The organism is Haloquadratum walsbyi C23 (assembly GCF_000237865.1).
GTDB classification, from domain to species: Archaea; Halobacteriota; Halobacteria; order Halobacteriales; family Haloferacaceae; genus Haloquadratum; species Haloquadratum walsbyi.
In genome coordinates this window covers 57672-100258 of record NC_017457.1, presented here as the reverse complement: position 1 = coordinate 100258, position 42587 = coordinate 57672, and the positions used below count along the sequence as shown (strand labels likewise).

General features: G+C 46.7%; 32 protein-coding genes and 1 pseudogene. 13 read left to right on the top strand and 20 right to left on the bottom strand.

Going from position 1 to position 42587, the window contains the following annotated elements:
- Nucleotides 1-49 precede the first annotated feature (49 nt).
- The 3 genes from HQRW_RS14610 to HQRW_RS14595 all read right to left on the bottom strand — a co-directional run bounded on the left by HQRW_RS14610 (nucleotide 50) and on the right by HQRW_RS14595 (nucleotide 13014).
- Nucleotides 50-5356 (bottom strand): DEAD/DEAH box helicase, encoded by a 5307-nt coding sequence (locus HQRW_RS14610; RefSeq protein WP_014554944.1) that lies wholly within the window; start codon nucleotides 5354-5356, stop codon nucleotides 50-52.
- A 729-nt stretch (nucleotides 5357-6085) separates the two neighbouring features.
- Nucleotides 6086-10138 (bottom strand): Eco57I restriction-modification methylase domain-containing protein, encoded by a 4053-nt coding sequence (locus HQRW_RS14600; RefSeq protein ID WP_014554943.1) that lies wholly within the window; start codon nucleotides 10136-10138, stop codon nucleotides 6086-6088.
- Nucleotides 10139-10140: 2 nt separating this feature from the next.
- The gene (locus HQRW_RS14595) at nucleotides 10141-13014 is read right to left on the bottom strand and encodes a helicase-related protein (protein ID WP_014554942.1); all 2874 of its coding nucleotides are present in this window, start codon (nucleotides 13012-13014) and stop codon (nucleotides 10141-10143) included.
- A 378-nt stretch (nucleotides 13015-13392) separates the two neighbouring features.
- Between HQRW_RS14595 and HQRW_RS14590 the strand changes: the two genes are divergently transcribed.
- Nucleotides 13393-13596: a hypothetical protein gene (locus HQRW_RS14590; protein ID WP_231852494.1), complete on the top strand. Its 204-nt coding sequence runs from the start codon at nucleotides 13393-13395 to the stop codon at nucleotides 13594-13596.
- A gap of 565 nt (nucleotides 13597-14161) precedes the next feature.
- Nucleotides 14162-15367 carry a Cdc6/Cdc18 family protein gene (locus tag HQRW_RS14585; protein WP_014554940.1) on the top strand — a complete coding sequence of 402 codons (1206 nt, stop codon included), beginning with the start codon at nucleotides 14162-14164 and terminating at the stop codon, nucleotides 15365-15367.
- 518 nt (nucleotides 15368-15885) lie between these two features.
- Here HQRW_RS14585 and HQRW_RS17120 read toward each other — a convergent pair.
- Both HQRW_RS17120 and HQRW_RS14580 read right to left on the bottom strand, forming a co-directional pair.
- Nucleotides 15886-15978, bottom strand: coding sequence for a pentapeptide repeat-containing protein (locus tag HQRW_RS17120; protein ID WP_394324581.1), 93 nt, complete (start codon nucleotides 15976-15978; stop codon nucleotides 15886-15888).
- Nucleotides 15979-15989: 11 nt separating this feature from the next.
- Complete coding sequence (locus HQRW_RS14580; protein WP_014554939.1) at nucleotides 15990-16418, bottom strand: pentapeptide repeat-containing protein; 429 nt, start codon at nucleotides 16416-16418, stop codon at nucleotides 15990-15992.
- 1067 nt (nucleotides 16419-17485) lie between these two features.
- On the opposite strand from HQRW_RS14580, the gene HQRW_RS14570 reads away from it, so the two are divergent.
- Complete coding sequence (locus HQRW_RS14570; RefSeq protein WP_049892417.1) at nucleotides 17486-17674, top strand: hypothetical protein; 189 nt, start codon at nucleotides 17486-17488, stop codon at nucleotides 17672-17674.
- Nucleotides 17675-17778: 104 nt separating this feature from the next.
- Entirely contained in the window at nucleotides 17779-18315 is a 537-nt protein-coding gene (locus HQRW_RS14565; protein ID WP_149031592.1) for a hypothetical protein, read from the top strand.
- Between the two features lie 423 nt (nucleotides 18316-18738).
- Here the strand turns inward: HQRW_RS14565 and HQRW_RS14560 are convergent, their stop codons facing one another.
- Together HQRW_RS14560 and HQRW_RS16200 are read right to left on the bottom strand one after the other, a co-directional pair.
- The gene (locus HQRW_RS14560) at nucleotides 18739-19638 is read right to left on the bottom strand and encodes a hypothetical protein (protein WP_014554937.1); all 900 of its coding nucleotides are present in this window, start codon (nucleotides 19636-19638) and stop codon (nucleotides 18739-18741) included.
- A gap of 382 nt (nucleotides 19639-20020) precedes the next feature.
- Nucleotides 20021-20695: a hypothetical protein gene (locus HQRW_RS16200; protein WP_193766684.1), complete on the bottom strand. Its 675-nt coding sequence runs from the start codon at nucleotides 20693-20695 to the stop codon at nucleotides 20021-20023.
- A 484-nt stretch (nucleotides 20696-21179) separates the two neighbouring features.
- Between HQRW_RS16200 and HQRW_RS14545 the strand changes: the two genes are divergently transcribed.
- A complete protein-coding gene (locus HQRW_RS14545) occupies nucleotides 21180-21692 on the top strand; it encodes a hypothetical protein (RefSeq protein WP_049892413.1) in 513 nt (170 codons plus the stop codon).
- Nucleotides 21693-21800: 108 nt separating this feature from the next.
- Entirely contained in the window at nucleotides 21801-22274 is a 474-nt protein-coding gene (locus tag HQRW_RS14540; RefSeq protein ID WP_149031591.1) for a hypothetical protein, read from the top strand.
- A gap of 109 nt (nucleotides 22275-22383) precedes the next feature.
- Here the strand turns inward: HQRW_RS14540 and HQRW_RS14535 are convergent, their stop codons facing one another.
- Together HQRW_RS14535 and HQRW_RS14530 are read right to left on the bottom strand one after the other, a co-directional pair.
- A complete protein-coding gene (locus HQRW_RS14535) occupies nucleotides 22384-22614 on the bottom strand; it encodes a hypothetical protein (RefSeq protein WP_014554934.1) in 231 nt (76 codons plus the stop codon).
- Between the two features lie 416 nt (nucleotides 22615-23030).
- Nucleotides 23031-23219 (bottom strand): hypothetical protein, encoded by a 189-nt coding sequence (locus HQRW_RS14530; protein ID WP_149031590.1) that lies wholly within the window; start codon nucleotides 23217-23219, stop codon nucleotides 23031-23033.
- A gap of 840 nt (nucleotides 23220-24059) precedes the next feature.
- Here HQRW_RS14530 and HQRW_RS14520 point away from each other — a divergent pair.
- Both HQRW_RS14520 and HQRW_RS14515 read left to right on the top strand, forming a co-directional pair.
- The gene (locus tag HQRW_RS14520) at nucleotides 24060-25136 is read left to right on the top strand and encodes a type I restriction endonuclease (RefSeq protein WP_049892405.1); all 1077 of its coding nucleotides are present in this window, start codon (nucleotides 24060-24062) and stop codon (nucleotides 25134-25136) included.
- Between the two features lie 183 nt (nucleotides 25137-25319).
- Nucleotides 25320-25874: a TATA-box-binding protein gene (locus tag HQRW_RS14515; protein ID WP_014554933.1), complete on the top strand. Its 555-nt coding sequence runs from the start codon at nucleotides 25320-25322 to the stop codon at nucleotides 25872-25874.
- On the opposite strand, the gene HQRW_RS14510 is transcribed toward HQRW_RS14515, so the two are convergent.
- The 6 genes and pseudogenes from HQRW_RS14510 to HQRW_RS14485 form a co-directional block, all read right to left on the bottom strand.
- On the bottom strand, nucleotides 25869-26591 hold the full coding sequence (locus HQRW_RS14510; RefSeq protein WP_014554932.1) for a M48 family metallopeptidase: 723 nt from the start codon (nucleotides 26589-26591) through the stop codon (nucleotides 25869-25871). The genes HQRW_RS14515 and HQRW_RS14510 overlap by 6 nt on opposite strands.
- Entirely contained in the window at nucleotides 26584-29556 is a 2973-nt protein-coding gene (locus tag HQRW_RS14505) for a type I restriction endonuclease subunit R (protein WP_014554931.1), read from the bottom strand. Before HQRW_RS14505 ends, HQRW_RS14510 begins: the two co-directional genes overlap by 8 nt.
- Complete coding sequence (locus tag HQRW_RS14500; protein WP_014554930.1) at nucleotides 29549-30904, bottom strand: restriction endonuclease subunit S; 1356 nt, start codon at nucleotides 30902-30904, stop codon at nucleotides 29549-29551. Before HQRW_RS14500 ends, HQRW_RS14505 begins: the two co-directional genes overlap by 8 nt.
- Nucleotides 30897-31112: pseudogene (locus HQRW_RS14495) on the bottom strand (N-6 DNA methylase); the annotation flags it as partial. The pseudogene HQRW_RS14495 and the gene HQRW_RS14500, both read right to left, overlap by 8 nt.
- A 58-nt stretch (nucleotides 31113-31170) precedes the next feature.
- Complete coding sequence (locus HQRW_RS14490) at nucleotides 31171-32445, bottom strand: restriction endonuclease subunit S (protein WP_014554929.1); 1275 nt, start codon at nucleotides 32443-32445, stop codon at nucleotides 31171-31173.
- Entirely contained in the window at nucleotides 32438-33940 is a 1503-nt protein-coding gene (locus HQRW_RS14485) for a type I restriction-modification system subunit M (RefSeq protein ID WP_014554928.1), read from the bottom strand. The genes HQRW_RS14490 and HQRW_RS14485 overlap by 8 nt, the downstream gene beginning before the upstream one ends.
- Before the next feature lie 260 nt (nucleotides 33941-34200).
- Here HQRW_RS14485 and HQRW_RS14480 point away from each other — a divergent pair, with 260 nt between their 5' ends.
- Nucleotides 34201-34575, top strand: coding sequence for a hypothetical protein (locus tag HQRW_RS14480; RefSeq protein ID WP_049892401.1), 375 nt, complete (start codon nucleotides 34201-34203; stop codon nucleotides 34573-34575).
- Nucleotides 34576-34616: 41 nt separating this feature from the next.
- Here the strand turns inward: HQRW_RS14480 and HQRW_RS17115 are convergent, their stop codons facing one another.
- Both HQRW_RS17115 and HQRW_RS15290 read right to left on the bottom strand, forming a co-directional pair.
- Entirely contained in the window at nucleotides 34617-34721 is a 105-nt protein-coding gene (locus tag HQRW_RS17115; protein ID WP_394324580.1) for a TBP family protein, read from the bottom strand.
- A gap of 121 nt (nucleotides 34722-34842) precedes the next feature.
- On the bottom strand, nucleotides 34843-35160 hold the full coding sequence (locus HQRW_RS15290) for a hypothetical protein (RefSeq protein WP_049892399.1): 318 nt from the start codon (nucleotides 35158-35160) through the stop codon (nucleotides 34843-34845).
- Between the two features lie 1002 nt (nucleotides 35161-36162).
- Between HQRW_RS15290 and HQRW_RS14470 the strand changes: the two genes are divergently transcribed.
- A complete protein-coding gene (locus HQRW_RS14470; protein ID WP_231852492.1) occupies nucleotides 36163-36528 on the top strand; it encodes a hypothetical protein in 366 nt (121 codons plus the stop codon).
- 344 nt (nucleotides 36529-36872) lie between these two features.
- On the opposite strand, the gene HQRW_RS14465 is transcribed toward HQRW_RS14470, so the two are convergent.
- From HQRW_RS14465 to HQRW_RS14455, 3 genes are all read right to left on the bottom strand, one after another.
- Nucleotides 36873-37784, bottom strand: a complete 912-nt coding sequence (locus HQRW_RS14465; RefSeq protein ID WP_014554925.1) for a hypothetical protein — start codon at nucleotides 37782-37784, stop codon at nucleotides 36873-36875.
- Between the two features lie 87 nt (nucleotides 37785-37871).
- Complete coding sequence (locus tag HQRW_RS14460; RefSeq protein WP_014554924.1) at nucleotides 37872-38654, bottom strand: DNA-methyltransferase; 783 nt, start codon at nucleotides 38652-38654, stop codon at nucleotides 37872-37874.
- A complete protein-coding gene (locus tag HQRW_RS14455) occupies nucleotides 38651-39364 on the bottom strand; it encodes a DNA methyltransferase (RefSeq protein WP_231852491.1) in 714 nt (237 codons plus the stop codon). The genes HQRW_RS14460 and HQRW_RS14455 overlap by 4 nt, the downstream gene beginning before the upstream one ends.
- A gap of 107 nt (nucleotides 39365-39471) precedes the next feature.
- Here HQRW_RS14455 and HQRW_RS14450 point away from each other — a divergent pair, with 107 nt between their 5' ends.
- From HQRW_RS14450 to HQRW_RS14440, 3 genes are all read left to right on the top strand, one after another.
- On the top strand, nucleotides 39472-39711 hold the full coding sequence (locus HQRW_RS14450; RefSeq protein ID WP_014554922.1) for a winged helix-turn-helix domain-containing protein: 240 nt from the start codon (nucleotides 39472-39474) through the stop codon (nucleotides 39709-39711).
- 188 nt (nucleotides 39712-39899) lie between these two features.
- Nucleotides 39900-40706 carry a hypothetical protein gene (locus HQRW_RS14445; RefSeq protein ID WP_014554921.1) on the top strand — a complete coding sequence of 269 codons (807 nt, stop codon included), beginning with the start codon at nucleotides 39900-39902 and terminating at the stop codon, nucleotides 40704-40706.
- Between the two features lie 301 nt (nucleotides 40707-41007).
- Complete coding sequence (locus tag HQRW_RS14440; RefSeq protein WP_014554920.1) at nucleotides 41008-42090, top strand: ParB/RepB/Spo0J family partition protein; 1083 nt, start codon at nucleotides 41008-41010, stop codon at nucleotides 42088-42090.
- Nucleotides 42091-42587: the final 497 nt, after the last annotated feature.

The window sequence follows — 42587 nt, the reverse complement described above, 5'->3', positions numbered from 1 at the left end:
TTCGGTTATATAATGTATAATTAAAGACGGCTTCAGAAAGCCTCGTCATTTAGATGTTTTCCCACATCTCCTCGACTTGCCCAATATCAGTAACTGCCACAACTCGATATCCCATCTTCTTCAGCCGTCTTCGTTTATGCTCGTCATCCTGTATGACGTAATCCTTCTGATGAGCAGGACCGTCGACGAATACAGCCACAGAGCGCCCAGTTCGTTTGTAAAAGAAGTCGGGCTTTGCTACTGGCTCACCGCCGTCGTAGACGGTTTTTTGAGCCTGGTCTGGAAATTCAAACTCTTGATCTCGAATAGTGTGAAGGACCTCACGCTCAAAACTGGATTCACAGGCTTTGAGAAGCTCATTAAATCTCTCTTCAGTCATCTCAGTCCTGTTTGTTTCGCTTAGTTCAGTCAGAGTCGCATTTTCGAGATTATCTAACCATGAGTCAACAAGTGTTCTATCGAGGAACTCATGCTCTGGCTGGTTGTAGAAAGACAAAAGACAATCATAGCACACACGCTCGCAACCATCATCATCAGTATCCTTGTGAACAACAGTCTGTGCTTCCCGAACTGCTTTTTTAAACCGTGCCTCATCCATTAGTGAGCGAAGCACGCCTGCTCCTCCCTCACTAGTTTCGTAGATCACAATACTGACCTGTCCATACTCTCCCATTGCTGGTTTGACAAAGGTGTCAATTTCCTCCTCATCCAGGTCAAACGCAACTAGAATACCCTGATAGATGGTTTCTTTAAGAGTCCGATAAAATTCATCAGCTTGCTCAGGTTCAAGCCCCTCGGGGAGTGGTGTGGTCAGCGTCACTGTGTCGTGTTGCCCTTCAGAGAACAGCTCGATTTCATGTTTGACTGCTTCTTCTGATGCATTAGCATAGCAATCCGGATCGTCCTCGTCAACGTGACTCTCGATCTGATCCCTGCTGTTCAGCCATTTGTTACACTCCATACAAAGTGCAAACCCGTCGAGATCATCTTCATCAGAATCTCGGAGCCCACTATTAATCAAAACGATATTCGCACTCGCTTCATATGTTACTCTAGCCTCGATCCCGTTACCCTCTAATTTAAATTGTCGAGGATCAGATCGTTCGTAATAGCTATTAATCTCGTATCCCCGCCGACGACGCTCCTCCTCATCGCTGGTGATATTCTCCTCTGGCTGAGCGTGTTGGTTCGGGAGCTCCATCGCATTCGGATTTGGATGAGTTCCATCGAACGAGGTTTCACACGAGGGGCATGCTGCGGACTCCTGAGCATCTTCTCCCATCAGGATGGTCTCGCACTCCGGGCAGACACGGAGATGTCGGGTAACTGGCTCTGAGTCTTTCGTCCGAGGACGGGCATACCGCACAGCAAACCGCTCTCCGGCGTAGTAAACGTGATTTCCAGGAGCGAATTCGCTGATAGCCCGTGTCTGATCTCGCTGAATATCGTCCTCTCGGGAAGTGAATGTTAGCGTCGTGCTCTGTCTTGGGAATCCGTAATTCGGCAGAAACCCTTGTGAGCGGAGGTACTGATAAGTATAGAAGCGTTTGTTCCCTGAACGCATATCCTCAAGCCGGTCTTCGATGGCGTTGCGCTCGATCCTATCTTGATATGACCCTCCTTCGGTGGCGAGGAGTTGATTCAATCGCCGCAATTCACGGCTCAAGCGGGTGTACTCACGACGCCACGGGTCGAAGGCTTCATCGAGATTCTCGACAAAGTCGTCCACTTGGCGCTCGATGAAGCCATCGGTGAACCACTCCCCGACGGTATCCTGTTCACGCTCACGGACAAACGCTTGTCTCACCGCCTGAATGATCTTCTGTCGGTTGTTCTTGACGGCATTCTCCAGGTCTACCCGATAATCGGGCATAATCTCGTAGTCGCTTCCTTCCTCGATGACCAGCATCTGTCGGGGCTTGCTCTGGAACTTGAGCTCAATCTGTTCGAGAACGAGGGCGTTGATATGCGACTCAATCAGATCCTGGTTGTTGAGTAGGAACGTAGGTGGGCTGATTTCTCCTGCGATGATCCGTTCTGGATGTTGGTAGAAGTACTGGTCGTGAGAACCACGCCCGAACCCACGACCACAGAATGTCGTGACCAGCGACGGCTGATTTTGCCGTCCAGCCCGCCCGGAACGCTGAGCGTAGTTACTCGGGTCTGGTGGGACGTTCCGCATATAGACATTCGAGAGATCACCAATGTCGATTCCGAGTTCCATCGTCGGCGTTGAGACAATAGTATTCACCTTTTCGCCCTCCCTGAAATCTGACTCTAACTGTTTCCGTCTTTCGTTCTCAACCTGACCGCTGTGTTCGCCGGCGATGATATCAACGGCGTCATCAAGCGACTCGGTATAGAGGTCATAGAAGTAGGACGACTCAAGATTTGTTTCCTCGGGTATAATCGAATCACAGCTGTAATTCAGACAGACATCAAGTTCATTCCGAGTCGTCGGTGTTCCACATTTTGGACAGACCCGTACGTCCTCGGGATTGGCATGCGTGACTCGAACAGCACTGTGATTCAACATATATACTTTCCCAGTGTACTTCAGCGACTCCTGCGTCAGCAGCTTGAGTATTTCGTCGTCGCTGATGAGCTCAACGACGCTGTTAATAATTGACTTCGCAGTATCGGTGTCGACGTCTAACGCACGGGATGTCCAACGGACGTGTCGAGAGCGAGGATGTGTAAGTCGGCGAACCCGGTGCCTTCCGTTAGTGCTTGCCGTATCACTGTACCCGACTGGGAAATTGAAGAACTCCTGCCCGTGGAAATGAACCTCTTCGTCGAGCTGGTTGATGACGTTTCGCTTGAAGTCGGCGAAGTTCGTGGTGCTATCGTGGTCTATTGCAATGCTCCGGCGGAAGATGTCCAAGAAGCCGTGAACATACTCCTCTCGCACCGTCGGATCTGCATTCGAAAGTACGGGGATCGAGTCCCAAACATCGTCTACATCCGCCAGCTTATCGAGGTTCTCGTACTCGACATTGACCAGTCCGACGTCTTTGAGACTCTGCTGGGTGCGTTGCTGTTCACGACCGAGTTCGAGAATGACGTTGAACAGCAGATAGTCGCTGTAGTTCTGACGATCCTCAGCCGACGGTCCGAACATCCCTGTATCTATGGCTGGCGGAAGGGCTTCCTTGTCATCAAGGAGGTCGAAGATATCGTTTCCGAGCGTCGTGAGACTTACATCGTCGCCCTCTACAAGGGTATGGTACAGCGAGCGTCGGAATCGAATCCGCTGGTAGAGGTTATTGAGGTGAGCCGCCTGCAATGCAGTATCCTGTCGGTTGTCAGAGAAGGCGATGGTCTTCTGCTGGTCATCGGGGAGGTTCCGCATCGTGTTTCCGATGAGAATGTCCGTCGCTGTCGAGCGGCCGACAGTCCCGAAGGTAAACAGCTTGTTGAACTCGTTCTTGACCCGGCGAGTGTAGTGGACGCCACAGTTCGGACAGAACAGGAACGGCTGGTTGACCCGCATCACCTCAAGCCCCTGCGCAGCGAAGCATCCACATTCGAGCTGCCCCTGTTCTACTCGTCCAGGAGTGAGTTGGTCGCAATCGGGGCAGTAAATAGCCGGTCGGGGTTCAGCCTCGATGTAGGTATCTCGAAGCTGCCCATTCTCATTTAGCCACTCATCGGGGAGTGGAGCCGTTTCTCGATCCCAATCGCCCCGCATTAGGTACGCCTCCTCTTCGTCCTCTTCCGTGTCTACGAAGGTACTCAACGCACCTTGTGTGACGGTGTTCTCTTGATCGACAACCGTGGTGTAGTACTCCTGACCGCATCCCCGACAGAACGAGAGCGGGTAGGCAGTCCGAGAACGGTCGTGTTCTTGTGCGCACGTGCGACACTCGATGTCGCCGGCGTCACTCAGGTGTGGTTCGTCGTCATCGAGGGACTCCTCGGTGAGACAGGAGACGAGACCACTTCCCTGACTGAAGAAGGTGTGGAGTTTCGGGATGAAGATCGGCTGTTCCTCGCCCTGTATCTCGGTCGTCCCAACCGTCCCCATTAGCAGGGCTGCCTGTAGTTCCTGCTCGATGTCGTACCGAGATGCATCGGGTCGGTACTGTTCCTGATAGCTACTGACGAGATCCTTCCCGTCATCGCTTTTGTCATCCTCACCGGCGAAGATCTGCTGGCTCTGGGAGCTAAGCTCTTCATCAAGGAACTTGATCGTTGGGTGATTCTCCAGCGCATTCCCGAGTGCTGACGCATCGGTTGTCTCAGCTGGCATCAGATCCCGGTCGAGGAGTTTCTCGGTGAGGTCTTGTGCGGCTTCGAGACTCCCGTCGAAGGTTGCGATGTCCTCTTCGGTGACTTCGATGTCGTCAGGAAGCGGTTCGTCGTCAGAGAGGGGTAATGGGTAATGGAACTCCCGAACGACGTTGTTGACGTCGACCTCCTCACCAAAGATCTTCCCAGTGAATTCGGCTATCTCGTCGTTGGCGTTGATCCCCTCATCGCTCTGAACCGTCGCAGAAGTACCGACGCAGACGAGTTCCTTTCCAGCGTCGGTGTGCTGCTTCAGCCGGCGGACCAGTGCGGCGACGTCGGCTCCCTGATGACCGGTGTAGGTGTGGATCTCGTCTAGTACCAGATGCTGTAAGGCTCCCTCGTGCATCTCTGGGAAGAGCTTCTTGTCTTCATGTCGGGTAAGGATGAGGTCAAGCATGACGTAGTTCGTCATCAGGATGTCCGGCGGGTCGTTCTGCATCTCTTCCCGAGAGACGATCTCGGAGTCAAACGCCTCTTCACGACCGAACTGCCGGAGGAACTCTGGTGCCTCGTCAGGGTTGTGCGGTGTGTCACCCGTGTAAAGTCCCAGCCGGAGACCTGTCCCGTCAAGTCGCTCTGCGAAGTCCTCGTACTGGGAGTTCGCCAAAGCGTTCATCGGGTAGATAATGACCGCTTTGATCCCGTCCTCGCCTCGCTCTTTAGCTTCGAGACAGTGACTGACGATCGGAATCCCAAAGGCGAAGCTCTTCCCCGATCCTGTCCCTGTGGAAACGATGGTATTGTTTCCTGCTTGGATAGACTGAATTGCCTCGGTCTGATGTTTGTACGGCTCAATGGGATCGCCGCCGACACCGGTGAATACATCCAGAATACTCTCGTGGAGCTTATTGTCCGTAACGAACTCTTCCAGGGTGTCGCCGTACTTGAAGCGTTGATTCAATTGAACAAACGGTTCTTTCCACAGTACCTTTCCCGTCTCGATGCGGTTCTCAATCCAAGCGTTGATCGTCTCATCGTCGACGTTTTGAAACGTCTCGACGTAGGATCGATAGGAGGATTGGACGTTATCGAGGGCGTCAAAGGGATTGAGACGAGATGACATATTCTGCTTATTAATGGGAAGCTGTAAACGTTTTTTCATAAGAGAACTGAGTATGATAGGTAGGACATGGAGCTCGTTAGTCCGGTTGGTAGGGGCGATATTAATTAGGAGTTAGATTTAGCTGTACTACATGGAGATCTAGACGCTCACGAGCAACAATATCAACCAGAATACCATCATACGTTCAAATTAGAATTCACTCCAGATAGTCCGACAGTGTTACTTTTCGGATCAGGAAAGTCCGACATCGCTGGAGCGAGCGGTGAACAAGAACTCTGGTTAACCCATGACGAGTTAATCAAGAGCATAAATAGTTTCATTACTATTGACAATGTTGCCGATTTTGAATTTGAATTCAGAAGTCTGGTGTACTTAGATAAGTTCGATAGGGACTGTATATCAATTGAATAATTATTTCGATGACCAGAAAGCCAGTTATGATCCGAAGGTTATGCCTTGTCTCTATTACTCTCCGAACCCTGATTCTGAACGTTTACTATATTTTCTTCGGAAAAATACTACATACTGGATTAAATGATTCAAATATAATCAAAACCGTATTTACAGAATTTTTCAACGAAATTGAGTCCCTATTCCAGGGGTGATTTTCCTACCTAATCCGGTATTCAGTCAGATTTGGATTTTTATCCAACCAGTCTGACTCATTTATTTTGACATATTCTGTTCACGAAAAAAAGACGAGCATAATAAATTAATTCAGACATGAACCTATTGTTCCGACTTTGATTCATACGTGATTCTGGGTGCTAAGTCATCAAATCTGCGTTTAATTTCATCACGGGTGCGATAGTAGCCATACTTTTGCTGATCACGTTGTTTGATCTGCTTAAAAGAGTCAAATAGAGGTTTGAATTCCTCCGAATGAATCCCATAGAGATGGCAAATTAACGCTTCTAATTCATACCTGACCTCTTCTCGCTTCTTCCCATCTGGCTCAGTAAATTGGTAAGGATCAGAGTCGTTATTTAGCTCAGATCCGATAGAAGAAAGATCAGATCCTGTGTATATTAGCTTTTCCGCACGTTCTAAGATTGCCTTCCGTATTGGGTTATTATCTAGTTGTATTTGATTGGCTTTCTCTGGTGTAGGTACTGGTAGTTGCTTTATTATGAACTGGCTCAGGTTAGTACCTCCAACTTTCTGACGGGCAACAAAGTCCAGAACATAAGAATTCAAGCATGAAGATAGAATTAGTCCATCCGGTGCGGAAACTCCCAAGACATGGTTGACGCTGTTGACAGTTGGTGTTGAAGGGGCAAGTGAAGCAATTACTGTTCGTTCATTTGTGGCGTTTGTAATAGCTCTCAGCAAGAGATGCCAATCTTCGTATTCTTGAGATTTGTATTCGTCTTCTTTTATCCAATAACGAGGGATAACTCGCTTATTTTCCACATCTTTTTTTTCCGGCGATAGCTTTCGTGGTTTTTCATCTGGAGCGTTTTCTATCCCCTCATAAGTGGCAAATCTGTGATCATGCTGATGAATATATTTTGCCTCATACACCGGCAAATACTTCAAATCATCTTTAACGAAAATATTCCCAGACAATTCAAAACCGTCTTGTTGAAGAGTAGAGGAGGTTTCAAAAAGTCCAGAGTCATTTGACATGTGGAACATCCTCTCTAACGAAATATCCCACTGATTTCCGGATCCATCCGCTTCTTTTTTTAATATATCTGTTCTTCTGTGGATATTGAGGGTAAGATTGGCATCTTCTCTGTTTTGGAATGTTGGGCAAGTCTTTGTGTTAGGATTAATCGTTTTGATGTCTCGTTTGGACAAATTGAACCGACGTTGTTCGTCTTGTAATTGATCAATTTCGGTCAAATAAAATGCAAGCTCAAACTTTTCTTGCGTCTCTTTTCGACCGCTCAGAGTCAGTAGACAAAAATTAAACCGGCCGTCTACATCTGGGAATAATTGACTTCGGTTTTCGAAGCCTAAGAGGGAGATAAGCCGACGCTTTTCTACGATATGCTGGAAGAATTCTTGAGTGTTTGAATCTGTTGCAATACCCTGTGGGACGATGATTCCACACCGTCCATAGTTGTTGATGTTCGATAAAGCGTGTTCAGTAAAAGTTGAGTATGTATTGACATGGCCAGTCCCTGTAAGTTCGTATCGCCCACTCTCTTTCAGGAACCGGACACGACTTTCCATACGGTTCACTGCAGACTGGTACTCAGAATAGAGCTCCGGATCCGTTTTTTCCAATTCTGAAATGAGTTCTCTCCTCTCGCTCTGAGTGCTTGCATCTGCGATATGAGGTGCCTGGACGGCAAAGAATTCTCTTTCTTCAAATTCTACGATCTCCCAGGGAGGGTTGCCGATGATACAATCAAATCCACCAGCTGCATATACCTCTGGAAATTCGAGCTTCCAATGGAAGAACGACTCCTTCTCTGCGAGTTGAGTTGCACGTTCACGCACAGCCTGTAACCCAGTTAGTTCAGAAAGAGAACTGTTGGATGGTGTCGGCGGATTTCGACGAATCTGTTCGATTATATTCGGCGTTGGATATTCTTCTGCAGAACCATCGAGCGGCCAATAAAATGCTGCCGTCCATACGTCATGGGCAAGTTTCTCCCGCTGGAAATTTTCACTCTCACGGAGATCATTGTAGATTTTTTGTTTCTTATTTATATTCTTGACCTCAGATTCCTCTAATTGATCCAACTGTTCTGCAAGACTTACATAATCTTCCTGACGGTCATCCCACTGAGTATCAAGCCGAATCTGTTGGTTATTATCATTCAGTTCGCTATTTTCTTGACGGACACGTTTCCTTATTTCATTGCCAATGTGCCAGTCACGACCCTTCGATGTCTCATAGGCATCAGCAGGAACGCCTCGATTAATTAGATCTCTATTTGTCCCAACAAGCGAATTTCCTTGTTTGATACGGTGATCAAGAAAGTTTAGCGGCTTGTCTTCTACAGCAGAGTTTATCCAGAGACTGACCTTTGCCAATTCGACGGCCATTGGATTGAGGTCGACTGCATAGATACAGTGCTGGAGGACATCTCTGCGTGCCTCACGAATCTTGTCTCCAGGCGGATAGTCACTGTCAGATCGAATGCGAGCGAGTCGCTGTGCTAAGAAATTGTTGGCGGCGATCAGGAACGCACCACTTCCGCTTGCTGGATCGCAGACAGAGATGTCGAGGAGGGCTTCTTCCTGTTCCGGAGTCGTGACAGCGTTTTCCATACGATCTTCAACGACGGGTTCCAGCGAGCTCTGAATAAGTTCTTGAACTAATCCCGGATCAGTATAGTAGCTCCCGGTCTCTTTTCGCTCGGTCCCCCGGTCGTCGAGATAGAACTTACCACGAGTAATCGTTCTGTCTTCCAATTCAATTACTTCAGATGCAAGCCTCGGTGTAAACTCGAGCAGACTCTCGTAGACAGACCCAATCTCCTCAACACCGAGGTCGGCGTACGAGATTCGTTGGCGAGTGCCCTCGTGCTCAATGAGGGTGAGATCCTCAATTGCATCCAAGAGATCATCGTTGAAACACTCGGCTTCGGACACCCATTCAAACCGGTTCGAGTCGAAGAGCATTCCATTGTAACAAGGGACGCCGAGTTCGTCGTCACCCTTCTCGACGAGACGGAACGTGGACTGTAAGCCGTGCCAAAGATCAGTATTTCGGTCACTCCCGCTTCGACGGTTTTCGGCTTTTCTACGGAGGTTCGTGATGCTATACTCGTTGGTGTACAGGCTATCACGTGACGCCATCATCCCCCGCTGCTCTGCATACATCAGGAAAAGCAGGCGATATACCAAGAGAAGGACCTCCTGATAGTACTCTTTGGCTTCCTCTTCTCCACCTTCTTTGAGGAACTCCCGAATCTCCTGGTTGAGTAGCCCGGTCCCCAGCGTCTCGATGGCGCTTACGACGTTGGATTGGAGATCTTGACCAACCTTGACCCCAGTAGACAGAGCGACCTGGTAGAGCTGCTCCAGAGGAGTCTCAATATCATCCTCCTCTTCATCGGCTACGATCGGATCGATGAACCGTGTAGCGTGGCAGAGCCGGTAGAGTCCCCGGAAGTCCCCGTAATTCCGGGTCGTAAATATATTCTCCAGATCGAACTCCACGTATCCACGGGTGTACGTGTGATAGAAATCCCGAAGAACTCGGAGCGTCAGCCCGTTTGTTACGACAGCCCAGTCATGTTCGTCGCTGGCATTTAGGAACTCCTGGAGCGTGTCATGTGGACTTTTTCTTCCACGAGGAGCATTTTCGGGTTTTTGATCCAGCTTCTGTTCCGGCTTAACGGTATGAATGATTGGAGCCGTCCGCCCCTCCAGTTCACCATAGTTTTCGATCTCGCCGTCCGGCCATCCCTTATGAGAGAGGTTCGCCTCGATGCCGCCCGCTTCGAGATTCTCACGCTGGAAGACCGGCTCGAAGCCAAGGTTTCGGAATAGCTTGAGAATCCACTTGTTGCGAGCGTCCGAGACGTCCATATGGAATAGTGTCTCGTCCATAGTCAGCTCGTCCCATCGCTCCCGAAGCGTGTTCCACGTATTCCCGATCTCTGCTTCGATGTCCGCCTCTTCGGGCGGCTCCGTGTTCGGTAACGCAAAGGTCTCCGGTCGGACGGCAGACTCTCCGCACTGACGTTGACGGACTTTGCCAACCAGTTCCTCGGTGAGGAGACCGCCGCTCGTATTAATGAATGTCGTTGATCCGGTTCGTGGCGTATCGGAACTCGATTCGATTTCAGCGTCGGTAGAGGGTGTATCGATACTCATCGTTAGTTGCTCCCATAATAGATGGTGACAGTCAGCAGATCTTTGCTCGCAATCTCGACGTCATCAATCCCGGACAGCCAGCTTCCACTTCCGGATTTCTCAAGCTCCGCTCGCATCTCGGTCCGCTGTTCGACAATCTTGTCCCGCCGCTGTTCTGCTCGCCGTTGTAGCGTCTGTTCGAACGCTCCGTGTCCGAGTGCCGCTCTGAGTTCGTCTTCCTTCTCCATCGATGTGCGCTGAACCGGTTTGGCTTCACTCTCCTCTAAAGCCTCAACGGTATCTTGCTCAAGTGGCTTGTCCCCGTAGATTGGCAACCCGACCTGTACCAACTCCTCCATAATCGTCGGATCGGGCTGGGTGTCTGCCACGTATCGAACCAGTGCTGTATACACTGCTGTCGGCTCCCTCACCTCATCGGTTCCCCGTATTGCTGTCCGCCCGTAGCGGTTCTCATCGGTCAACGCTGTCTCTTTGACGGCTTCGATGAGCCGTTGTACGAGCGGATGGGCGATGTCAAGCATCTCCGCATCCGATGACTGGGACGCCTCGTTGGGATCGAACGTCACGTCCTCGTACTCACGTTTGATGTCCGGTGATTGAAGTCGATCAGCAGTAACCTCGATGTTGAGGTGCCCTTGGACGTTCATCTCGTACGAGCAATTGAACAGGTTCAGACCACTCTTGACGAACTGCTCTAACGTGCCCTGCCCGCCGATTCGCTGGTGGGTCTCTTCTTGACGCTTTTGAACCTCCTGTAGGCCGACTTCAGTATGCCCGTAGAACGATTCGGATTTAATTCGGTCAAGTGTCTGGTCGTCAAAGACACTCGCACTCTCACGCTCCGCTGGTGCGGAGCCGCCGAACTCTTCTAGTGTTGCCTGTGGAACGCCAGCGTCGATTCCCTCGTCTTTGAGCAGTTCGAGGATCCCTTCGTCGTCGCCGAAGTACGGTGGTGAGAACCCGTACTCCTGCCTGATGTTGTTCGCTTTCTGGACGAGTTTTTCGAGAATAGCCACGTCCATCTGATCCTCGACGACCATCGTCCGGATGACGACCTCGTCGTTCTCCTGCCCATATCGGTCGATTCGACCGTTCCGCTGTTCCAATCTGTTCGGGTTCCACGGCAGCTCGTAGTGAATAATTTGGTTTGCGGCGTGTTGGAGGTTCATCCCTTCGCTGATGACGTCAGTGGCGATGAGAACGCCCCGTGTAGATTCTTCAAACTCTTTGAACCGCTCCTTCCGTTGTGCCTCATTTAGAGACCCGTGGAGAGTGAAGACTTCGGTCTCATCACCCTGCGAATCCTTGATCTGCTCTTCGAGATACTCCAGCGTATCCACGTACTTTGTAAATATGATGACACGAGGGTATTGGAACCGCTGGGGTAGAGTTTCGTCGAGAAGCCGCTGTAACTTTGCATCACGGGTTTTGGTGACCCGCTCCGCCTTTTCTGCAACATCTTCGAGAACCTCCAGTTCCTGTTCGATAGCGGCTTTATCACCCGTGACGACCCGCTCGACCCGTTCTCCGACCTCCTCTTCACTGTACTCTTCACCAGGATCGTCGTCAAGTGCATTCGCCTGAGCCATCGACTCGGAGACTCCTGCTGTCTCTTCGATTACAGTCTGGGTATCCTCCTCGTCAAGTTCATCCAGCCGACCTTCGAGCTTTTCCTGACGGTTTTTTATCGATCGGCGGAGCGCTTCGGGGCTACTTAATGCTCGCTTCAGGAAGTGGATGACTGACCAACGAGCCAGCGTCTGGCTCTTGGAGCTTGACCGTTGTGCGGAGGACATCAACAGCTCTCCATACTCTCGGACGGCATCGTATGTCTCTTCCTCGTATGCTGTCGGCGTAACCCGTACTTCGTCTTGATCTCGCTTTGGGAAGGGACTTTGACCGTCGCTGTCAGAGAACCATCGCTTGACATCGTCCCGCCGTCGTTGGACAACATGCTTTCGGGCGATATCTCGGTGAACGGTAGGGTCATGTCGAGGACCAGATACTGCGTCGACGTCAAGCATCCGAATCAAGCTCGCAAACGAATCCGTGTAGCCGTTGTGGGGCGTAGCCGTCAGGAGGAGACAGTGTTCAGCGTGGTCGGTGATATCGGTCGCAAAGTCCCAGCGTTGCATATCGACGGTTTCGTTTGCCCCGGATTCATGCGGTTTCGCCGCTTGGTGTGCCTCATCAATAATGACGAGATCCCACTCTTGATCCAGAATCTCGTGTCGAACGCTATTTTGTTTGGCGTAGTCGATACTGACAATGAGTTTCGAAAAATGCTCCCACGGACTAGTTCCTGGTGGGATTTCCTTTTCCATCGCCTTTCGATGGCGGCGGCTGATAATATCCGCATCAATGTGGAAGAAGTAGGTAAACGCTTCACGCCACTGGTCTCGGAGATTCGCAGGCGTAATTATGAGAATACGATCCGCTTTGTTGCGGGCCATCAGTTCGCTGGTGATGAGGCCTGCTTCAATGGTTTTCCCTAGACCGACGTCGTCAGCCAGCAGCATTCGGACACGGGGCATATCCAAAGACATTACAACTGGAGTAAGCTGGTACTCGGTTGGGATAACCCGTGACCGTTGGAGGCTTACGAGTGGAGCTGTCCCGTGTAGCATCGAAAGCCGATATGACCGATTTAGTAGCCGCTGAAACTCAGGATTCCCGAGTTTCTCAGAATCTGGCGGATTCAGACTGCCCTCTCTGATATCCTCGACCGGAATATAAAACCGATGCTTGTCGGCAGTGCTCCCGTCTATGGGAGTCGCTGTGACAACGTCTCCATCAACGGAATCAACTCTCCATAGTCGGTTTCGATTCTTGACTACGGCACCTGGCTGGATACTTGGAGATGTTTGTGAACTCATTCGTTGGAGGCTATGATATCATTGTATGGAATCTGTAGATACTTGTGCCTTGCACAGGAGTCTCCTGATCCCACTTACTGACGGGCTACTCAGCCCAGGCTTCTGTAGTGATGAGATATATACATATTACAGCTCTGAGCGATTTTATTTCTAAAGTGAAGTAAAAACAGCACCGTATTAAATAGTCTAAATTACATTTTCCCCGAACTATACTGATGCGTATGCATGCTAATATTTCTTGCAATATGATGTGTATTACTATACTGAAATGTGTTCTGAGCGACTCTGAGACTGTGGGACATCTGTGACAAACACGATATTGTTCGATTGGTATTAGTTTCTCAGCGGGAAAATAGAAAATGCCGTTTTATTAGGGATATGAGTGTACGCTCCGATATGGCACAGACTGCGCTTGTAGGCATATCTATTTTTATTGCCGTGGTTAGTGGATTCAGCATCTTGATTGCACTCAGTCCCGATCCGACAGGAATTCTCCCTCTCGTTGGAACAGTTATTCTCAGTGCTGTATTGGGTCCAGTTTTGTATTACGGAATTCAACAGATGACTGCTCAACTTCACTGAGTGTCCGATTTACACGGTGGTATCAAGTTGCATACGGAGAAAATCACGTTACATCATGACTAGCTATAGACACATTTTGTCACGTGTGTCATTCGTATCTTATTCTGTCAAGTGTGTCAAGTGAGTGGTTCATTTATATACCACACACACACCGTTTCTCAGTGAGACTCTCGCTGAAACAGTGGGGTCAGATGTTAGTCGCTGTCAGTGGTGGTATTATCATCTCAATAACATATTGATATAATTATGTAAAATATATATGACAAAAACTTTATATAATAATAAATACAATAATAACCGTACTGAGTAAATTGAGCGAACAAACAACATGAGGCGTGTCGTGAACACGCCTCCTTCCCGCCAACCCCTACAACCACTGCCTCCCACACATGCACGGATACGGCTCCGATCACGGCGTCCCAACAGCCACCCACTCTCTCAAGACATACGTCCGTGAAAAACGGTGTGTGTGTGTTATATAAATCAACGACTCACTTGACACACTTGACTCACTTGACACAGTTCACACAGTGGTTATTTATAGGTAGGGTCAGAGACGGCTAGTATGGGACGGTTCACACAGACTGACGCCGTGTTCGATAACGAGGAGGTCCTTACTGATGGATATACGCCTGACACACTCATTGCTCGAGAAGATGAGATGTCTACATACGTGGAAGTGCTTCAGAGCGTGGCTAATGGAGCCAGTCCCCGAAACATCTTCGTCTACGGTGATACCGGCGTTGGGAAAACACTCGCAACAGAAATGATACTTGATGAGTTGCTCGAGGACCAGGTTGAATTCGACAACGTCTCCGTCGAGGTTGTCTGGCAGAACTGTAAAGATGCAACGAGTTATCAAGTTGCGTGTCACCTCGTGAATCATTTTCGTGACCGAAATCAGGAGATTCACACGACAGGCTATCCCCGTTCCACAGTACATCGAAAACTGTGGGAACATATTGAGGATACCGACGCCACACATGTCCTGTTCGTGCTTGATGAAATTGATAGTTTCAGATCTGATGATGAACTGTTGTATCAAATCCCACGTGCACATACGAACGGGAACATTACCGAGACAAAAATCGGACTGATCGGCATTTCGAATAATTTCAAGTTCCGTGATGAACTGTCAGCCCGTGTCCAATCAACGCTGTGTGAACACGAGATCCACTTCAAGCCGTATGATGCTGATCAGTTACAGGAAATCCTCTCACAACGTGCTGATGAAGCGTTCTTGGACGGCGCACTGTCCGAAGAAGTAATCCCATTGACAGCTGCAAAAGTCGCACAGCGCACCGGAAGCGCTCGTGAAGCGATCAATATCCTCTCGAATGCGGGTTTCATCGCACGAGACAACAATGATTCGACGATTACAGACTCTCATGTCACAAAGGCATACCACCAAGTCCAGAGTGGCGTCGTTAAAGACGAACTCGAAGCGTTACCAACACAAAGTCACGTCGTGCTCTACACAGTACTGTCGCTGGCACGACAAGGACGAACACCAGTCAGACGAAAAGTGATCCACGACCAGTACAAGACAATCGCACAGCAGATCGGACGTGATACCGTATCGACACGGACATTACACCGGCGTCTGAATCAGCTATCGCTGAAGGGATTCATCAATCTGATGGAGGTGAATAAAGGATCGAACGGTGGGAGCTATTATAAATACGAATTCAATGCTGATGAGGATATCATCGCCGACGTGCTTGAATCCGAAAGTCGAGTGGGACAAATAATCGGTCAACACGCAGACTAACATTATCTGAGACTACGTTCTATCAGCATCTCGTACGACATGGATGGAGAGCGCTTTCCCACTAGCACCTGTCGAGTAACAAATAAAACTACAATCAGTAAATACTCTTCCACGTGACAAAGAGAGGTGACGGCTCAAGATTCTGAGAGGTTGGTATGTCACCATCTTGTCTATTATCGGATAAAATGAGAGACGAATTGTTACGTAAGGTCGTGCTGTCACACCAGAGCCAATCGATGAAATCACTGCCTCTCTTCCAGAAAGTCTGAGGTACTGATATTCATATCAACATCTGTTGCCAACATTGAGTATTAGTATCAAACCACGGTATTCCTTGTGAATGCATCAATAACCATCGAGAGATTATATATACACTCTAACGGACAATATTCCATAGAGGTCATCCGTTCACCACTGACCGTCACTATGGACACACGCACCGAGTAGAGAGAGATACGATTCAGTGACATACCCTTCTTCGCACTCGTCCATCTTTACTTGATACAATCGTACTGTACTCATTTTGTGCTCCGAACATCGGTTCTTCCAAGATCGGTGTAAGAGAGGTCAGCGTGGCAGAAATCGGCTTCAATGAGACAGGCGTCCGTGATATCAGCACTATTTACCTGAGCCCATGAGAGGCGTATCGGAGATTGGCTCTATCGAGTTTGGCATAGGAGAGATTGGCACGTGTAAGAGTGATATGCGTGAGGTCAGCGGCGGTGAGTTCGGCTTCTCTAAGGTTGGCGTCAGTGAGGTCAGCCTCGGTAAGATCTGCACTCGTGAGATTCACGCCGGAGAGTTCGGCACCTGAAAGGTCAACGTCTGAGAGGTCGGCACCATCGAAGCTGGCGTTTGAAAGGTCGGTCGCAGAGAGGTTAGCATCCACGAGACTGGTATCAGAGAGATCAGCACCGTAGAAATTAATATCCGTGAAGTCAGTGCTGACAAGATCAATGCCGGAGAGGTCGACATCGGGGAGGTTAGTGCTGGGTTGGATATCAGCTGGCGATAATTTGCCGTTTGGAGTTGAGGATTCTTTCTTGATCATGACAGTATTGATATGACTGTATCATCGGTTGTGGCTGTGGTATCAGACTCAATTCGAATCGTAGTGTGCTCCGTATGTGAGTCATTTATTATATGATTTTTCTACTCTCATAAGACATATGATATGTTGAATAAAACCTCTTAAAGACTATCGTGGTCTCACTGTTATTCAAACGTCAGTATGTGAAATTTTTTAATTATCCTGTTCTCCACACCTCCCGTCTGTCAAGCGTATGTTATCACGAAAAAGTAGTGAGCGAGGAGTGAAGAAAACAGCACGGAGTTTGTCCTCGACGATTAAATACGGACGGTGTACTGAATGCAAAAATCACAATTTCAAAAAACTAATTGATCTGAACCTTATGTAATAATTGAACGGGGTGAAAGCAGATTGTTACATAAGGTAAAAACAAAATTACATCCAGATAATCGGGTGGGCTTCAAAAACGACTGTCCAGACAGCCCGCAAACAAGACGATATGAGTGATTATTGTCTCGTTGATCAGGAGCACCTGTCCCCGGTGAATTAATATTGGTCACTCAGACGATACCTCACCTGATATACAGCTGTGAGAACACTGATTTCCGGACTATCTAATTAATATCGACGAGCACAACAAAGGCAGGGCAGAGCGTTATCAATCAGATAGAAGAATCAATACTGACTCGGATAACTCTGATCAAGAGGAATACTGATTAAATTTTGAGTATTTCATATTAGACGCCAAACTCGGTTAAGAACGCACAAATTTGACTTCAACAGATTCTTTAAGCCGATACGAACTTCCGACAGACTGTCTTGCAGCTCGTGAATAGTCTCGACTAATTGATTAATTATCTTCTCTACGCTACCTGACGACGGGGAGATTGAATCCTCTTCAATTCCAATCATGGTATCTTTTGAGGAAAGTGCGCTTACACTGTCCATCGCCGTTTGATAACAGCGAGTGTCAACACTACTTTTCAACATCATAATTGAAGTTATTCCTGCGTCTATGATAACAAATGAATTACTGACTGAGAGAGTCTCAACGGACGTTTTATTCGACGAATCCAACTCGACAATTGATGTCCTTCGTCGACACAGATATTCAGTCACTCGGACAGAGTCCGATTGTGCAGGGTCTCCTCTGGTTCGTGATCATTTTCGTATGCGGGTATCTGTTCACCGACAGAAGCCTCCTTTCAGCACTCTCACTGGCAGGCGTGAATGCAGTCTTGTATGGTGGGTTAGTGTACTTCTGGAATCCGTACTGAGTTAGTATAATAAAACAACGAACCAACACTGACCACAAGTTAAACAACCACAAACAGACAACCCACGACTCGTCACTATTGTGTCAGTAGGCTACTCAGGACATATGTACTCTGAACGGTTCAGGATGCAAAATCGAACGGCGTACAAGCTCCTCGCCATATTCGTAGCCCCGACTGTGGTTACTTTTCTATTCTCATTGAGATTAGGCATCTCCTTGCTACTCGTCTGTGTCCTATGCGTGATTATGCTGAAGTCTCTCACATTTCAAATTACCGTGGAAGATGATGGTGTGTACAAAGACATCGTTCAACTGCCGATCGGGATTGTGAGAACTAAGCTCGTTGATTATGCCGAGATCGAGTCTGTGGAGGAGAACCCTACTCAGAACTTGATGGAAGAGTATGTCAGCCCGATGTACCGATACGCTATCCCGCTTCTACTCACTTTGAGCGACTTATCGGATGATATCTTGGTTGATAAACATCGGTACGTTGGGGGAGACATAGAGGGGACGGTACACATAGAGAGAACCGATGGCACAGAAGTGAGACTCAGCTCTCGAAATGCAACAGAAATGGCTTCGGCAGTCAGGCAAGAGCAAGCCAAGCGTTCCGATACTGCCGTCAAATCCTGCGAATAGATTTGGTCTCAATTTTTGCACATGGTGCCGAGATTACCGTATCTGTGAGGTAACTCAACGGTTCAGTATTCAATATCGTTTCTAAACACAGGGTCAACGTGATGGGATATGACGAGATGTGACGGGGCAATCTCTGAAAATTGCATATTCAAACAACCGTCCGATGTGCGAAAACAGGCTTTGTATTTTCTCTACACACAATCCCCGGCAGTTGTGCTAAGACCGCCCTTCCAGCGGGTTACTCCATACTGTTCACATATCGCCAATCTGTCGAATCACCGTTAACATGGATCGTTAATCTATCTCGTGGAAATGATATAGTTGGCATTTCATCTGCCAATTTGAGCGATTCCACGAGCCTCTCTTCTTGCCCATGGACAGTATAACATGAATCTAAATGGCAGGTCGGCTCAGTTCCGCATCTTATCTTTTCTTTACCTCTGTCCCTTCATAATATACAGATGTAGAATTAAATTCCATCACATTATCACCCATAATAACATCTATTGGAACCGTAGTGTCCTCTCTTTCTGCCTCATAAACAATCTTAATTTGACCCTGAAATGACTCACCTACGGGGTCATCCCGGTCGACCCCATCTGGAAGATTATACGTTTCTAAAGTAAATGGTGCTCTGATCAGTGAGTCAGTGGCGGTTGTATATATACCATCATTTCCAGATGTGATAATATCGTCCTCATCCTCTGCGCTGAATGAGGTATCTGCATCAAAAGTGGGTACGTCGATATTAAGACCTGGTACGACTAACTCAATCTTGTCTTGGTCTGGTTCGAGAGGAACATCGCCATCATTTATAATCGTCATTTGCATGTGCACTTGCTCGTACTCGGGAGATTCTCCTGTAATTCCAAGCTGAGCTAAGGTTCCAATCTCCTCTACGGATGCTTCAAATGTAATCTCTACTTCTACTGTTTCAACAGCATCATCATTGCTGGTGAGAGCGGTGAGTGACCAAACACCTGCTCTGTCAGATACTATTTCAAATGTATACTCTGTGATAGTTTCTTGTATTTCAATTATTCTCTCCTCAGATGGTGTCTCAAGCTGAATCTGTGCTACCTCTCCCAAAGCACTTTGTGTGAGTTCCACAGTGAAGCCAGTTTCATTGATCCCGTAGTCAGCAAATAAAGAAACATCCTCAGGAGTGTCTGTCTCTGTTGGTGTCTCCTCCTCTGATGGCGTTTCTTCAGGGACATTTGTACTGGTGTCTTCAGAGTCACTATCACCACCAAAACATCCAGCAATAATTGTTGCAGTACACGTTGATGCTCCAATCTTCAGCAGGTTACGACGTGAAGGCATATGACAATCACATAATATAAATTGATTTATATAAACATATGCACTGAGTATCAGTCTCGTGGAAATGATATAGTTGGCATCTCATTGCCAATTACTCCGTGATACTTTCTTGAATGAGGCGAATGGAGCCACAGCAGAAATGAATCCTCTAGAAGACATCATAAAAGCTCGTCATCACACAATGACCGAGATCAAGCAGCACGATACTCGAGACAGCGTCACACTCGTTGTGATGGCTGAATTTTCCACCTGTTCAGCAAACTCGTTTCATTCAGTCAAAACACTACTGAATAAAAGAGGTTCTTCCTTCACTTGCTAGTATAGACAAAGGCTGACATGTTGATTGTGTAATACTATTCCTTGCCAGTGAGTGCGACTATGACTATATGATTGCTGGAGTCACACCGAGATCCTTGGTGCCCGTCACAACACTCGTGATATCTTCGACAACTGATTCAGAGAACACTACCACGTCCTTGCCTCCACGTGTCTCCTTCGTGTCAATCTCACAGTCTCCAAATCGTTTCAAGAAGTCTGCGACTCGTTGGACTGTCTGCCTGTGAATTCTCTTATCCTCCAGCCCTGAGAGAATGTCTCGGATCCGAGTTGACGTGATTGCGATACCTGCTGGCACAGACTTGCCATACTCATCAATCCGACGAGCGATTGACCTCGCCCGTTTCTGATTAGAAGTAAGATTCTCAGTAGCAACGTCGTCTGGAAGAGCAACGACTTGTTCGAGAGCCGTTGATTGCGTGTTCGTGTCCTCACCCTCGGAGTCAGAGGTGGAAGACTGGTCCTTAGACGTCTCTGAGTCGTCTGTTTTGTCCTCGAGTTCTGATATCCGTTCTTCTTGTTCAGAGATCTGTTTTTTATCGATTGCATCTGACTTGGCACGAGTTGCTAACTGATCACGAATATCAGATATTTCAGATTCAAGACTGTCTATGGTTTGATGTTGCTCATGAATCTTAGAAATCAATTGTTTAATAACGTCGGTGGTACAACTTGACGATGGAGATATTGAATCTCCGTCAATGTTTACTGACATTTTCATGTAGTTAGGGCAGTGCTTGCAACACTGTCCCTTTCGCCGTTGATACAACGAGTGTACACTATATCTGTCAACGTGGAAATAAAATGAGGGGTCGATGTCTGACGCCTCAGAAATTTAGAGCTTGTTTGATAGGTCTATAACGAAATAAACTGCACCTAAGATGACTCCACCGAGAATCATCAAACGAGCAATACGACCATATCCAACGAGCATCCCGTTAGAAATCGCCACTGAAATACCTAATCCTATCAGTATCACCAGTATCCAACTTGGTAGATCACCAAGATTCACCGAGCCTGGCATAAAAATGACAACGATATGTAAATACTAACTGTTTCTGTGGGCGGAGTGAAACTGAATAGTCCTGCAAAAACTGACGCACTTCGGTTATTATTACGCTACCGAATAGTTGCGACAGGCGAGAGTGGGCGAAATTACTATTAACCTTGGTAATTTCTCACAAGGCATGTGAGTGATTCATCATATGACACCAACACTCAATAGATATAATGACAACAGTGGATATTATATCCAGGCACGCCTCTCTAATCTTGGACATGTTACATATCAAGTGACCTCTCAAACTGAAGAGTTCATTGCTGATCTCGGATACTCCGACAGCGAGGATCTTCCGTGGGGGCTAATTAATCCGCTGAAGACAGCAGGAGAAGTCTACACTCACGGAACTGGAGTCAAGCCACAGGACCAATCTGCCCCAGAACTCTCACCAGATTCTCTTCCAGAACTCTCTGAAACTGAGGCTGATTCACTAATGCAATATCTCGAAGATGCAACCGATGTAGAGCCTGATATTGTGAATCAGGTGGAGCAGAAAATAAATGCAGAACCTGACGAGCAAAATGGAATGGATGGGGATCATAATGATGGTGATTCTAAAAGTAACTACAAATCCGCTTCGGATGGCACAATATCTAAGAAAAGTAAAGAGTCATATTTTAGCTTAGACGACTATGAAGAAGACCCCAAATGGAGTTAACCCCGCCAGAAACGCAAATACAACACTAGCAGCGTTCTCTCAGCGATGTTATCTTATGTAACAAAGCCGGGGTTCAACAAGACAATATTTTACATAAGATCACTCGGTATGCCTTTTAAAACCGAATTTAGAGGAGGCGATGCTCTTGGCATCGACATTCCACTGATTATCCGAACTATTCAATTTTATTTCGTTATCGGTGTCGGGTTTGGACTTCTTGCCATCATCCTCCTATTACAATTTGCCGGAGGGGAGGGCATATCCGGTGGAATAATTACTGGCGTTATTTCGATTATAATCCTCTCATTTGCAGTGCTCAGTGGTCCACTAATTGCAGCCTTTGTTAGATATGCAACTGCAGGAAGGGGCTCTTACGGTATTGGACAACGGTGTATCAATAGTAGTACCGCTAATGCTATTGGGTTTGCAGTGTTTGGAATTGTCGTTAGTGTAATCCTTTTGATTGGATTCTCGCTTATAATCGACGGAAGTGGTGGTGCAAGCTCAGGCAGTCCCGATAGTGCCCCGATTGAACTGTGGAAATTTATTAAACTCACTACTCTGATGATTATCCCCAATTAAGTTATTGGAGGGGCAGTTACGTTTCTCATCGAAAAGTGACGCTTCACCATGCTGGATTCAAACCGCCGAGCAAGTGTACGATCAGATAATTAAAACGTAAATTTGAATATTACTTCTGTGAATCAAGAATTCGTTTCACATTCTCAGGAGCGTCATCGGCACTAATATTAGCCTCAGAAAACGGGACGCTCGTATAACCTTCCCGTGTTGTATCTGTATATAATATAACTTGAGCTTCCCAGTCGATAATGCGCATCAAATTCATTGTCGTTGACACATCGTATTTTTGCACGTCGATTAGCTCTGTGTCGTCACCAGTGAAATTATCCAATAATCCCATACGCTCCTGTTCTGACACAGAGACAAGAATATTTCTAGCGGTTGTAAGTATCAAATTGAAATTTAGTCGGGAGAATAAAAAACTACGAGTGCTGTCGCTTTCGCTGTCTGTCTGCAGTTGATTAGAACAGCAGATACCGATCTGAGAACATTGGCATCTTTACTGATACTATCTCGATAAAAAATATCATACGCTGGATACATAGCAAAGATCGTACGCACACAGTTACAGTGAGTTAGTTGTGTCAGGACAGTAGTCACTCAGTTGATAAATAATCGCATGACTGCGTTTATTATTTTATTTCCATAATAGACATATCAGATTGAACACCCCGTTTTCGAGATGTAAACCGGGATCGTGACAGTTAATAAGAATAAGAAAATCAGAGACGTCGCCTGTGCAGATGTGATTATCACTCATGGTGATTGTATAAGACCCACTACCCAGCGACCGATCCGATATAAAATATACAGTGGAATGACACCGATGGTTACAATAAGCAATTCAGGATCAAGAGGGATACCGACATCATCAAACATCGCCACGCCGAGTATGGCAAGCACCCTAATAATAGCGGCTGTGCCGTATTTGACAGGTAAGTCCATATTCATCACCATATTGTCAATGACAAAAAATTGATGTGGTTATCACTATTGAGAATTGAAGTTGTTCGAGGGCGAATACTGAAAACCCTCGGACCAGCCCCTTTTGTTGTAATTGGGAGCCTCAACAAGACAGGACTGAATGAGTATCTGCTGAGCGCTGATATATCTGTGTCGATTTCCCCCAGTTCGTCAGTCTCAATCATCCGAATCACGGTTCGTTTTTTAGCTCTCATACGCACCACGAGCATCACCTGTCCCAATACCAAGCATAATCTCCTCCTTGAAGCCTGCTAATCAGTCCAGCATCGCTTGCATTATTTCACAGAAGGAGCTTTGATTCAGATTCGATCCCTTTGGGTCAACTGTCTGGTTTGTGACTGTGGCATCACAATCTTGGCAACCGTCGAATAGATGTCTTGTTGGAACACGCTCGTTATGAAGACCACTGTTTCTGCGAGACCGACCGGCTGTGCCTTATGTAACATTAGAGTATATCAGAATCAGATTGTTACATAAGGTAGAATAAAATTTAATACATAATTCTTGTCTGTATTAGGATTTTTTCATCTACAAGAAGAGTCGACGATATTTATCATCATTTTAAGAATCACCGAAGTGATACCACCACCGTGGAAGCCCATTGGTAACTAGTCCTCCGCCCTGAACTGACATCACCTCAGGGCGAAATAAACAGGTTCTGCGAGTGAGCTACCGCCCACGTAGACGAAGTAAGAGCGTCAGTACGAGTAACTACAGACAAGGAGACCAATGACGAATGGAGGGTTACTGAGTCTTTGCCCACATTTCTTTGAATCACACGAGAGAAGATCACTTGTAAGAATGGACACAGCATCGATTCGGGACTACGTTGAGTCTGCTCAACCCATCATCGAGGATTCACCGCAGATGCAGGAAGCAACTACGAAAGCGTCTATACTAAACGATTTCATCGAACTTCTTGGCTGGGAGATCCCAGCTAACACCGAACTAGAGTACTCGGTGAAGGCATTCAGTAAAACATTCAAAGTCGATTATGCTCTTATACTCGGCGGACAACCCGTGGCATTTCTCGAAGCAAAGGGACTGGGTAAAACGCTCACCTCCAAGCATCGAGAGCAACTGAGTGCATATCTCCAGAGTGAGAATGTCAGATTGGGTATTCTCACCAACGGACAGGAGTATGAGTTCTACTACCGATATCTCGGTGACAGTGATTCACAATTCAAAGTCGAGGCGGTTGAACGGACGACACTTCGGAAACTTCCAGACAAGAAGGGTATCATTGAGGCGTATCAAGTTAGCACGATACACAATGAAGAATCAATAGCGATTATCGAACACATCAGGAAGTTACGAAAATCTCGGGATACGCTGACAGATGACAAAGAAGAATTAGCCACAGCGGTTGTGGATTTGCTCACTGACACCGTTTCTGACGCTATCGAATCGGAAGCACAAACGCAAGCGAAAGAGATGATTGACAGGCTCGTCAACGATATCGAGTCCGAGATTGATACGGACACTCCACGTCGATTGGATAATGAAGATTCATCAACTGACTCTGAGGACAGGATAACACAGCCATATTCTGGCGAAATCTCTCAGAGTGGTGATGTCGCTGAGACCTTTACAGATTCTGTCCAGAGCGACCTGATGGCGTCGATAGTGAACTACCTCATCCAAAATCACGACCTTATCTCTGCGATTGAGCCACTCCCATACATCCCTGCGAAGAATCGTGCTATCGTCAATGACGAACCAACATACAACGACAAGGAGATGAAGCAAGCACGTGAACTAGAACAGGAATACTATCTTGAAGTCAACTTAAGCTGGGATCAGAAACAACGTGAACTGGGGCGGATGGCAGAAGCCTGTGGTGTCGAAATCTCTATCAGAGAAAATGATGATATTTGAGCAGGGAAAACAGAGTGCGGATCGGCATCCAAGATAATCTGTGCTTGAGTAATCTTGTAGTTATTCTGGCAGAGTCAATATAATACTTAGCGTAGAGAACAGCACTGGTGAGACTCCAATCAGTCACAGAGTAGTCCGCTCGGAACTCGTGGCTTTTTACTCTCACCTGGGAAATACTCTATAGTGGCAGAGTTTGAGATTGCGAACGTCGTTGGGATGTTGACCTACCAGCAGGAGCTTGAGTTATCGGCGTTGGCTGAGACCTTTGAACAACGATCCGAAGTCAATTCTGTCACCTACGAACCATCTGAAAACCACTGGTTGCAAGCTCGCTTTGCCCCCGATGACACCTACGTGCCGTTTTACCGAAGTGGCAAATGCTCGATTGTGGGAGCGACATCACCAGCACATTTCGAGGAGGTGGTCAGGCGGGTGAATACGCTGATGCGTGAGTTACTGAACTTTGAATACGAACCTACTGCCGAAATCAAGAACATCGTCGCAACAGCAGAAGTTGATTCGACTCTGTCGTTAGAAGCAATTGCTATCGGACTCGGACTGGAGCAAGCCGAGTACGAACCCGAGCAATTTCCTGCTCTAATTTACCGTGGTCAAGATGCTGTCCTCCTGATTTTCGCCAGCGGGAAGGTTGTCTGCACTGGGCTTACTGACCTCAACCAGATCTCGTCGTCTATCAAGGATATAACGGCGGAAATAGAGCAACTTGCAGTTTCATAGGTCGGCTTGAGAAAAGATGAGTTGCGTACTGTTTTCCTCAAGCCATTCGGCGTGTTCCACGTAGTCAGGATCGTACTCTGCGACAAAATCCCAGAACGCTTGCGTGTGATTCGGCTCACGGAGATGTGCTAACTCGTGGACAAGGATGTAGTCGATAACGTTAGGCGAAGCCATCATCAACCGCCAGTTGAGTCCGAGTGTTCCTGACGTTGAACAACTCCCCCACCTTGTCCGCTGATTCCGAATCTCAATCTGCTTATACTCAACACCCATCTGAGAAGCATACTGGTCGGCACGATCAACGAAGTGTTTGCGTGCCCGACTTCGGTAGAAATTCCGTAGTGCTTGTTTGAGTGACGACTGTGCGACAGCGCTCTCTCGCAGATGAATCGTCCGGTCTGACACAGCGTGAGACTGCCGAGATTCAACCACCAACTTGTGTTCTTCTCCGAGGAACGGAAATCTCTCGCCAGCCTCAAACGTCCGCTCAGGGGCTTCCTCACGATACTTCTGATACACTCGCTGTTTCTCCAGCACCCACGATGCATTCTGTTTCAGTAGCTCTGTTGGCTGAAAATCAGCAGTCTCTGGGACGACTACCCTCACCCCGTGAATATCGACGTCAATCCGTGGCTCTGACGCCTCTGCACTCCGCCGTAGTTCGTACTCGACGCTCTCACCCAGCAATTCTAGCTCGTGTAATCGTACCTCACTCATAGTGGTCAACTGTCGCTTCGTGGTTCTGTATCAGATACTCTCGAACCGTGTCCACAAACTCATCATCGATCAGGTCTCCAAGATCATACTCCACCACAAGCACGTCCAGTAAGATGCGTTCAATCTCAGCAATCGTCTGCTGGTTCGTTTGCCACCCAGCAAACCCGTGATCAACACGGTCGTAGAACTGCTCAATAATCTCGTTAGCGACGGCTTCTGCCTGCTCGTCTGACTCAATTGCTTCTGGCGTTTCCTCGGTAAGGTGCGTGTAGATAGCAAACTCACTATCGGTCATTCCCTGCTCTTCAGCTTCTTCCTCAACCTCCAGAATCTCCTCTTCGACTGATTGTAACGCCTCAACTGCGTCAGGGTCGGCTATATCGCCACCTTGCCATCGCTCAACAACATCAGTCACCCGCTCGCTAAGTCGCTTATATCGAGGATTCTGGTTTTCTCGTGGGTTGAGATGCTCCTGGGTTGCGTGGGCGATTTGGGAGGCTTTCACAGACGGATTATCTATCTCATCCACTTCTTCTAAGACGTCCTCACCGAGTTTGTACGTTGGAAAGTCTCGTTTCACAGTGTCAATTGCGACGTTTTCACTGACTATCTCTCGGGTCTTCTCTCGCATATCTTCTTCAGGGTCATCTTCACCGCTAGTTGTCCGCCTGAACGCAACGTGAATCCGACTCAGCCACTTGTACCGCCTCTCGATGTCCTTCTCGACGAGTCGACTGTCAGGTGCGACCGCCTCATACAGATCTTGAAGCCGACGGAATCCCTGCTTGAACTCACGGCGAGTCGGGTGTGTCAGCACTTGCTCAACTGCGTCCGATGTGGCTTCCTGCGTGTCTGTTTTCGGAATCCCCTCGAAAATATCTATCACCGTTTCCAACTGGTCAACGAGGTCGTCAAACAGCTCATCTTTGTCACGAGCGGCGTACGACTGCGTCTCCGTATCGTAATCGAGAGCCTCGTCGATATTCTCAAAGACGCCTTGGAAATCGACAATCTCACCATTTTCCTTCCCACTTGCAGGGCGGTTCGTTCGAGCGATTGCCTGCATCAGATTATGATTCTTCAGGTTACGGTCAAGATAGATCGTCTTCAGAATCGGAGCGTCAAATCCCGTCAGAAGCATATTGTGGACAATCAATAGTTTTGGATTGTCCTCGTCTTTGAACTCGTTAACTATCGAATCACGTTCCTCAGAGTCCGTATGGAACTGCTGGATGAGGTCTGGGTCGTCCTTGTTCGAGGTGTATAGAACCTCGACCTCGTCTTTACCTCGCCGTTCTACGAGCCGTTCACCGTACATCGCTGCCGACCGACGGCTTGGGGTGACAACCATTCCCTTCCAGTTGTTCGGAGAAACAGACTCCTCATAATGCTGGTCGATTTCTTCAACCGCTTTCTGTACTCGTGGCTCAATCTCCGCCAACATCCTCGCAGTTACGTTGTCACGGATGAGTTCCCGCTTCTCATCCGAACTCAGTCCGCGGAACTGCCGTTCAAACTCTTCATCAAGCCCCGACTCATCAATCTGCCACTCCATCTCGTGGCGGAGCGTGAAGTACACAGGGAGAATCAGCTCGTCGTCAATCCCCTGTTTGACCGAATAGCGGTGGATATAATCTTCGCCCTCTGGTGAAAACTCACGGAAGGTGTTGCGGTCTTTGTGCTGTTCACCCTCACGGACAGGCGTACCAGTAAAGCCGAAGTGAGTGCAGCTTGGCAGTGCGGCATCCAATCGACTCCCAAGGTCAGCTTCCATAAATCGGTGAGCCTCATCGGACATCACGATGACTTCGTCGTTCCCCTGACTGTCTGGGTCAACATCTTGGAACTTCTGGATGGTCGTAAGAATGAGCTCGCTCTGACCCTGTTCGATAAGTTCCTGTAGATGGTCGATGCTCTCTGCTTCCGTCCACGCTCCCAGCGAGAGATTCGCCAGTTGGTCTCGCATTTGACTATTCAGCTTGTCCGTATCGACGATGATGAACACCTGCGGGTTACGAGCAACAGCCCGCTCTAGTAGATTCTCTGCCGCATACAGCATCGTGAATGACTTGCCCGATCCTTGGGTGTGCCAGATGAGCCCTCGGTCGTGTTCGTCTCGGTCAACCCGCTCCAGCATCCGATTGACAGCGTAGTACTGCATATGCCGTGGAATAATTTTGGCATTCCCACCTGCTCGTCGCTCGTAAAACACGAAGTTCTTGAGAATATCGAGAATCGTCTGCGGGTTACAGAGTGCCTGTATCGCCTGCTTTGCGTCGCCGTCATCTGTGTACTGCTCGGGAGCATCATTCCACGGCTCATAGAACTCCTTGGACGCTCCGACTGCCCCGTATCGGAACTCCATCGTATCGGCGGCGACGTTGAATAGCGTCGGGACGAACAGTCGAGGTACATCATCTTCGTACGCTTGGAGGTCGCTCACAGCGTTGTGCCAGTCGTTGTCCTGTGCGACACTCTTGAGTTCCATCGTCACCAGCGGAATCCCGTTGACAAGGAGGTTCACGTCGGGACGGATCGTCGTTTCACGGGAGACAGAGAACTGATTAACAGCGTGGAAGCGATTGTTCTCTGGGTTCTCGTAGTCAATCAGGTCAATATAGACCGTCCTGCTGGCACTCCCATTCTGCTTGACTGAGAATGTCTTTCCCTTGGTCAGTAACTCATAGAACGCTTCATTCCCGTCCATCAAGTTCTCAGCGTCAAGATCACGTCTGAGCGAGGAAACGAACTTCTCGACATTATCCTCTGTGAGGGAGTCATTGATCACGATGAGCTGTTCAGCCAGTAAATTCCAGTAAATAACCTCATTGCTTCGACGTTCGTACTCTACATCAAGGACATTCGCTCCTCGACTTCCATCTTGTCCGTGGACTTCCCATCCTAACCCGTCAAGCCACGAGAGATACGAGCGTTCAACGCCCTGCTCGGATGGGATACTAACCATATGTGATGACTTCTTCTGGAATTTCTATGTTAGTATTAGTTGTTCGGACTTTACCTGAGAGAAGGTCTTGCATTAGACCGCTCTTGAGACGCTGGAGACGGGAAAGATACGAATCGTCGTTTTGAATACGAGATGAAAACGAAGATAGTATATCCATTATTCTTTCTTGCTCAGTTACAGGCGGAATAGGGGCGGCAATTCTACGAATGTCTCCAGATTTGATTGTTTTCACCGTTGTTTGCTGAGAGAAAGCTTCTATTTGCCTTTGAACCAGACCACTCAGGAAAAGTTCCGTGAGATACCTATCTAAGACCTCATCATTTGAGCAAATACGAATTAGGTTCGGATTAATATTGCCCCCATCTAACCACTCTGGAACAGAGGCGGTCTTTCCTAACGTAGCGCCCCTTACAGCCATCACCGTATCACCGTGTTCAAGTTGTGTACGGGGATATTCTTCTGAGGTTGATTCAGAGATGTACTTTTCATCACCTCGTTCGATATAACCCTCCCCGTCTAACATACCAATTCTCACCTCTGGAACACCTTCATCTACGTAATCAATATTTTGATAGGTTGGATACCGATATATATTGTCAGTAATATTATCAATCGTCACAACATTCCAATGAGAAGGGATCTCAAATGAGATAGGACCAGAACGGGTGCTTACTAAATTGGCTTCGTCCTCAAAACCAGAACGCAATAACTGTTGAGTAAGTCCTTTACGAGCCGTTTGGAGCCCCTGGATAATTTCCTCGGTCTTCTGAATCGCTTGGTCGATGGTGTGGAGGACGGTTGCGATTTTCCTCTGTTCCACAAGAGGTGGGATGGAAATTCGATGCTTCTTCAGGTCACTGATTTTGACAGCAGGGTAGCCTGAACCTGCAACATATGCCTCCATCTGGGAAAAAAATCGGTTTGAGAGGATTTCTTGAAGAAGATAGCGGGAGTTAAAATGGGTTTCAGTTCGCAAGACACCAAAGCCAGAAGAACAGATTTTCCCAGCGTGTTCCTCACTGACAAACCCGTGGCTTTTCTGTTTTGGACGGACAGTCCCCACAAGTACATCACCCTGCTGAACTGTTCTTTGTGCCCGACTTGGAGCGTCCGTGATAGGAATTGTCTTACTGTTTTCTATTTCGCCATTAGATGCCTCTGAGAGCGAGATATACTCAAATGTCTCTGATGACCAGTCATCCTCAGAGAAACCATCAGGATTAATCCCAACTGCGTCTTTCAACCACTCTACGTCCCAGTCAACTGGGAGCTCACCTATTGGTGTCTCCTGTCGCTCTTGAGAGGCGGTAGCCTCTGTGAACTTATCCAGCGTAATGTCCTCACTCATAATTCAGAGCCTCCATATGCTGGGTCATCTTCGCTTCAATCTCGTCTCGTTCTGCCTGCAACTCGCGTAGTTCCGCCAGTTCCTCCTGTACGTCAATATCTTCCTCTGGTTTGGTCGTATCGACGTATAAATCGATATTCAGATTGTAGTCGTTTTCGCGGATCTCTTCCATCCTGACTGTCCGACTTACCCGCTCTACTACAGTCCATTCCCAACACTTCATAGTGAGATGATTGACCCAGCCTTTAGATATGACACTACCCATACTATGCGACCTCCTGTGGAATCTCTATATCAACGTCGGCTGTTCGGACGTCGCCTGAGAGGAGGTCTTGCATCAAACCGTGTTTGAGACGCTGGAGTTGAGACTTATACTTTTTTTCATAGACAATCCTGTCGTCGTATTTTTTCAAGACCTCACCCACTTTGCGTTGCTCCTCTATACTTGGAATCGGAATATCCAAAGCCGTTAGATGGGAGTTGGACAACCCTGGAATCGCAGAACCCTCTGCAAGGCTTTTCAAAAGTTTCTGCTTGGTCTCAACAAAGTAAAATAAGTAGAGTTCTTCCAGTTTACCATTCGGTCGTAGTGCTTTGAGTTGTCTGCTAATACAGGCACGTCGGTCTGCGAACGTAGATTTTCCACACCCAGAACCCTTGACAGTGACAAGTGTGTCTCCTTCTTTACAGAATTTTGTTGGCTCATCGGTATACTTGGTCATTGTAAACCCAAGTTCATCGAAGTCTTCAGGCCCAGTAAGATACGGCGTGAGAGAACTATCATCAGAGACTAACTCCGATTTCACGTGAGCACCAGAGACAAGTTCAGTATGGTTTTTTATTTTTTCTAACCGCCACGATTCTGGTAACTCGCCAACTCTTGTCTCCACAAAAAACCTGTGGTCATAGTATCCTTGCGTAAACAACTCTTGCTGTATACCTGTTTTTGCTCGTCGAGTTTGCTCTATGATCTCCTCAGTCTTCTGAATCGCTTGGTCAACGGTGCGGAGGACGGTAGCAATCTTCTGCTGTTCTGAAAGCGGTGGAATAAGCGTATTTAAATTATAAGCATCATTACGATTTAGACCAGGGATAGCTGAGGCGGCGTTTAGCCTCTCAAGCTTCATATTCTGTAACAAGTAATATACGAATCGTAGATTTTCGCTTGTTTCATTGTCACTTATATAATATGTTGTGTCTATCGCCCAGAACGGATTAATACTGAATTCTCCTTTGCCGATAGAACCCTTTCTCCCGATGATAATCCCTGCTGTATCAACATTTGCCTCTGTGTGGGTATCTACTTGTCCGTTAGACCCGTATACAGGGATCTCACCATCTTCTCGTGTATCCGCAGGCAGATTATCTCCATACTCAAATGACAGAACATCACCCAACCTTAGCAACTCCCAGTCTTCAATTGGTGATGCTTCCAGCGCTTGTAAATCATCAGTTTTCTGCTTGCTTTTTACAGCCGTATCCGACTTGTTTGAACCCTCTGAGCCTACACCAAACTCGTCCAGTGCGGCGTCGTCACTCATATTTCAGAGCCTCCATATGCTGAGTCATTTGAGATTCAATATCGTCTCGTTCTGCCTGTAAGTCCCGTAACTTCGCCAGCTCCTCCTCAACATCAATATCTTCCTCAGGTTCGGTCGTATCGACGTACAGGGCGATATTTAGATTATAATCGTTTTCTCGAATCTCATCCATTCCGACCGTTCGACTCACTCGCTCTTCGGTTGTCCAGCCTCGGAAGTTTTCGATGATATGGTCAAGCCCTTCATGTGTGAGCTGATTCTGATTGGAAAGTTCGTCGTAGAAGTCCTCATCTGCGGCGTGGATGAATTGTACTTCCCCCTCTCGTTCTTCTGGTTTGTCGGTGTTCAGCACAAGCACAGCAGATGGAATTGAGTTGTTCTGGAAAAGGTTCTCGGGAAGTCCAACAATTGCTTCCACCATATCGTTCTCCAGCATTGGCTTACGATACCGTTGCTCGTGCTTGCGGAAGAGAACGCCGTGCGGAATCACAATCGACGCTTTCCCACCCTCGCCATCCTGCTCAGGTGTCTTCAGTTGCTTTGCGATGTGCATAATGAAGGCGTAGTCACCACGATCTGCCCGTGGGAGTTTCTCGTGCCAGTCGAAACGGTCGTAGGGGTCATCTTGAAGCTCGTCTTTCGCCCAGTCTGCGGAGAATGGAAAGTTGGCGAGAACTCTATTGAAGCGGGCAACTGAGTCATCTGTCTCATCGGTAAACTGCGGGTAAGCGAGTGAGTCCTCTCGTTCAATCTCCCCGTTGAGTCCGTGAATGGAGAGGTTCATTTTAGCGATAGCGGCGATATCAGGGTTGATTTCCTGCCCCGTCAGTTCGAATTTCTGTGGGTCGCCGTTCTGCTCTTCACGATAGTACCGAGCGGCTTCGATAAGCATTCCACCTGAGCCAACGGTGGGATCGTGGAATGTGTGCCCATCCTCAAATTCATCAACGAGTCGAACGCAGAGGTTGACAATCTGTGGTGGCGTGAAGAACTGCCCGCCAGACTTGCCCTCCTCCTCTGCGAAGTGGCGAACCAAGTCCATATACGCCTCACCGAGCATATCTGGTGGAACGCTATCCGTGTCTAAGTCGTACTTCGAGAGATGTTCTACGAGGCGTCCAAGACGGTCATCACCGAGAGCATCGGCGTCAATGTAATCGGCTCGGAAAACACCTCTCAATTCGGGGTTTGCCTCAACGAGTGCGTCGAAACTCTCGTTGAGTGCCTCATCCACGTTATCGCTGACCGCTCGAACGTCATCCCACATATATCCGTCTGGGATGACAGGAACATCATAGAGATTCTCACGGCGGGCAAACTCCTCACCGTACTCGGTGACATTCTTCTGATACTGCTTCGCAAACTCATCAGAGATAGCCTTATAGTAGACCAGCGGGAGGATATACTCCTTATAATCGGTGGAATCAACCGCATCACGGATGATATCAGCACATTTGAAGAGTTGTGAATCGAGTTCGTCCAAGGACACGGACATGTTTGAGACAATCATGTCCGCCCCTGAAGTAGTCTATGATGAATTAACAGTAACCGAACAGAAGAACCAGATCAACTGATGAGCCACCAATAGGTATCTTTGAGATTGCGAGTGCGATGGGATTAGGTCGCTGGAGTGAGGGTTAGATCTTCGTCTGTTGGTTGGTGATTTGGTTGAGAATGCCGAAACTCCAATTGATACTAACTTGACTAGGAGGGGATATATTGCGGGGACGATAGTCCTGTATTAATCCTGTCCGCATGGGCTCGTTCCAGATTCGAGGTGCGAAGACTGAAGCCGATCTCGAAGAATCCGAGTCTCAGTTACGAACGCTTCTTTCCGATGCTGGCGTTAAGATGCCTGAGTATGAGTTTCGTCACGTGACTTCTGTCTTCGTCGGCACGTTAGAGGTTGATGTAAATCTGGAAGCTTTGACAATTGCTCTGGGACTGGAGAAAACTGAATATGAACCAGAGCAGTTCCCAGCGATTGTGTATCGACCGCCAGAGTTTGCAGTAACTCTTTTTATTTTTTCAACCGACAAGGCAATCATTGGAGGCACGACAGAATGTGAGGAAGCAAAGTCTGCTCTCCAGCAGATTCAGGAGGAGATAGATAGACTTCGTGAAGTCTGACTACTTGAACCGACCAGCTCTCTGAAATTCTGTGAACAGTATTAGTGCTGTGGAGGCAATTCCAAAAACTGCTCATATGCGTTTTCTATATCGACGAGGGAAGTTGTACCTGTGATAGTCACCTTTCCTGTTCTAAATATCAGCACAGTACAGTTGTTCTTGCTATCATCGTAGACTACCCCTGGGGAAATTTCTCGGGTCGCACTCAGTATTTTCAAGCCCGAGTTCGATAGAAACTCGATCTAAGTCAAGCTCCATAGCTACATCTCAAGACGCAACAATATTACTTATTTCAACTTGAGCGTCTCCTATATCGTTCATTTCATCAGACTCAGACAGCGTTTGCAACATTTCCTGTCTTGTCCCCTCAAGCTCGTCTACACTTTCCGCACCGACAATTATGTATTTTCCAGATGTGTAAATTGTAACTAAGGGTGACTCTTCGTTGTCACCGAACAGATACATCCCGTGGCACATCTCGGGGTCGTACTTTGCTAGTGGTGGCTCAACATCCGTATATACTGAGAGGAGATCTAACCGCTGGTCTATATCCCCCGACCCGACTATGTTCACTATCTCAAGCATCAGCGACTATGTACAAGATCTTTGAGTGTTGCTGTGAATAAGTGTCGCTACTCTATATCGGGAAACGACGTTGATTATCAGCGACCGACAATTCCGTAAGCTGTTGCCGACGCTTAAGATGCACATGGGCTTTTTACCGCCGTGTTCCGCCTGTTGTGTAGTCCCGTTACTATCACCAGTTGAGAGATGCGACATCAGCTCTGGTTGGCTACGCAGATTGGATACCCGTGCGCACAATCCGTGTGGATTCAGATGTCATCAGGCAGAGCATTAGCTACAGTAGCCACGATATGGGGTTTCTTGATCAGCTTTCGACCAACTAACGAACCAACCGCAGTCTAGTCGATATCGGCAAGAACTTTTGCCTGCCCAAGTTAGTGAATGTGGTCATGATACTGGCGTGGACGCCGACCTTGGACGATAGCCACAGGCATTGTGGATACGTCCCACTCGTGAAGGAGCCTCGTCTGATGTTTCGTCGTCCGCTCCTGCAGCTCTCCGATACTGCCATCAGGGCTGACGCAGGAGAATAGTCTCGTAGCATAGCGTGGTCTGCACCGTGCGTCTCTTGATCATAGAGATTCGCTACATCAAGTGGTGTTTCTTTTGTTATTATCTTAGATTGGATATATCCATCTTTAAATTATGGTGTGGTCACATCTATCAATTAGTCCCTTATGTAACATCAGAATAGATCGGAGCCAGACTGTTACATAAGGCAAAATAAAATTCAATACATCGTCTGAATGCAGTCGATAGTAATCTTATCGAGTAAATTGCACTTACACTTGGTAGAAGACTAATGACACCCATCTATATTAACCAACTCAGTTGTGTCTGAGATATTGAATGCAATCATGAACCACTCAAGATAGTATCTCCAAGAAACTCTGAATTAATTATTGATGTATAAGATATAATATATAATTGTGTCTGTCGAAAACACAGTGAGCGAGGAAATTGAAACGACATTTTATTATGATAAAATCTGAATTGCCGTAGGTGCCAAATGTAAATATGGTTGAACTAGACCAACTGCCCACTACCGAGTCTGGGCACATAAGAAAACGACAAGCAATGAAGTGGATAGAGGGACTGGACGAACCAAGTGAGGGAGAGCTCAAAGATACCGTGATTCCGAAGCCATCTGGCTTTTCAGGTAGCAAGTATCCGACGGAGATCTCTACAGTTCGAATTACTGGCACTCCCGAATTTATTGAGGCAGTAGGAGCTTCCCTCAAACCATTGCTTGACTTTGAGGACAATTCGACTCGTGTTGAAATCAATCTTCAGCGTACTGAGGATAAAGATACTGGAGAATTAACCGATAATTACGCACTTTACTTATCTATCGCCGAGCGAGGATAGCCGAAGAAACTACCCACACACTATAGCAGATACAACCAGAGGAGAGCAAATTCGAGTGGGCACTTCGAATAAGGCTGGATCATATCATTAATATCACGGCGAATACGTCGCAATTGTGAGGGTACCGTTGAATGACTAATATTGAAATAAGAGCTTCGTGAGACTCACAAATATGTCAATCAAGAATGAGATCGGATCGTATTCTTGAGTGAAATGATAACTTGTTTATTAATGGTACTGTCACGAGTGACCCAAATACTGATGACTGAAAACAAGGCTTGGTCGGTCAGAAGATGTCTCTACACCGGAGTGACAGCAAACTGAATTACGTCACATACAACAGTTTACTCTACGTTAGATATTCTTGAGTAATCGATGGGCTTCGTTCTCAAGCGTATCGAGTTATCTGCGGCGTTGTATATTTTCTTATGAATCTTTTGATCCTCCTCATCCCTATATTCCATTTCATGCCACCAGATGTGCTTCTTAGCTGATTCTGAGGACATGCTCTCAATTCCAGCTGTCACTTCAAACAAAATATTGGGAAAGCACATATTACTAAGAGAAGGCATCCCTGGTGTAGGAGCGGTCGGTGATGGATACTCCGATGGAAAAACAACAACATCTGGAATAACCCGTCCGTCATCTGTCCGAGCTCCAGCAGGTGGATCACGGATAATCATAAACTGCGGATCTTCGGATTGATTCAACCCCCAGCGGACAGTTCTATTGATTACCTCGTTGAGTCGTGAGGCTGGTGATTTAGTATTTCTAGCATTTCGCTCACTCCATATGATCAATGAATCAGTGTTCGCTGGGACGAGTAGATGTCCGATACTCTGCCCTTCTCCTCCTTTCACGTCCATGGCAAACACTTGTCCAGAATTGGTGACTTCGCCTTTGAAGTCAATTCGTTCGCTCCCTCGCTGGTCAGTAAAACTAAGATAATCAGCTTCTCTAGCTGGGTTTAAAAATATATCACGGACAATATCTTCGTTATCGGCGCCGTGAGATTGACGGAAGGTACCACCAAGTGAAAAGATAGCGTCCTTTAGCTCTCGCTGATAGTCTCCGGCGTCAATATCGTATTTATTGAAGATATCGGGGTGATTGTTACCGAGTGATTTGATGACTGACTTGATCTCTTCAATATTTTCTTCACGCTCTTCGGTTCCTAAATCAGTAAATCCGAGATAATTCGTCCAAGGGTCGTCACGTTGCACATGATATACCGCAATCGAAGGAGCATAATCCATGAATCCACAAACACCTTTGCGTAGGATTTTGTCTATGTATTGAACAGAAAAATTTATTCGAATGAGTTAGGAAAACAAATTTATGATTTAAAATTCAGTCAGGTCCCTCTGCTGAACTGAGTCCAGCCGGTCAGAAATAGTGTCCTCAAATTCTTGATTTATTTCAAAGCCAATGCATGAACGATTATGTTCAAGCGCTGATAATGCTGTCGTGCCGCTTCCAAGGAATGGATCGAGGACAGTATCGTCGGGCTCTGTCGAAATATTAACCATTCTGTCGACGAGCGCTTGTGGATACGGTGCTTTATGTAAGGAATTCTGACCAATGGTTCCACGTTTTACCGGAAATCGCCAGAGATTCCCCAATGGACGCTCACCTGAGATTGCCGGGTCGTCTTTAGTGTCCTCGATATTACTTTTACAAAACTTATGATCGTAGTTCTTAGACAGATATACAATATATTCTTTCTTATTCACAATATTTCGATCTGTCATCCCTGCGATAGCAGTTGGCTTGTACCAAGTGACTAAATCCTGAGACACAAACCCGACTTCTTCTGCCTTCTGAATGATATGATATGGAAGCAACTGGAGATCACCTCGTTCCATGACTGTGTCCACAACAATCCACATTGTCCCATCTTCTCTAAGAACATCATAGCACTCCTTCCAGACAGTTTTCATGCGGTCATGATAGTGTTCATACGATTCATCAGTAGTCCCAATCTGGTCTTCATGCCCGTAATCCTTGAGATCCCAGTATGGTGGAGAGGTGATGACGGTTTGAACACTCTCAGGCTCAACGATACTCATGTCCTCGCTTGATTGCCAATAGACACTCAGTGCATCAATGGAATTGACAGTATTCATGATTTTCTCTCGGACTCAGATTGGAGGACATCGACATCAACTTCAATGAATTCCCGATTTTCGCACGTTATGATATCTGCTAGATTAGTGGCCCAAATGGTGTGGATTTTTTCTTTTTCCTGCGACCCAACCCGAATGCATCGGCGGATACTTTCATCAAATGGAATCGGTCTGGTTTCGTCAAGTTCTTGATTTGGGGTTTGTGATCGGTCTTCCTCAAGCCACACATTACCAGGATCCTTCCCGTCTGGGTTGTACCGACGGACTTCAGTATCATGGTATGCGCTAGTTCCTTTCTCTCTCTCACCTCCCCACTCATTTCCTTCATACACATGTGAGACACGAATTTCATCTTTGTGAAACTGATAATTACGTTTGTCTTTAACAAAAAAGAGAATTTCATTGTACGCAGAAATCATATCCGCAACATTATTATCATCAGAAATATTATGGACGGTAATAGTATTTTTCAAAATAAAACTCGCTTGATTTCTAATGTAATCAGCTGCAGCCATCGCAGCAGGCCACATTTTCCCGCCTCGATATTCATTTGAAACGATGATCCAAAGAGTTTCTGAAGAACCCATGCGGTTATAGAGAGGCTTCCAGAGGCTATTTGACTCAGTGAGTGCCTCCCTAAGCGTCTGATTACTGGAAACTGCTTCCCTGAGATCAACGATATACATTTGATTACTAGTCTTTTTGGACATAGAGTTACTTGTCTGTTCCACCATTGCGATTATAAATAGTATTTCATCTATGCATAGGTGTTTGCATATGTATATCTTATTACCTATCTATCCTAATCAAAGATTGAATGGGACTTACGCTGACAGACGCAAAACGCCAGATTCTCGAAAAGCTCCGTGAAGAGCCACGACACGGCTATGCGCTAGCAGATGAACTCGGGAAGCAAGGCCCTACGATATATGAGCATATGCAACAGCTGGAGGACGCTGGGTATATTAAAGGAAAACAAGAGGGGCGTCGGAAGGTCTATTCACTAACTGAACGGGGCGAATTGACTATCGAAGCACAAGAAGCAGGAGAGGAATAAGGCGGAATCGTATTCAATGTCTCTATCTAACTTGTGTTGCCTATTATAAGTTAAACATAATCATATTAGTCGTTTGTATTAATTGAGTTATTTGTGGACGTAAATTTATATGGATTGACATAGTTATGTATTGACATGGCTTGTATCACCAGCTCATTAGTGAGTCTCGGTGAATATGAGGTGGACCTGTGACCCCCTCGCAAACGTTAGAAGATGTCGTTATTTTAGGTAGAGCTGCTCCAGAAGAGATCAGTGGTGGAGATCTCACTACCTGTACTGGTGCGTGGTCAAAACACCGTGGCTTTATTCGACTTTACCCGTGTAAACCTAGGAAAAAATTGTTCAAAAGATGGGACATCGTTGAAGTTGAGGCAAAGCGAAACCCGAAAGATAACCGTGATGAAAGTTGGAAGTTGGGACGTAGAAACCAATCTTCCTGTGTTAAAAAGACGGGAGAATATCAACGTGAGAAGCGGGCTACACTTCTCACCCAACTTGAGGATGAATGCGTTGAGTCAATCAAACAAAGAGGTCGAAGTCTTGGAATCATACGACCCAAATCAATTAGTGGGCTGGAGCTGAAAGAATGGGAAGATGATAGTGACGGGTTGACCCAAGCGAAGCTGTTCGAGGAAATGGAAAGATGGCGTCCCGAAACAAGAGAAGAGTTTGATAGAGAAATCCGGATTCAGTTTACTTGTTCTAGCTGCCAAACTCAACAAGGATATCATAATAAAACCTTGTTAGAGTGGGGCGGATATCGTGCCATTGAAAAATATAATATTAGTTCTGCTGCTAAGCTGGAAAGTTTTTATCAATTTGATAGCAATAATTATAATCACTGGATTCTTGTCGGGAACCAGAATAATCAGCGAACATCGTTTATTTCTATTAATATTATATGGATGAAAGATAACATTCCAATATACGACCCATTATGGAGTGAGTATCCAAAGGTTAGTACAGAATTTGTACATCCTGCCGAACGGAACTGATTATGCCTCCAGATTTTGAGAAAGACTCAATATGATCTTAATTTCAGAGCTGCCCGAACTCTGAGTTAATTGATTTTTAGATACTTATCCATAGATAGCCCAGAAGATAATAAATATATATCAATGAATAATAAAACAGGCATCAGGACAGAACAAGATCTGTACATCTAGTACTTCAGAGCCATGGAGTAGACGTCATCAACGTCTGCATATGCCTAGCTATGTCTCACACTATGCATATCGTATCAACTGTATAATTATTAAGAAAGTGTTTTACTTCGTATCCTGTATAAAAGTAGTTATGAAAGTAGCTCTTAGCAAAATAGATTTGCCAGACTTCCAGATTCGAGAGGAAATTGATGATGACCATGTGGAGGATATAAGAGAGTCATTTGCCGAGGATGGTCAATGGAACCCTATCATCGCTCGCCCTGCGTCGGGACAAAAAGATGTTGAGTATGAGGTTATATCAGGAAGTCATCGACTTGAGGCTGCACGGCGTCTGAACTGGTCAGAGATTGAGGCTACCATCAAAGACCTCGGAGATGAAAGCGCTCGTGGTCTTGCTGTGAAAACGAACAAAATGCAGAAAGAGATGAAAGATGAAGAGATCGGAGAACTCTGCAAGGAACTTTACACCGACTACGATCTCTCTGAAGAGGAAATTGGTGATATAACTGGGTTGGCGCCACGGACAGTTCAGGATAAAATCACGCTGGTGATGGATTTAGCTGATTCGGTGTACAGACGTGTAAAGAGCGGGGACTTAGCGGCAAGAAAAGGGTTAGTCATCGCTCAGCTCCCTGAAGAAGATCAGGAGGAGTTTACCACCCGACTCATTGAGAACGGGTGGAGTCGTGACGAAGCTCGTGATCGTTTGGAGCGATTTAAGAATGATACCATTGCCACAGTGGGGTACAGCGGAAAAGAATTCACTGAGTTAGTTGACGAACTCCGGGAGAATGAAATAGACATTTTGGTCGATGTCCGTGCCTCCGGCGAATCAATGTACAAGCCAGAGTTCAACGTAGATGTACTAGAAAATCAGTTCTCAAACATAGATGGTATTGAGTATATTCATAAGCCCGACTTTGGTGTTCCACGAGTTATCGTTGAACCATATAAACAGCAAGCCATTGGACACGATTGTTTTGAAAATTGGTATATGTGGAGTATACATCAGGACGACAAATTTGAGCAGTTCGGTGAGTTTCTCGAAGAGTCTGGGAAGCCAGCACTGATGTGCATCGAAAAATTCCCAAAACCACAGGGAGATCAGGATCATTTTTGTCATCGCCATCACTTAGCAAACGAGCTATCTGAAGCTGGATACTTCCGTTACAGGGAAGATATCGGTCCAGTGAATGCAGAACTACCAACGTAATTTTGCTATGATGTTCTCATAATTTACAATTGGGGTATTCGTCACCCGTCGAAACATCTTTATTGAGTCTATCCGCATAAATATGGATCTTAATGTTAAATAATAAAATATGATAACTAACAATAATGACTATCATAACTACTAATTTGAGTATGTCCAACATTTCATATCATATATATGTGCTCTTCTAGTAGAATAACTGATAATGTCAGTCACGGTTCTCTCGTTGCCTGGATGGCACGATGATAAGTGATATTACTGTAATTCTAGAAGTTAATCCCATAAAATATTGTTTCAAGAAATTGGTCAACCTATGAGCCTGGTGAAGGACATATATGAAATTGTGTAAGTAGGATTATAGACCCCTTCTCTCTCTTCATTGCAGGTTAACACATGGTGAGAATATATCAAATTCGTTTACATACTGGAAGTGGAGTAAATTAACTGATGATTCAAATCTATATCATAACATGTATAATTACAATTATCTGAGAAAA

Excerpts from the sequence above, each read along its gene's own strand:
- HQRW_RS14520 (WP_049892405.1), top strand. The coding sequence starts at position 24,060 with ATGGACACAGCATCGATTCGGGACTACGTTGAGTCTGCTCAACCCATC.
- HQRW_RS14585 (WP_014554940.1), top strand. The coding sequence starts at position 14,162 with ATGGGACGGTTCACACAGACTGACGCCGTGTTCGATAACGAGGAGGTC.
- HQRW_RS14610 (WP_014554944.1), bottom strand. The coding sequence starts at position 5,356 with ATGTCATCTCGTCTCAATCCCTTTGACGCCCTCGATAACGTCCAATCC.
- HQRW_RS14485 (WP_014554928.1), bottom strand. The coding sequence starts at position 33,940 with ATGTCCGTGTCCTTGGACGAACTCGATTCACAACTCTTCAAATGTGCT.
- HQRW_RS14450 (WP_014554922.1), top strand. The coding sequence starts at position 39,472 with ATGGGACTTACGCTGACAGACGCAAAACGCCAGATTCTCGAAAAGCTC.
- HQRW_RS14540 (WP_149031591.1), top strand. The coding sequence starts at position 21,801 with ATGCCTTTTAAAACCGAATTTAGAGGAGGCGATGCTCTTGGCATCGAC.
- HQRW_RS14600 (WP_014554943.1), bottom strand. The coding sequence starts at position 10,138 with ATGAGTATCGATACACCCTCTACCGACGCTGAAATCGAATCGAGTTCC.
- HQRW_RS16200 (WP_193766684.1), bottom strand. The coding sequence starts at position 20,695 with ATGAAAATGTCAGTAAACATTGACGGAGATTCAATATCTCCATCGTCA.
- HQRW_RS14480 (WP_049892401.1), top strand. The coding sequence starts at position 34,201 with ATGGGCTCGTTCCAGATTCGAGGTGCGAAGACTGAAGCCGATCTCGAA.
- HQRW_RS15290 (WP_049892399.1), bottom strand. The coding sequence starts at position 35,160 with ATGCTTGAGATAGTGAACATAGTCGGGTCGGGGGATATAGACCAGCGG.
- HQRW_RS14455 (WP_231852491.1), bottom strand. The coding sequence starts at position 39,364 with ATGTCCAAAAAGACTAGTAATCAAATGTATATCGTTGATCTCAGGGAA.
- HQRW_RS14595 (WP_014554942.1), bottom strand. The coding sequence starts at position 13,014 with ATGAGTTCACAAACATCTCCAAGTATCCAGCCAGGTGCCGTAGTCAAG.
- HQRW_RS14565 (WP_149031592.1), top strand. The coding sequence starts at position 17,779 with ATGTACTCTGAACGGTTCAGGATGCAAAATCGAACGGCGTACAAGCTC.
- HQRW_RS14545 (WP_049892413.1), top strand. The coding sequence starts at position 21,180 with ATGACACCAACACTCAATAGATATAATGACAACAGTGGATATTATATC.
- HQRW_RS14505 (WP_014554931.1), bottom strand. The coding sequence starts at position 29,556 with ATGGTTAGTATCCCATCCGAGCAGGGCGTTGAACGCTCGTATCTCTCG.
- HQRW_RS14500 (WP_014554930.1), bottom strand. The coding sequence starts at position 30,904 with ATGAGTGAGGACATTACGCTGGATAAGTTCACAGAGGCTACCGCCTCT.
- HQRW_RS14590 (WP_231852494.1), top strand. The coding sequence starts at position 13,393 with ATGAGTGTACGCTCCGATATGGCACAGACTGCGCTTGTAGGCATATCT.
- HQRW_RS14535 (WP_014554934.1), bottom strand. The coding sequence starts at position 22,614 with ATGGGATTATTGGATAATTTCACTGGTGACGACACAGAGCTAATCGAC.
- HQRW_RS14510 (WP_014554932.1), bottom strand. The coding sequence starts at position 26,591 with ATGAGTGAGGTACGATTACACGAGCTAGAATTGCTGGGTGAGAGCGTC.
- HQRW_RS14465 (WP_014554925.1), bottom strand. The coding sequence starts at position 37,784 with ATGGATTATGCTCCTTCGATTGCGGTATATCATGTGCAACGTGACGAC.
- HQRW_RS14570 (WP_049892417.1), top strand. The coding sequence starts at position 17,486 with ATGTCCTTCGTCGACACAGATATTCAGTCACTCGGACAGAGTCCGATT.
- HQRW_RS14460 (WP_014554924.1), bottom strand. The coding sequence starts at position 38,654 with ATGAATACTGTCAATTCCATTGATGCACTGAGTGTCTATTGGCAATCA.
- HQRW_RS14560 (WP_014554937.1), bottom strand. The coding sequence starts at position 19,638 with ATGCCTTCACGTCGTAACCTGCTGAAGATTGGAGCATCAACGTGTACT.
- HQRW_RS14580 (WP_014554939.1), bottom strand. The coding sequence starts at position 16,418 with ATGATCAAGAAAGAATCCTCAACTCCAAACGGCAAATTATCGCCAGCT.
- HQRW_RS14490 (WP_014554929.1), bottom strand. The coding sequence starts at position 32,445 with ATGAGTGACGACGCCGCACTGGACGAGTTTGGTGTAGGCTCAGAGGGT.
- HQRW_RS14440 (WP_014554920.1), top strand. The coding sequence starts at position 41,008 with ATGAAAGTAGCTCTTAGCAAAATAGATTTGCCAGACTTCCAGATTCGA.
- HQRW_RS14530 (WP_149031590.1), bottom strand. The coding sequence starts at position 23,219 with ATGGACTTACCTGTCAAATACGGCACAGCCGCTATTATTAGGGTGCTT.